Source organism: Microbacterium sp., from assembly GCF_031179285.1.
Lineage (GTDB): Bacteria > Actinomycetota > Actinomycetes > Actinomycetales > Microbacteriaceae > Microbacterium.
Genome location: NZ_JAPSHY010000001.1, coordinates 55292 through 112962 on the forward strand (window position 1 = coordinate 55292; position 57671 = coordinate 112962).

General features: G+C 68.2%; 54 protein-coding genes (2 of these 54 running past the window's edge). 35 read left to right on the forward strand and 19 right to left on the reverse strand.

Annotated features, from left to right (window positions below; genetic code table 11):
* The 3 genes from RIN18_RS00295 to RIN18_RS00305 all read right to left on the reverse strand — a co-directional run.
* Positions 1-1595, reverse strand: the 5' portion of a protein-coding gene (locus RIN18_RS00295; protein ID WP_309101934.1) for a UDP-N-acetylmuramoyl-L-alanyl-D-glutamate--2,6-diaminopimelate ligase. It extends 31 nt beyond the left edge of the window; only the first 1595 of its 1626 coding nucleotides appear in the window; its start codon is at positions 1593-1595; its stop codon lies off the left edge, out of view.
* 108 nt (positions 1596-1703) lie between these two features.
* Positions 1704-2348, reverse strand: coding sequence for a YcnI family protein (locus tag RIN18_RS00300; RefSeq protein WP_309101935.1), 645 nt, complete (start codon positions 2346-2348; stop codon positions 1704-1706).
* A gap of 101 nt (positions 2349-2449) precedes the next feature.
* Entirely contained in the window at positions 2450-3028 is a 579-nt protein-coding gene (locus RIN18_RS00305) for a hypothetical protein (RefSeq protein ID WP_309101936.1), read from the reverse strand.
* Between the two features lie 81 nt (positions 3029-3109).
* Between RIN18_RS00305 and RIN18_RS00310 the strand changes: the two genes are divergently transcribed.
* From RIN18_RS00310 to RIN18_RS00320, 3 genes are all read left to right on the forward strand, one after another.
* Positions 3110-4423: a site-2 protease family protein gene (locus RIN18_RS00310; protein ID WP_309101937.1), complete on the forward strand. Its 1314-nt coding sequence runs from the start codon at positions 3110-3112 to the stop codon at positions 4421-4423.
* Between the two features lie 80 nt (positions 4424-4503).
* Positions 4504-4872, forward strand: coding sequence for a YciI family protein (locus RIN18_RS00315; RefSeq protein ID WP_309101938.1), 369 nt, complete (start codon positions 4504-4506; stop codon positions 4870-4872).
* 2 nt (positions 4873-4874) lie between these two features.
* A complete protein-coding gene (locus tag RIN18_RS00320) occupies positions 4875-6110 on the forward strand; it encodes a DUF6596 domain-containing protein (RefSeq protein ID WP_309102116.1) in 1236 nt (411 codons plus the stop codon).
* Here RIN18_RS00320 and RIN18_RS00325 read toward each other — a convergent pair.
* Positions 6107-7990 (reverse strand): chorismate-binding protein, encoded by a 1884-nt coding sequence (locus RIN18_RS00325; RefSeq protein ID WP_309101939.1) that lies wholly within the window; start codon positions 7988-7990, stop codon positions 6107-6109. The genes RIN18_RS00320 and RIN18_RS00325 overlap by 4 nt on opposite strands.
* A 227-nt stretch (positions 7991-8217) precedes the next feature.
* On the opposite strand from RIN18_RS00325, the gene ispG reads away from it, so the two are divergent.
* Together ispG and RIN18_RS00335 are read left to right on the forward strand one after the other, a co-directional pair.
* Entirely contained in the window at positions 8218-9369 is a 1152-nt protein-coding gene (ispG, locus tag RIN18_RS00330; protein WP_309101940.1) for a flavodoxin-dependent (E)-4-hydroxy-3-methylbut-2-enyl-diphosphate synthase, read from the forward strand.
* Positions 9370-9456: 87 nt separating this feature from the next.
* Positions 9457-10320, forward strand: coding sequence for a hypothetical protein (locus RIN18_RS00335; RefSeq protein ID WP_309101941.1), 864 nt, complete (start codon positions 9457-9459; stop codon positions 10318-10320).
* On the opposite strand, the gene RIN18_RS00340 is transcribed toward RIN18_RS00335, so the two are convergent.
* Positions 10317-11744, reverse strand: coding sequence for an RNB domain-containing ribonuclease (locus tag RIN18_RS00340; RefSeq protein WP_309101942.1), 1428 nt, complete (start codon positions 11742-11744; stop codon positions 10317-10319). The two genes, RIN18_RS00335 and RIN18_RS00340, sit on opposite strands and share 4 nt — an antisense overlap.
* Positions 11745-11804: 60 nt before the next feature.
* Between RIN18_RS00340 and RIN18_RS00345 the strand changes: the two genes are divergently transcribed.
* From RIN18_RS00345 to RIN18_RS00355, 3 genes are all read left to right on the forward strand, one after another.
* Positions 11805-12575, forward strand: coding sequence for an isocitrate lyase/phosphoenolpyruvate mutase family protein (locus tag RIN18_RS00345; protein ID WP_309101943.1), 771 nt, complete (start codon positions 11805-11807; stop codon positions 12573-12575).
* A 56-nt stretch (positions 12576-12631) separates the two neighbouring features.
* On the forward strand, positions 12632-14389 hold the full coding sequence (locus tag RIN18_RS00350; protein WP_309101944.1) for a proline--tRNA ligase: 1758 nt from the start codon (positions 12632-12634) through the stop codon (positions 14387-14389).
* Between the two features lie 62 nt (positions 14390-14451).
* Positions 14452-15489: a TIGR00730 family Rossman fold protein gene (locus RIN18_RS00355; protein ID WP_309101945.1), complete on the forward strand. Its 1038-nt coding sequence runs from the start codon at positions 14452-14454 to the stop codon at positions 15487-15489.
* A gap of 4 nt (positions 15490-15493) precedes the next feature.
* Here the strand turns inward: RIN18_RS00355 and RIN18_RS00360 are convergent, their stop codons facing one another.
* On the reverse strand, positions 15494-16849 hold the full coding sequence (locus RIN18_RS00360) for an FAD-dependent oxidoreductase (protein WP_309101946.1): 1356 nt from the start codon (positions 16847-16849) through the stop codon (positions 15494-15496).
* 130 nt (positions 16850-16979) lie between these two features.
* On the opposite strand from RIN18_RS00360, the gene nusA reads away from it, so the two are divergent.
* From nusA to rbfA, 4 genes are all read left to right on the forward strand, one after another.
* Positions 16980-17966, forward strand: coding sequence for a transcription termination factor NusA (nusA, locus tag RIN18_RS00365; RefSeq protein ID WP_309101947.1), 987 nt, complete (start codon positions 16980-16982; stop codon positions 17964-17966).
* Positions 17967-18025: 59 nt separating this feature from the next.
* Positions 18026-18301, forward strand: a complete 276-nt coding sequence (locus tag RIN18_RS00370) for a YlxR family protein (RefSeq protein ID WP_309101948.1) — start codon at positions 18026-18028, stop codon at positions 18299-18301.
* A gap of 59 nt (positions 18302-18360) precedes the next feature.
* Positions 18361-21102, forward strand: a complete 2742-nt coding sequence (gene infB, locus RIN18_RS00375) for a translation initiation factor IF-2 (RefSeq protein ID WP_309101949.1) — start codon at positions 18361-18363, stop codon at positions 21100-21102.
* A gap of 72 nt (positions 21103-21174) precedes the next feature.
* Positions 21175-21609, forward strand: a complete 435-nt coding sequence (gene rbfA, locus RIN18_RS00380) for a 30S ribosome-binding factor RbfA (protein WP_309101950.1) — start codon at positions 21175-21177, stop codon at positions 21607-21609.
* Between the two features lie 38 nt (positions 21610-21647).
* On the opposite strand, the gene RIN18_RS00385 is transcribed toward rbfA, so the two are convergent.
* Positions 21648-22544, reverse strand: a complete 897-nt coding sequence (locus tag RIN18_RS00385) for an A/G-specific adenine glycosylase (protein ID WP_309101951.1) — start codon at positions 22542-22544, stop codon at positions 21648-21650.
* Between the two features lie 78 nt (positions 22545-22622).
* Between RIN18_RS00385 and truB the strand changes: the two genes are divergently transcribed.
* From truB to RIN18_RS00420, 7 genes are all read left to right on the forward strand, one after another.
* On the forward strand, positions 22623-23516 hold the full coding sequence (truB, locus tag RIN18_RS00390; RefSeq protein WP_309101952.1) for a tRNA pseudouridine(55) synthase TruB: 894 nt from the start codon (positions 22623-22625) through the stop codon (positions 23514-23516).
* On the forward strand, positions 23513-23881 hold the full coding sequence (locus RIN18_RS00395) for a hypothetical protein (RefSeq protein ID WP_309101953.1): 369 nt from the start codon (positions 23513-23515) through the stop codon (positions 23879-23881). Before truB ends, RIN18_RS00395 begins: the two co-directional genes overlap by 4 nt.
* Before the next feature lie 119 nt (positions 23882-24000).
* Complete coding sequence (locus RIN18_RS00400; RefSeq protein ID WP_309102117.1) at positions 24001-24411, forward strand: hypothetical protein; 411 nt, start codon at positions 24001-24003, stop codon at positions 24409-24411.
* Positions 24408-25355: a bifunctional riboflavin kinase/FAD synthetase gene (locus RIN18_RS00405; RefSeq protein WP_309102118.1), complete on the forward strand. Its 948-nt coding sequence runs from the start codon at positions 24408-24410 to the stop codon at positions 25353-25355. The genes RIN18_RS00400 and RIN18_RS00405 overlap by 4 nt, the downstream gene beginning before the upstream one ends.
* A gap of 52 nt (positions 25356-25407) precedes the next feature.
* The gene (locus tag RIN18_RS00410; RefSeq protein ID WP_309101954.1) at positions 25408-25782 is read left to right on the forward strand and encodes a hypothetical protein; all 375 of its coding nucleotides are present in this window, start codon (positions 25408-25410) and stop codon (positions 25780-25782) included.
* A gap of 212 nt (positions 25783-25994) precedes the next feature.
* Positions 25995-28139 (forward strand): DEAD/DEAH box helicase, encoded by a 2145-nt coding sequence (locus tag RIN18_RS00415; protein ID WP_309101955.1) that lies wholly within the window; start codon positions 25995-25997, stop codon positions 28137-28139.
* A gap of 204 nt (positions 28140-28343) precedes the next feature.
* Positions 28344-29372 carry a 6-phosphofructokinase gene (locus tag RIN18_RS00420; RefSeq protein WP_309101956.1) on the forward strand — a complete coding sequence of 343 codons (1029 nt, stop codon included), beginning with the start codon at positions 28344-28346 and terminating at the stop codon, positions 29370-29372.
* Between the two features lie 167 nt (positions 29373-29539).
* Here the strand turns inward: RIN18_RS00420 and RIN18_RS00425 are convergent, their stop codons facing one another.
* Entirely contained in the window at positions 29540-30070 is a 531-nt protein-coding gene (locus RIN18_RS00425; protein ID WP_309101957.1) for a DUF559 domain-containing protein, read from the reverse strand.
* 518 nt (positions 30071-30588) lie between these two features.
* Positions 30589-32688: a S9 family peptidase gene (locus RIN18_RS00430; protein WP_309101958.1), complete on the reverse strand. Its 2100-nt coding sequence runs from the start codon at positions 32686-32688 to the stop codon at positions 30589-30591.
* Between the two features lie 154 nt (positions 32689-32842).
* On the opposite strand from RIN18_RS00430, the gene RIN18_RS00435 reads away from it, so the two are divergent.
* From RIN18_RS00435 to RIN18_RS00450, 4 genes are all read left to right on the forward strand, one after another.
* A complete protein-coding gene (locus RIN18_RS00435; protein WP_309101959.1) occupies positions 32843-34234 on the forward strand; it encodes an anion permease in 1392 nt (463 codons plus the stop codon).
* Positions 34234-34563, forward strand: a complete 330-nt coding sequence (locus tag RIN18_RS00440) for a peptidase (protein WP_309101960.1) — start codon at positions 34234-34236, stop codon at positions 34561-34563. Before RIN18_RS00435 ends, RIN18_RS00440 begins: the two co-directional genes overlap by 1 nt.
* Before the next feature lie 77 nt (positions 34564-34640).
* Complete coding sequence (locus RIN18_RS00445; RefSeq protein WP_309101961.1) at positions 34641-35561, forward strand: phosphodiesterase; 921 nt, start codon at positions 34641-34643, stop codon at positions 35559-35561.
* A 60-nt stretch (positions 35562-35621) separates the two neighbouring features.
* Positions 35622-37082, forward strand: coding sequence for an aspartate ammonia-lyase (locus RIN18_RS00450; RefSeq protein WP_309101962.1), 1461 nt, complete (start codon positions 35622-35624; stop codon positions 37080-37082).
* Between the two features lie 75 nt (positions 37083-37157).
* Here RIN18_RS00450 and RIN18_RS00455 read toward each other — a convergent pair whose 3' ends face one another.
* Positions 37158-38027 carry a fumarylacetoacetate hydrolase family protein gene (locus RIN18_RS00455; RefSeq protein ID WP_309101963.1) on the reverse strand — a complete coding sequence of 290 codons (870 nt, stop codon included), beginning with the start codon at positions 38025-38027 and terminating at the stop codon, positions 37158-37160.
* 88 nt (positions 38028-38115) lie between these two features.
* On the opposite strand from RIN18_RS00455, the gene RIN18_RS00460 reads away from it, so the two are divergent.
* Positions 38116-39414: a PrsW family intramembrane metalloprotease gene (locus RIN18_RS00460; protein ID WP_309101964.1), complete on the forward strand. Its 1299-nt coding sequence runs from the start codon at positions 38116-38118 to the stop codon at positions 39412-39414.
* Between the two features lie 113 nt (positions 39415-39527).
* On the opposite strand, the gene RIN18_RS00465 is transcribed toward RIN18_RS00460, so the two are convergent.
* Together RIN18_RS00465 and RIN18_RS00470 are read right to left on the reverse strand one after the other, a co-directional pair.
* A complete protein-coding gene (locus RIN18_RS00465) occupies positions 39528-40259 on the reverse strand; it encodes a cache domain-containing protein (RefSeq protein WP_309101965.1) in 732 nt (243 codons plus the stop codon).
* A gap of 38 nt (positions 40260-40297) precedes the next feature.
* Complete coding sequence (locus RIN18_RS00470) at positions 40298-41095, reverse strand: GntR family transcriptional regulator (protein ID WP_309101966.1); 798 nt, start codon at positions 41093-41095, stop codon at positions 40298-40300.
* 117 nt (positions 41096-41212) lie between these two features.
* On the opposite strand from RIN18_RS00470, the gene RIN18_RS00475 reads away from it, so the two are divergent.
* From RIN18_RS00475 to RIN18_RS00500, 6 genes are all read left to right on the forward strand, one after another.
* On the forward strand, positions 41213-42280 hold the full coding sequence (locus RIN18_RS00475; protein WP_309101967.1) for an ABC transporter ATP-binding protein: 1068 nt from the start codon (positions 41213-41215) through the stop codon (positions 42278-42280).
* A 42-nt stretch (positions 42281-42322) separates the two neighbouring features.
* Positions 42323-43513: an extracellular solute-binding protein gene (locus RIN18_RS00480; RefSeq protein ID WP_309101968.1), complete on the forward strand. Its 1191-nt coding sequence runs from the start codon at positions 42323-42325 to the stop codon at positions 43511-43513.
* A 73-nt stretch (positions 43514-43586) separates the two neighbouring features.
* The gene (locus RIN18_RS00485) at positions 43587-44414 is read left to right on the forward strand and encodes an ABC transporter permease (protein ID WP_309101969.1); all 828 of its coding nucleotides are present in this window, start codon (positions 43587-43589) and stop codon (positions 44412-44414) included.
* Positions 44415-44421: 7 nt separating this feature from the next.
* A complete protein-coding gene (locus RIN18_RS00490; RefSeq protein ID WP_309101970.1) occupies positions 44422-45234 on the forward strand; it encodes an ABC transporter permease in 813 nt (270 codons plus the stop codon).
* Positions 45235-45325: 91 nt separating this feature from the next.
* Positions 45326-45694: an FKBP-type peptidyl-prolyl cis-trans isomerase gene (locus RIN18_RS00495; protein WP_309101971.1), complete on the forward strand. Its 369-nt coding sequence runs from the start codon at positions 45326-45328 to the stop codon at positions 45692-45694.
* A gap of 148 nt (positions 45695-45842) precedes the next feature.
* Complete coding sequence (locus RIN18_RS00500; protein ID WP_309101972.1) at positions 45843-46397, forward strand: YceI family protein; 555 nt, start codon at positions 45843-45845, stop codon at positions 46395-46397.
* A gap of 32 nt (positions 46398-46429) precedes the next feature.
* Here the strand turns inward: RIN18_RS00500 and RIN18_RS00505 are convergent, their stop codons facing one another.
* Positions 46430-47722, reverse strand: coding sequence for an MFS transporter (locus tag RIN18_RS00505; protein ID WP_309101973.1), 1293 nt, complete (start codon positions 47720-47722; stop codon positions 46430-46432).
* Between the two features lie 187 nt (positions 47723-47909).
* On the opposite strand from RIN18_RS00505, the gene rpsO reads away from it, so the two are divergent.
* Positions 47910-48179: a 30S ribosomal protein S15 gene (rpsO, locus tag RIN18_RS00510; protein WP_055993247.1), complete on the forward strand. Its 270-nt coding sequence runs from the start codon at positions 47910-47912 to the stop codon at positions 48177-48179.
* A gap of 65 nt (positions 48180-48244) precedes the next feature.
* On the opposite strand, the gene RIN18_RS00515 is transcribed toward rpsO, so the two are convergent.
* Genes RIN18_RS00515 through RIN18_RS00525 form a run of 3 tightly spaced genes read right to left on the reverse strand, consistent with a single transcriptional unit; the run spans position 48245 to position 51034 of the window.
* Complete coding sequence (locus RIN18_RS00515) at positions 48245-48796, reverse strand: DUF488 domain-containing protein (protein WP_309101974.1); 552 nt, start codon at positions 48794-48796, stop codon at positions 48245-48247.
* Positions 48797-48841: 45 nt separating this feature from the next.
* On the reverse strand, positions 48842-49846 hold the full coding sequence (locus tag RIN18_RS00520; protein ID WP_309101975.1) for a 2-oxoglutarate and iron-dependent oxygenase domain-containing protein: 1005 nt from the start codon (positions 49844-49846) through the stop codon (positions 48842-48844).
* A gap of 57 nt (positions 49847-49903) precedes the next feature.
* Positions 49904-51034, reverse strand: coding sequence for an acyltransferase family protein (locus RIN18_RS00525; protein WP_309101976.1), 1131 nt, complete (start codon positions 51032-51034; stop codon positions 49904-49906).
* 112 nt (positions 51035-51146) lie between these two features.
* Here RIN18_RS00525 and RIN18_RS00530 point away from each other — a divergent pair, with 112 nt between their 5' ends.
* Positions 51147-52373 (forward strand): LLM class flavin-dependent oxidoreductase, encoded by a 1227-nt coding sequence (locus RIN18_RS00530; protein ID WP_309101977.1) that lies wholly within the window; start codon positions 51147-51149, stop codon positions 52371-52373.
* Between the two features lies 1 nt (position 52374).
* The gene (locus tag RIN18_RS00535) at positions 52375-53019 is read left to right on the forward strand and encodes an FMN reductase (protein ID WP_309101978.1); all 645 of its coding nucleotides are present in this window, start codon (positions 52375-52377) and stop codon (positions 53017-53019) included.
* Positions 53020-53095: 76 nt separating this feature from the next.
* On the opposite strand, the gene RIN18_RS00540 is transcribed toward RIN18_RS00535, so the two are convergent.
* On the reverse strand, positions 53096-53272 hold the full coding sequence (locus tag RIN18_RS00540; protein ID WP_309101979.1) for a DUF5302 domain-containing protein: 177 nt from the start codon (positions 53270-53272) through the stop codon (positions 53096-53098).
* A gap of 39 nt (positions 53273-53311) precedes the next feature.
* Positions 53312-53896: a DedA family protein gene (locus RIN18_RS00545; protein ID WP_309101980.1), complete on the reverse strand. Its 585-nt coding sequence runs from the start codon at positions 53894-53896 to the stop codon at positions 53312-53314.
* Positions 53897-54050: 154 nt separating this feature from the next.
* Here RIN18_RS00545 and RIN18_RS00550 point away from each other — a divergent pair, with 154 nt between their 5' ends.
* Together RIN18_RS00550 and RIN18_RS00555 are read left to right on the forward strand one after the other, a co-directional pair.
* Complete coding sequence (locus RIN18_RS00550) at positions 54051-55976, forward strand: GDSL-type esterase/lipase family protein (RefSeq protein WP_309101981.1); 1926 nt, start codon at positions 54051-54053, stop codon at positions 55974-55976.
* 51 nt (positions 55977-56027) lie between these two features.
* On the forward strand, positions 56028-56717 hold the full coding sequence (locus RIN18_RS00555) for a nucleotidyltransferase domain-containing protein (protein WP_309101982.1): 690 nt from the start codon (positions 56028-56030) through the stop codon (positions 56715-56717).
* Between the two features lie 78 nt (positions 56718-56795).
* Here RIN18_RS00555 and RIN18_RS00560 read toward each other — a convergent pair whose 3' ends face one another.
* Positions 56796-57671, reverse strand: partial view of a UDP-glucose/GDP-mannose dehydrogenase family protein gene (locus tag RIN18_RS00560; protein ID WP_309101983.1) — the 3' portion only. Its footprint extends 435 nt past the window's final position; the window shows 876 of its 1311 coding nt (coding positions 436-1311); the start codon falls outside the window, past its right edge — the gene reads right to left on this strand; the stop codon is at positions 56796-56798.

Consider the following 57671-nt stretch of genomic DNA (forward strand, 5'->3'; position numbering starts at 1 on the left):
CGCGGTTCGGGCACCGGCCAGCCGGCCGCACGCAGCGCGCGTCGGGCGAGCTCTCGCGCGGAGTAGGGCGTCCGGACCCCGCGGATGTCCCGATAGTCCTGGTGGCCCGGGCCCGCCCAGAGGATGGCGTCGCCTTCTCCCACGAGGCCGACGGCGGCGACGATCGCCGCCTCCGGCGGTGAGTACTCATGGATCTGGGCATCCGGTCGCGCGCTGCGCGCGCCGGCGACCAGCGTTGCTCTGATCGAGGCGGGGTCCTCGAAGCGCGGGTGATGGTCGGTGACGACGAGGATGTCGCTTCCCTCGACGGCGGTGCGTGCCATGTCGAACCGCTTGCTGGCGTCACGATCGCCGTCGGCACCGAAGAGCATGAGTACCCGTCCAGGGGTCACGCGGCGGACGGCGGCGAGGGTCTTCTCGAACGCGTCGGGGGAGTGGCCGAAATCGACGAAGACGGCGGGGCCCTTCTCACCCGACACGAGCTGGGTGCGGCCCGGGAGGTACGCGCGGATGCCGCGGTCGTGATCGAGCGCTGCGGTGATGCGATCCCACGCGTAACCACCCTCGAGCAGCATCACGATGGCGAGCGCGGCGTTCGCCGCCATGTGCGGACCGATCACGGGCACCGTGGTGGTGAGCGTTCGGCCCTGGGGACCCGACATCGTGAACGTCGTGCCGCTGGCGCGTTCGTCGTCGATGGCGACCACCCAGTCGGCGCGCGCTGCGGCTTCGGCGTCGGCTGCGATCGTTGGAGTGCCCACGGTGACGACAGGGATCTCGGCGCGCTCGACGACGACAGCGCCGGATGGCGAGTCGAGGCAGATGACGCCACGTCGCGCGCGATCAGCGCGGAAGAGCGGCAGCTTGGCCTGGAAGTACTCCTCCATATCGGCGTAGTCGTCGAGATGGTCGTGGCTGAGGTTCGTGAACCCGGCGACGTCGAAGAGGATCCCGTCGACGCGGTGACGCGAGAGCGCTTGCGCGCTGACCTCGACGGCCACCGCCTCGACCTGCCGCTCGCGCATCAGCGCCAGCAGCGCGTGCATCTCGGACGCTTCGGGCGTGGTGAGCCGCGAGACGATGACCTCGCCGGCGATGTGGCGTTCGGCCGTGGAGGACAGGCCCGTCACGACCCCGAGCTGATCGAGGATCCCCTCGAGCAGATGCGAGACGCTCGTCTTGCCGTTGGTCCCGGTCGTGGCGAAGAGCAGTGGTAGGGGGTCGTCAGCACCCGTGCCGTACACCCAGGCGCTCAGCGCGCCGAGAACTGAGCGCGGATCGTCGACGACCAGCACCGGTAGTCCGGACGGCGCAGCGATCGCCGCGCCCGCCTCGTCGGTGATGACGGCGACGGCACCCTTCTCGGCCGCGCTCACGGCGAACTCGGCACCGTGGCGATTGATCCCCTGGATGGCGACGAACGCCTCGCCGGCGCGAAGGTCGGCGGTGGCGAGGGTGATGCCGGTCACAGCCACCCCGGAGACATCGCCGCGAACCTCGCGCGCGAATCGAGCGGCGAGTTCGGAGAGCTCTCGCCGCGGAGGGTCGGCGGGGCGGAGCACAGGGGGCAGGCTCGGTTGTTGTTCAATCGACATGGCGCATCCATGATCTCATGGCGTGATGGGCCGAACCCGCTGCGGCGCGTCCCGCCGCCCCGTCGTCGCGGAATGACGAGGGGAGGCGACGAGACGCGCCGCGACCGATCAGGCCCGCCGGCGATAGGCCAGTGCGGCCACGATCAGCGCGGCCACGCCGGCGACGAGCCCCGCGCCGGAGAGGATCGTCGGCAGTACGACAGGTTCTTCCTCCGTCGCGATGGGCTCAGGGGAAGCGTGGTGCTCTTCCGAACCGGCCACCACGGCGACGAGGGGCGCGGGGGCCTCCAGATCATGGGGATCCTCGCCCTTCTCCGCGATCTCGGTCCACTCGGTCGTCCCCTCGATGCAGTGCTGCTCGACGGGGAAGGCGAGCGCCTCCGGTGCGTTCTCGTCGAGGCCGACGGACATGCTGACGGCTCCTCGCATGTCATTCGGGACCGGGCTCACCGCCGTGTAGGTCACAGCGCTGACCAACGCGTCGTCGCCGCGTTCGATGTCGATGACCCAGTCGCCATCCAGCGTCGGTGCGGCGGACGTGAGCCCCTCCGGCATGGTGATGCGCAGTGCCGTCGTGGGAGAACCCTCGCAACCGTGGGAGAACGAGAAGGTGAGCACGCCGTAGTCGCCGGCGGTGAGCTCTTCTGGGCTGACACCGACGTGTGCGCTGGCGGCCATGGGGGCTGCCAGGACGATCCCGGCGGTGAGGGCGGTGGCGGCGGCGATGCTGCCGCGGCGGGTTGTACGGGACATGGTTGTTGCTCCTGAATGCTCGATCGCGGGCGCGAAAGCGCGACCGCCTGAAGAATGGGTCGCCGCCTCTTCGAGGTCGGCGCGTGTACACGTGCGGCGGATCAGCCGCGTGCGAGCACAGGAGGGCCGCGGAGTGACGCGACGGCGGCGAGGCCCGCGTCGTGGACCGGGCGCAGGGTGGAGCGAAGGGCGTGCGGCGGTTCGTGCCGGGCCGGCGTCGGTGCGAGGGCGCGCCGCGTCAGGGCTCGCACCCAGCCGGCCACGCCATGGAGCAACCGCTCACCGTGCCAGATCAGCGTCGTCGTGAGCGCGGCCGCCACGAGGTGCGAACCGACCATCGCCGCGTCGGGGGCGGCGGCAGAGGCGAGCGGTTCGAGAACGCTCAGGTCGACGTGATGGTGGTGACGGCCGATGCCGGCCACGCCTGTCGGCGCCCCGAGCAGCAGGAAGACAGTGTGGAAGGCGCCCTGCGACGCGAACACGGTGGCGGCGATCCGGACACGGCGCGGACGGGCACCGATCAGCAGCGCGGCCGGCGCGGTGAGCAGCACCGACAGCGCGACGACGAGCAATGCGTGCGGCGCGGCACCGCCGCCGATGGTGTGGGACACGGCGGCGAGCAGGGTCGCGATGCCGGACACGGAAGCGGCGCGCAGGAGTCGCAGCTGCCGGGTGGTCACCGTCCCAGCCTATTGCGGATCGCGGAATCGTCCGTCTCGATGCCGGGCGGATTCCTAGGGTGCGACCACTACCGTGGGGACGTGGAGTTCCTGCTGTACCTCGGCGGCATCGTGTTCATGCTGATCGGCCTCGGCCTGTCGATCGGTCTGCACGAGGTGGGTCATCTCGTTCCGGCCAAGCTGTTCGGCGTGCGCGTCGGGCAGTACATGATCGGATTCGGGCCGAGGATCTGGTCGAGGAGATTCGGCGAGACGGAGTACGGCTTCAAGCTGCTGCCGCTCGGCGGATTCATCTCCATGTCGGGCATGTATCCCGCATCGAAGGACGCCGGGCCCGCACGGGGCGTGTTCCGTGCGCTGATCCAGGACGCCCGGTCCGCGAACGACGAGACGATCGCCGAGGGCGCCGAGGAGCGCGTCTTCTACCGGCTTCCAGTCTGGAAACGCGTGGTGGTGATGCTCGGCGGGCCGATGATGAACCTGCTCCTGGCGGTCGTCATCTTCACCGTGCTCGCGTCGGGCATCGGATTGCAGCAGGGAACGACGACGATCGCGTCTGTGAGTCAGTGCGTTCTTCCGGCCGGGTCCGCGCAGACGGAGTGCGACGCCGACGATCCAGCGTCGCCGGCGGCGGAAGCGGGCATCCGGCCGGGCGACGTCCTGATCTCGATCGAAGACCAGCCGGTTTCGACCTTCGCGGAGGCCACCGCGATCGTGCAGGCGTCCCCGGGGGAGAAGCTCGCCGTGGTCGTCCGCCGCGACGGAGTGGAAGAGGAGCTCACGCTCACCCCCATCGCGGCGGAACGCGAGATCACCGACGCCAGCGGCCAACCGGTGCTCGACGCCTCCGGCGAGCAGGTCGTCCGCGAAGTCGGGTACGTGGGGATGGGCTCCCAGATGGGTCTGGTGCCGCAACCGCTGGCAGTCGGTCCTCAACTGACCGCGGAGAACGTGGGACGGGTCGCCACCCTGGTCGCAACACTCCCGGTGCGGCTGTGGGACGTCGGTGTGTCGCTCGTGACCGGGACGGAGCGCGACCCCAACGGACCGCTCAGCGTCGTCGGCGTCGGTCGGCTCGCCGGTGAGGTGGCGGCCACCGAGGCACCGGTGCTGAACAGGTTCGCCGTGCTGTTGGGCCTGCTCGGGTCGCTCAACATCGCCCTGTTCGTGTTCAACCTCATCCCGCTGCTGCCACTCGACGGCGGGCACGTCGTGGTGGCGCTGTGGGAGGGCATCCGTCGCGCCTGGGCGAAACTGTTCCGTCGCCCGCCACCCGCGCCGGTCGATGCGACCCGACTCGTGCCGCTCACGGTGATCGTGGCGACTCTGCTGATCGCGATGGGGGCGCTGCTGCTCGTCGCCGACGTCTTCAATCCGGTGAGCATTCTCCAGTAGCTGTCGATTTCGGCCTTGCCTGTTCGCTGACACCGTGCAACGGTTCAGATGACCGTGACGAATCGCACGGAAGGAATGCCATGAAATACGTACTGATGTTCACCTCGGACCCGGCGCTGGACGCCACGGTGCCGGAAGAGCAATCCGAAGCGGACGTGCAGCAGATCTATGAGTGGTTCGAGGCCAATGCCGCTCATGTGCTCGAAGGAGGCGCCGCGCTGCACGACGTCTCGACCGCGACGACGGTGCGCTTCGGCGACCAGGGGCCGGTCGTCGTGGACGGACCGTTCACCGAGGCGAAGGAGGTCATCGGCGGCTTCTCCATCATCGATGTCCCTGATGCCGACGCCGCCATCGCCCTCGCGCGCACCTGGCCCTCGCTTGTGCACCCGGGCAACGCGGTCGAGATCCGACCCATGTTCGATGACGAGGAAGTCTTCGGGAAGTGACGATGTCGGGTGCCGCATCCGGTGCGACGGCAGCGGGCGCGGCATCCGACGCCGCTCTGGGCCGGGTCGTCCGGCATGAGGCGGCGTACATCGTCGCCGCCCTGAGCCGGATGTTCCGGAGCATCGACATCGCAGAGGAGGCGGTGGCCGCTGCCGTCGAGGAGGCGCTGCGCGAGTGGCGGGTGCGCGGGGTCCCGCCCAACCCCGGCGGCTGGCTCACCGCCGCGGCCCGACACAACGCGCTGGATCGGATCCGTCGCGAGCGCCGATACGCGCAGAAGCTGCAGTCGCTGGAACAGGGGCGACCTGCCGCGTCCGCTCCGGTGGAGGTCGACGAACGATTGCCGCTGCTGTTCGGCTGCTGCCACCCCGCACTCGCGCCGGAAGCGCAGCTCGCTCTCACGTTGCGCGCGGTGGTCGGGTTGACGACCGAGCAGATCGCTCGCGCGACGTTGGAGCCTGCGACGACCGTCGCACAGCGGATCGTGCGCGCCAAGCGCAAGATCACCGCCTCCGGTATCCCGCTGCGCGTGCCGGAGGGCGACGATCGTGCCGCGCGGCTCGATCTCGTCCTCACCGTGATCTCGGTGATGTACGACACTGCCCACCTCAGACGAGGGGGTGATGCCGCGGCCGATCGCGATGTGGCCGATGACGCCATCTGGCTCGCGCAGGTCGTCGCCGCCGCGCTGCCACAGGAAGCGGAGGCGCACGGGCTTCTGGCTCTGGTGCTGTTCCACCGCTCGCGGGAGCGGGCACGGGCCGTCGATGGGCGCCTCGTGCCGCTGCCGCGTCAGGATCGCAGCCGCTGGGACAGCGCGCTGATCGCCCAGGCGCAGTCGGCCCTGCGGCGTGCGGCGGATCTTCGCCGACCCGGACGCTGGCAGTACAACGCCGCGATCGCGGCATGCCATTCGGATGCACGGCAAGCAGGTGATACCGACTGGCCGCAGATCCTCGTCCTCTACGACCTGCTGCTGACCTGCGACCGGTCGCCGATCGTCCGCCTGAACCGCGTCGTCGCGCTGGCCGAGGTCGCGGGCCCCGACGTCGCACTGGCAGAACTCGACGCCCTCGCGGCGCGGCTGGTGCGGTCCCATCTCTGGCACGCCGTCCGCGGCGAGATGCTCCGCCGGACCGGGCGCGCCGCCGAGGCGAGAGCAGCCGAGCAGACGGCCAGGGGTCTCGCCGTCAACGAGGCGGAGCGGCGGCTGCTGGCCGAGCGGCTCGGAATCTAGGCCAGCGAGTGGGCGATCAGGCGCTCCAGTGTGCGGATGCCGTCGCGGGAGAGGATCGACTCGAGGTGCCCCTGTACCGAGGCGAAGCGCTCGCCGCGAAGCGCGTACACGTCGCCGGTGACGGCATCCGCTGAGACCTCCGCGCCTTCGACACCGTCCGCTCCCGGCGCCGTGCGCGCGGTGAAGGTGTTGTAGAAGCCGATCGAGGCCTCCTCGCCGAACAGCGGGACGGACTTCTGCAGCCCCTGATGCGGTCGCTCCAGCGGCATCAGGGGGATCCCGAGCCGATCGCTGAGGATCTGGTGACTGAGGCAGACCGCGAGGAGGGGAGTTCGCTGGTCCAGCCGGCGTGCGACGATCCCGCGCATCCGCGCGATCCGCGGGCTGTCGGTGTCGCGCGGATCGCCCGGGCCGGGGCCGGCGACGACGAGATCGGCGGCATCGAGGTCGGCATCGAGCGCATCCGCCCAGGCGGTGATGGCGACCTCGAGGCCGAGGTGGCGGAGCTGATGCGCGAGCATCGTGGTGAATCGATCCTCTGCGTCGACCACGACGGCCGTGCGCCCGCGGAACGGACCGTCGACGCCGTCGCCCTGGGGATTGATCCAGAACTCGGCGAGCCGTCCGTTGCGCGAACCCAGGAGGTCGGCGATCGCCGGATCGTCCGCGAGAGCGGACTCGCCCGTCGGCGCGTCGGTATCGGTTCGAGCCTCGGCCACGCGATCGCGGTCGACGGCGCCGATCGCGCCGAGCACGCCGGCCGCCTTGCCATGGGTCTCGCTGACCTCACCGTGCGGGTCGGAGTGGCGCACCAGCGTCGCACCGACGGGGACCCGCAGCACTCCGTCTTTCAGGTACACCGTGCGGATCAGGATCGGGGCGTCGAGGTCGTGTCCGCCGTCACTGTTCGGGGTGAAGAGTGCGGCGACCCCCGAGTAGTAGCCGCGGGGGCGGCGCTCGTGACGCCGGATCACCGTACAGGCGTTCTGCATGGGGGACCCGGTCACCGTCGGAGCGAACATCGTCTCCCGGAGGATGTCGCGGGGGTCGAGCCGGCTGCGCCCTCGCAGCATGTATTCGGTGTGGGTGAGGCGGGACATCTGCTTGAGATGAGGCCCGGTGATCCTGCCGCCGTCCGAGCACACGGCGCTCATCATCTTGAGCTCCTCATCGACGACCATGAAGAGCTCCTCGGTCTCCTTGGCCGAGGAGAGGAACTCGATGAGGGTCTCCTTCGTGGCACCGCCGGCGGGGTGGCGGAACGTGCCGGAGATGGGATTCATGGTCACGATCCCGTTGCGGGCGACGACGTGGGCCTCCGGGCTCGCGCCGACTGCGATCAGGCCGGGCGTGACGACGGCGAACGTCCAGTACGCGCCGCGCTCGTGGGTGAGGAGAGCTCGGAACCAGGTGAGCGCAGCGGTTCGCTCATCGGCCTCGACGTGAGCGGTGAAGTCGCGTCGGATGACGAAGTTGGCACCCTCGCCGCGACCGATCTCGTCGGCGATGACACGCTCGACGATCGTCGCGTAGTCGTCGTCGGCGATGTCGAACCCGGCGTCCTGCAGCGGGATCGGCGTCTGGGGAAGCGCGCCCAGCAGTTTGTCCGTGGGCAGGTGGACGTGCTCGTCGACGACCAGACAGCGCAGCGGGGCGCCGTCGTCCTGAGCGACGAAGCCGCGCTCTCGCACCTGGCGGTACGGGACCATCGCGAAGACCTCGCGCGCGACGCCGCCCGCGGTCAGCGGGATGTCGGCCAGCAGGTCGACGTCGACGACCTCGCCGGAGAGCAGCTCGACGGTGTCGGCGTCGTCTCGGGCGATGAGCACGAAGGACGCGGTGGTGTCGGCTGCGAGCTCGGCGAGGCGAGAGAGGGTCATTGATGTCTCCTGTGCGGGGCTCCGGCTCGGCTCAACGAAAAGACCGCCCCGGAGGCGGTCTGGATTCGTGGGAACGCGAACACACCGCCTAGGAGGCGGGCCACCAGGTGACGTTCGCGAGCATGGGCCGAAACTACCACAGGACGGCGGGCGGGACCGGCGGATGACGACCGCTGCCGGCGGTCGGCATCCAGCCCTCGCCCGTCGTGGCGGCGTAGGCTTGAGGCGTGCCAGCAGTGAACCTTGGGATGCCGCGCATCCCCGAAGTCCTCGCCCCGCGCCGCAAGTCCCGCCAGATCAGAGTGGGCAAGGTGCTCGTCGGCGGCGACGCCCCGGTCAGCGTTCAGTCGATGACGACGACGAAGACCACGGACATCAACGGGACGCTGCAGCAGATCGCCGAGCTCACGGCATCCGGCTGCGAGATCGTCCGTGTCGCCGTTCCGACCCAGGACGACGCCGATGTGCTGCACATCATCGCGAAGAAGAGCCAGATCCCGGTCATCGCCGACATCCATTTCCAGCCGAAGTACGTCTTCCAGGCGATCGACGCCGGATGCGCCGCCGTCCGCGTCAACCCGGGCAACATCCGCAAGTTCGACGACCAAGTCGGAGCGATCGCCAAGGCAGCCAAGGATGCCGGAGTCTCGCTTCGCATCGGCGTGAACGCCGGGTCGCTCGATCCGCGGCTGCTGCAGAAGTACGGCAAGGCGACCCCTGAGGCGCTCGCCGAGAGCGCCCGCTGGGAGGCTTCGCTGTTCGAGGAGCACGACTTCCACGATTTCAAGATCTCGGTCAAGCACAACGACCCCGTCATCATGGTGCAGGCCTACCGCCTGCTCGCGCGGATGGGGGACTGGCCGCTGCACCTCGGTGTCACCGAGGCGGGACCCGCCTTCCAGGGCACGATCAAGAGCGCGACCGCCTTCGGCATCCTGCTCGGCGAGGGGATCGGCGACACGATCCGCGTCTCGCTGTCCGCGCCGCCGGCCGAAGAGGTGAAGGTCGGGCACCAGATCCTGCAGTCGCTGAACCTGCGAGAGCGCAAGCTCGAGATCGTCTCGTGCCCGTCATGCGGTCGCGCCCAGGTCGACGTCTACACGCTCGCGGAGAACGTGACCGAGGGACTGAAGGACATGACCGTGCCGCTGCGCGTCGCCGTCATGGGTTGTGTCGTGAACGGTCCGGGTGAGGCGCGCGAAGCCGATCTCGGGGTCGCCTCGGGCAACGGCAAGGGACAGATCTTCGTCAAGGGTGAGGTCATCAAGACCGTCCCCGAGGCCGACATCGTCGCGACCCTCATCGAGGAGGCGAATCGCATCGCGGCCGAGATGGGTCCGGATGCACCGATCGGCACCGCGCAGGTCGTCGCGAGCTGACCCGTACACTCTCATCGTGCCGATCGACGGTGGAGCACCGCGCGGCTCAGCCGCACCCGGCCGCCGGGTCTGCATTCAAGGAGGAACATGTCCGCCACCGCTGTGACGTTCGCGGACGGGAGCGTGACCGGCCGCAGTGTCATCACGCGGGTGCAGGCGAGTCCTGTCGGCCCGATCGTCGTGCTCGAGAAGACACCGTTCCACCCCGTGGACCATACCTGGCCGGATCAGCCGGGGGACTCCGGATCGCTGATCGCCGGCGGCAGTCGCGTCGACGTCGCCGAGGCGCTGATGGCAGCGGTGAGCGACGAGGGGGACTTCGCCGTCGGGGCCGACATCCCCGTCAAGCGCGGAGCCGCCGGATGGACGTGGCTGGTCGGCCACCGTCTGACCTCGGACGCCCCGGACTGGCTCACCCCGGGAGCCGAGGTGAGTCTCGAGGTCGATTCGAACCGACGCGCCGGACTCAGCCGCGGGCACACCGCGTGCCATCTCGCGTCGCTCGCCCTGGATCTGGCAGTGGCTGACCTGTGGCGGAAGGATCCGGGCGTCGACGCCCTCGGCACCCCGGACTTCGAGGGCAGGGCGAATCAGTCGAGTCGTATCCATGAGGACGGCAGCGTCGACGAGTACCGGCTCGGGAAGAGCCTCCGCAAGGCCGGATTCGACACCGAGACCTTCGCCGCGACACTCGATGAGCGAGAAGCACGGATCAACACGCGTCTGGCGGCGTGGGTCGAATCAGCCGCTCGCAGCAGGATCGAGGCCGACGGACCCACGATCGTCGATCGTCGATCGTGGCACTGCGAGCTTCCAGAGGGTGAGGCGGTCATCCTCTGCGGCGGAACTCATGCGACGACGCTGGCGGAGTTCTCGCGCATCTCGGTGATGCTCGACCTCAGCGATCCGCAGCTGCTGGTGATGACCACCACGGCGGCTCCTGCGCGCTAACCAGTCTCCACCGGCGAGAACTCCACCTCACCGCGAGCGATGTCGGCGCGGACGAGTCGCAGCGAGATCCTCCTTCCCGGAGCCGCACCCGCGGGGACGGGGGCCGTCGCCGTCACGGCCGGCTCCGCGATCTGGATCGTCGCACGTTCCTCCCGCAGCTCGATCACGGTCGCCTCGATGACGGATCCGACGAGCGGTGTCAGCAGCGCGGCCTCGACGCAGTTGATCGTCGCGGAGTCGAGCTTCGACGCGCGCTGCGCCGACGCCTGCATCAGGTCGGGCAGCTCGGCGAGCGACTCCCGCGCCCAGGCGGGGATCTCCTCACCCGTCGACACCGCGAGGCAGATGGCGAGCGACCATCGGTCGACGAGGCGCCGCAGCGGTGCCGTCGCGTGCGCGTAGGGCGCAGCGATCGCGGCCTGGCCGGTGTCGGCAGGCGCTGCACCGTCGAAGGCCCGGTATCCGGCCCCGCGGAAGAGCGACGCCGCCGCCTCCAGCACCGGAAGCGTCATCGGATCCTCCCGGTCGAGACCTCGCAGATAGTCGCCGTACCGACCAGCGGTCCAGGGTCGGCCCAGCGCCTCCGTCTGCCTCCGGAACGCGGCGAACGACTTCTCATCAGGCTGCGGCATGGTGCGCAGGATCCCGACTCCGGCCTGAAGCATCAGGGTGGCCGCCGCCATCCCCGTCATCAGCGAGAGCTGCGCGTTCCATTCCTCGACGGGGAGGGGATGCCGCCGCTCGATGGCGTAGCTTCCGTCCGCGGCCCGCACCACCTCCTCGTCGGGCAGGTTCAGGCTCGCGCCGCCTCGCAGCCGCTCCTGCTCGACCCGGAGGGCACCGATCACCGGCAGCAGGGAGACAGCGCTGTCCTCACCACGGTCCAGCGTTTGCTGAGCCGACACGTAGTCCAGCTGCGCGCGCGAGCGGATGATCGCGCGTTCGAGCCAAAACTCCGACACGGCGCCGGCATCATCCAGATCGAACGTCCAGACCAGCGCGGGGCGATCCACGTTCGGCAACAGCGACGCGCGGTCCTCGCTCAGAACCGGTGGATGCAGCGGTATCGAGCCGTCCGCGGCGTACAGCGTCTGACCACGACGGCGGGCCTCGGCGTCGACGGCTCCGCCCGGCGTCACGAACCCCGGCACGTCTGCGATCGCGTAGCGCACGGTGTAGCCGGTGCCTCGGCGTTCGAGGTGGAAGGCCTGATCCAGGTCGCGCGAGCCGACCGGATCCAGGGTCGCGAACGCGACATCGCGCAGATCCAGCTCCGCAGGTGCGGGAGCGGCAGCCTCGGCTTCGGCGAGTGCGGACGGCGGGAATGAGACCGGAGCGTCGACCGACTCCCGCAGCGCCGCGAGCGCCGCGGCGAGCTCGGTCTGGGCGGCGGACGCAGCGACGTGCGATCGACGGTGAGGCATGGATCCACCATATGGGGGTGTGCGACCCGAGGTCCCGCCCCGCCGGGTTAGCGTGGAGGCATGACCACAGCTTCGAAAGCTCAGACCCTCGTCGGACTCTACGAGGCGCCGGAGATCCTCCGCGTCATCAACGTCTGGGACGTCGTGTCCGCACGCGCGGTCGCCATGCTCCCCGAGTCGAAGGCGATCGCCACGGCGGGCCACGGCATCGCCTCCAGCTTCGGATATGGCGACGGCGCCATCCCGCGCGACGTGATGCTCGACATGGTCGGCCGGATCGCTGCGGCGGTGGAACTGCCGGTGACGGCCGACCTCGACGACGGATACGGCGACGCGGGCGAGACCACGCGCCGTGCCATCGCCGCGGGTGTGGTCGGCGCGAACGTGGAGGACAGGCTGAAGCCGCTCGGCGAATCGGTCGCGGCCGTCGAGGCGATCGTGAAGGCGGCGTCGGCCGAAGGTGTGCCGTTCGCGCTGAATGCGCGAACCGATGCCTTCGTGCGCGCGGGGGGCCGCTCCGCGAAGGAGAGCGTCGCCGACGCGATCCAGCGCGGCCGCGCCTACCTCGATGCCGGGGCGACGTGCATCTTCGTGCCCGGGCTGCTCGATGCGTCCTTGACCCGCCAGCTGGTCGATGGGATCGGCGAGCGGAAGGTCAGCGTCATCGGCATCCCCGGAGCGCTGGCCGCCTCGGAGTACGAGACCCTCGGCGTCGCGCGGATCTCGTACGGCCCGCTGCCGCAGCGCGTCGCGCTGACGGCGCTTCAGGAGCTCGCATCGAGCCTGTACGGGGGAGGCGTCGTGCCGACCGGGCTCCCGGCTCTCAACTGACGAAGGCCCTTCCGGGCTCGACAAGGCGGGTGCCACGGGGTCACTAGACTTGGCCCGTGGTCACTCGTCTCTCCCATCTGTTCCTTCGCACGCTCCGCGAGCACCCCGCCGATGCGGAGGTCGCCAGCCACCGCCTGCTGGTGCGCGCCGGCTATATCCGCCGTGCCGCACCGGGGATCTTCACGTGGCTGCCGCTGGGACTGAAGGTGAAGGCCAGGATCGAGAGCATCGTCCGCGAGGAGATGGCGAACGCCGGAGCGCAGGAGGTGCACTTCCCGGCTCTCCTGCCGCGCGAGCCGTACGAGCTCTCCGGCAGGTGGCAGTCCTACGGCGACGGGATCTTCCGTCTTCACGACCGTAAGGGCGCCGACTATCTGCTCGCGCCGACCCACGAAGAGATGTTCACCCTCCTCGTGAAGGACCTCTATTCCTCGTACAAGGACCTGCCGCTGACGATCTTCCAGATCCAGGACAAGTACCGCGACGAAGCTCGTCCGCGCGCGGGGCTCCTGCGTGGGCGCGAATTCACCATGAAGGACGCGTACTCCTTCGATGCCTCGGATGCCGGGTTGGAAGCGAGCTACGAGTCCCAGCGCGACGCCTACGAACGGATCTTCCAGCGCCTCGGCTTGGAGTACGTGATCGTGGCCGCCGACAACGGACTCATGGGCGGCGCACGCAGCGAGGAGTTCCTGCACCCCACGCCTGTCGGCGAAGACACCTTCGTGCGCAGCGACGGCGGGTACGCCGCGAATGTGGAGGCGTTCACGACGGCCGTGCCCGAGGCGATCGCCTTCGATGCCGACGCGTCGCCGGTCGTCTTCGACTCGCCCGACACGCCGACAATCGAGACCCTGGTCGCGCACTGCAACGCTCACTTCGACGGGGAGTACACCGCGGCCGACACTCTGAAGAACGTCGTGCTGGCGCTCACACACGTCGACGGCACGCGTGAGCTCGTGGTCGTCGGCCTCCCGGGTGATCGCGAGGTCGACGAGAAGCGCGCCGAGGTCGCCTTCGCGCCTGCCGAGGTGGAGACCGCCACCGCAGAGGACTTCGAGAACAACCCGCTGCTCGTGAAGGGGTACATCGGCCCCTGGTCACCGACCGGTGCCGTGCTCGGCGAGGACTCCGCCACCGGCATCCGCTACCTCGTCGACCCCCGAGTGAGCGAAGGCAGCAGCTGGATCACGGGAGCGAACATCGACCAGAAGCACGCTCACTCGGTCGTCGCCGGCCGGGATTTCTTCGCGGACGGCATCGTCGAGATCGCGAACGTGCGCGCCGGTGACCCTGCCCCGGACGGATCGGGTCCTGTCGAACTGGCCCGCGGCATGGAGATCGGTCACGTCTTCCAGCTCGGCCGCTTCTTCGCCGAGACCCTCGGGCTGAAGGTGCTCGACGAGAACGGCAAGCTCGTCACCGTCACCATGGGCTCCTACGGCATCGGGATCACCCGCATCCTCGCGATCATCGCCGAACTCCACAACGACGACAAGGGGCTCATCTGGCCCGCGTCCGTCGCACCCTTCGACGTCCACGTCGTCGCCGCGGGTCGAGACCAGGTCGTGTTCGACACCGCAGCCGAGATCTCCGACCAGCTGGAATCCGCAGGTCTCGACGTCCTCTACGACGACCGCGCCAAGGTGTCGCCCGGCGTGAAGTTCGGCGACGCGGAGCTGGTCGGCGTGCCGAAGATCGTCATCGTCGGCCGCGGCGCCGCCGACGGCCTGGTGGAGCTGTGGGATCGGCGTACAGGTGAGCGGGAGTCCGTCGCCGCCGCCGGGATCGTGGCCCGGCTCTCGGGTCGCTGAGCCGCCGGAGGAGTTCGCCGGGTCGATCGCCCGCGCGGGTCGCGACGTGACAGGGTGGAACCATGAGCAATGCGCTGACCTCTGACGAATTCGATGCAGACCTCGCGAGGGTTATCGACGACGCGGGCGTCCGGACGAATCGCCCGCTGATCGCCCGCATCATGCGAACGGGGCTCCTCCTCGGCACCGACGGCACCTCGCGGCTCGACCTGAAGATCGCCTCGGCCGCGCTGTCGGAGATGCGCGACGCGTTCGGTCTGTTCCGTCCCTACGTCGAGACACCGAAGGTCACCGTGTTCGGGTCGGCGCGAACACTTCACGACGATCCGCTCTACGCCCAGGCACGTGACGTCGCGGCCGCTCTCGCCGCGCAGGGATGGATGGTCGTCACGGGGGCGGGGCCGGGGATCATGCAGGCGGCCGCCGAAGGCGCGGGCGATGCGATGGCGCTCGGCGTGTCGATCCGCCTGCCCTTCGAGGAGAAGCCGGACGAGACCCTCGTCGCCGACGATGCGCACGTCGTGCAGATGAAGTACTTCTTCACACGCAAGCTCATGCTGATGAAGGAATCACTGGGATTCATCTGCCTGCCCGGCGGCTTCGGCACGATGGACGAGATGTTCGAGCTGCTCACGCTGCAGCAGACCGGCAAAGCAGAACCCATGCCGATCGTGCTGCTCGATCAGCCTGACGGCCGGTTCTGGGCCGGGCTCACCCGCTTCGTGGACGAGCAGATGATTCCTGCCGGTGTCATCGCGCCGGACGACCTCGAGCGAGTGCTGGTGACCGATTCGGTCGACGCCGCGGTCGCGGAGATCACCCGGTTCTGGCGCAACTACCATTCCCTGCGCTGGGTGGGCGACCGGCTCGTCCTCCGATTGCGCGCCGAGCCGTCCGACGAGGATGTCGCGGGCCTGAACGAGCAGTTCGCCGATGAGCTCGCCGACGGGCCGATCGAGAAGAGCGTCCCGCTGCACGTCGAGCACCTCGACCAGGATCGGCTCGACCTGCACCGGCTCGTGCTCCGGCTGCGGCCGCGAGCGGTCGGTTCGCTGCACCGACTGATCCGGGCGATCAACGCGCTTCCGACCGCGCCCTGACCGGTCAGTCCGAGCCACGCCGTTCTCGTTCGAGGACGTTCTTCGCCAGATCATCGAGGTCGATGGTGCGCCCGGTGATCCGTTCCGCGGCGCGATGTCCCGAATACAGCGCCCCACCCACCGTCGCCGGCTCCTCGCCCCAGGTCGCCTCGCCGGCGAAATGCAGCACGCCGTCAACCGGGCCGGCGAGCGCATCGTGATCGCGATGGGACGCGCCGACGGCGATGTGCGAGTACGAGCCCCTGGAGAACGGGTCGTGACCCCAGCGCGTGACGCGGTGGGCGACCGGATCGCCCACCGCCTCGCCGTACAGCCGCCGGAGGGCGAGGACCACGTCGGCGACCACCTCGTCATCGGCCATCGTCTGGACGTGCCGTCCGAACGGACCGGCGGCGAAGGTGAGCAGGGTCGGACGTCCGCTGATCGCCGAGACGTCGTACCAGGAGTGCCAGTGCGCGCCCGGCTCGCCGAGCGCACGCAGCACATAGCTGTCCTCAGCCCAGAATCGGTCGGGGAACTGCAGGAAGACCTTGTTGAACACGCCCATTCCGAGCCGCCCGATCGGGCCGGCGACGTGATCCGGCAGTGCGGGCTCGAACTCGACCGCCCCGGCCTTGAGTACCCCGAGCGGCACCGCGACGACGACGTGGTCCGCTTGGAAGTCTCCCTGCGCGGTGGTGACGGTGGCGCCGGAGCCCGATCGACTCACGCGCGTCACCAGGTGTGAGAGGCGGATGTCGAGCCCGTGAGCGATCCTTCGAGGCAGTTCGTCGTAGCCGCGCGGGAAGATCACCTCGTCGCCGTCGATCGCGTCCTCGTCGAGGCCGTGCGCGTCGAGATCGCCGATCCAAGCCCCGCACTGCTCTTCGACACGATGCCGGAAGAACTCCCGCACCTCGTCGATCCTCTGCGGATCCCAGCCTGTGCGGTCGAGCACCCGTTCGGTCACGTCGAGATAGGTGTCCCCGGGGCCGGAGCGCGCGATCTCGTCGACCAGCGCCCGGTCGGCCGACTCGACGTCGGCGACCCACCGGGCGGAGGAGTCGGCATCCATCGGCGCACCCGTGTCGTCGAAGAGCTCCATCGGGCGGCCGCCGGGCTGAAAGCTGCCGACGGTGAACTCCAGCGTGGGGATGCCGAGCGCGTGTACGAGGTTCCACAGCGGGGAGTCGTCGATGCCGTGGATCCAGGAGGCCCCGAGGTCGACCGCAAACCCCGCGGAGCGATCGGTGTGCATGCGCCCGCCGATCCTGTCACGCGCCTCGAGCACCACGACACTCTGGCCGGCATCCGCGAGCAGCCGAGCGCAGGTGACCCCGGCGATGCCCGCCCCGATGACGATCGTGTCGACTCTGGTCACTGGATCCTCCTGCTGAGACGCCTGGCCTGGCGCGGTTCCGTCGTCGCCATGCGTGGTGGGCACAGGGTATCGTGGTACGGATGTCGTGCGCGTGAACAAGCCACGACGAGAGCTGAATAGGGAGGCCGTCATGGACATCGAACTGAGTCTGCTGAGAGGGATCGAGAAAGAGAAGGCGATCCCCTTCGACGAGCTCGTCGCGATCATCGAACAGGCCATCCTGACGGCGTACTCCAAGCACGTCTCCGCCGACGGCTCCACGCCCGAGGGCGTGCGGGTCGATCTCGACCGCAAGACGGGTCATGTCGCCGTGCTCCAGGTCGTGCGCGACGACGAGGGCGCGATCATCGGCGAGGAGGATGCCACCCCGGATGACTTCGGCCGCATCGCCGCCTTCGCCGCGAAGCAGGTCATCAGCCAGCGCTTGCGCGACATCGCCGATGACGCCGTGCTAGGGGAGTTCAAGGGCAAAGAGGGTGACATCGTCGCCGGCGTCATCCAGCAGGGGCCCAACCCCCGGATGATCCATGTGGACCTCGGGTCCGTCGAGGCGATCCTCCCGCCGGAGGAGCAGGTGCCCGGTGAGGAGTACACTCACGGCTCGCGTCTGCGGGTGTACGTCACGAGCGTCGCCAAGGGGATGAAGGGACCGCAGATCACGGTCTCACGCACCCACCCTGGGCTCGTCCGCAAGCTCTTCGCCCTGGAGGTGCCAGAAATCGCCGCCGGTCTCGTCGAGATCGTGTCGCTCGCGCGTGAGGCGGGTCACCGCACGAAGATCGCGGTCAAGGCCAACGATCCGTCCATCAACGCCAAGGGTGCGTGCATCGGCGAGCTCGGTCGCCGCGTCCGTGCCGTGACCGAGGAGCTGGCGGGGGAGAAGATCGACATCGTCGACCACGACCCCGAGCTCGCGGCCTTCGTCGCCAACGCGCTGTCGCCGGCGAAGGTGACGAGCTCGTTCATCCTCGATGCCGGCACCAAGGCTGTGCGGGCTCTGGTTCCGGACTACCAGCTCTCCCTCGCGATCGGCAAGGAAGGCCAGAACGCGCGTCTGGCGGCCAAGCTCACGGGCGCGAAGATCGACATCCAGCCGGACAGCGTGCTGGACGAGTGACGCCGACGCCGGCTCACCGGGTGGGCGGGCGACGATGCGAGACGGATCGCAGGTGTAAGATGGAACCCGTACGAACGTGCGTCGGCTGTCGCATGCGTGCTCCCCGCTCCGCTCTGCTCAGGGTGGTGTCCCAGAACGACGTGCTCATCCTCGATGAGCGTGCCGTCCTGCCGGGGCGAGGCGCGTGGCTGCATCCGACTCAGGAATGCATGGATGCCGCCCTGCGGCGCCGCGCTTTCGGACGAGCACTGCGTGTGTCCACACCTCTGGACACGCAGACCATCGAGAAACAAAGGCTGAACAGCTATGGAAACAAAGTGAACGGCTCGAAATGAGACCCGTCCGCGACTAGTGGTCTGCCCTGTCTGGGCAGACCGACCCAGACAGGAGAATTGTGGCTGGAAAACCACGCGTACATGAGATCGCCGCCGAACTCGGCGTCGACAGCAAGGTCGCTCTTGCAAAGCTCAAAGAACTCGGCGAGTTCGTGAAGAGCCCGTCATCGACCATCGAACCGCCCGTCGCACGCAAGCTCCGCGCGGCGATCGAGGCCGACGGTGCTGCGAAGCCCGCCGCGAAGCCTGCTGCCGCGAAGCCCGCGGCCAAGCAGAACGCCGCGGCATCGCCGGCACCGACCCCGGGCCCGAAGCCGGGCCCCAAGCCTGCTCCGGAGGCTCCTGCCCCCGAAGCACCCGCACCGGTCGCAGAGACCCCCGCACCGGCCCCCGCGCCGGCGCAGGAGGCGCCTGCGGCAGCCAAGCCCGACGGCGGCGCTCCCCGACCGGGCGCTCCGCGCCCCGGCAACAACCCGTTCTCCTCCGCGCAGGGGATGGGTCAGCGTCCGGCAGGCCCCCGTCCGGGTAACAACCCCTTCGCTTCCGCACAGGGCATGGGCCAGCGCCCGAGCCCGACGCCGGGCAACATCCCGCGTCCGCAGGCACCGCGACCGGGCGCTCCGCGTCCGGGCGCCCCGCGTCCCGGCGGCCCCGGTCGTCCCGGTGGCGCAGGCCGGCCCGGTGGTGGCGGTCGTCCCGGCGGCGCACCGTTCCAGCAGCGTCCCGGCGGCCCCGGTCGTCCCGGTGGCGCCGGTGGACCCGGTGGTGCCGGCGGCCCCGGTGCACGCCCCGGCGGCGGGTTCGCAGGTCGTCCCGGTGGGGGCGGCGGTCGTGGCCGCGGTCCCGGCGGTGGCACCGCCGGCGCGTTCGGTAAGGGCGGCGGAAAGAGCAAGCAGCGCAAGTCGCGGCGGGCGAAGCGGCAAGAGTTCGAAATGCGGTCGGCTCCGGTCGTCGGTGGCGTCAATGTCACTCGCGGCAACGGTGAGACGATCCGCATGCGCCGCGGCGCATCGATCGCGGACTTCGCCGACAAGATCGAGACGCTGACGGGCTACACGGTTCAGCCGGGCACGCTCGTCACCATCCTGTTCAACCTCGGCGAGATGGCCACAGCCACCGAGTCGCTGGATGAGGCCACGTTCGAGGTGCTGGGCGAGGAGCTCGGCTACAAGATCCAGATGGTCTCCCCGGAGGACGAGGACAAGGAGCTCCTCGAGGGCTTCGGTCTCAACCTCGACCAGGAGCTCGAGGAGGAGAGCGAGGACGACCTCGAGATCCGACCCCCCGTCGTCACGGTCATGGGTCACGTCGACCACGGTAAGACCCGTCTGCTCGACGCGATCCGCCAGACGAACGTCATCGAGGGTGAAGCCGGTGGCATCACCCAGCACATCGGTGCGTACCAGGTCTGGACGGAGCACGAGGGCATCGAGCGTGCGATCACGTTCATCGACACCCCCGGTCACGAGGCGTTCACCGCCATGCGTGCCCGTGGTGCACAGGTGACCGACCTCGCGATCCTGGTGGTCGCCGCCGACGACGGCATCATGCCCCAGACGGTCGAGGCCCTCAACCACGCACAGGCCGCCAACGTGCCGATCGTGGTCGCGGTGAACAAGGTCGACAAGCCGGATGCGAATCCGTCGAAGGTGCGCCAGCAGCTCACCGAGTACGGCCTGGTGGCCGAGGAGTTCGGCGGTGACGTCATGTTCGTCGACGTCTCCGCGCGTGCCGGAACCGGCATCCAGGAGCTCCTCGATGCGGTGCTGCTCACGGCTGACGCGGGTCTGGACCTCACTGCCAACCCGAACAAGGCTGCGCGCGGTGTCGCCATCGAGGCCAAGCTCGACAAGGGCCGCGGTTCGGTCGCCACGGTGCTCATCCAGTCCGGAACGCTCCGGATCGGTGACGCGATCGTGGCGGGCACGGCCTACGGCCGTGTGCGTGCGATGGCCGACGAGAACGGCGAGGCGGTCCTCGAGGCCTACCCGTCGCGTCCGGTGCAGGTGCAGGGTCTGAACTCCGTGCCGCGGGCCGGCGACGTCTTCATCGTCACCGAGGAAGACCGCATGGCGCGTCAGATCGCCGAGAAGCGCGAAGCCGTCGAGCGCAACGCCCAGCTGGCCAAGGCCCGCAAGCGCATCTCGCTCGAGGACTTCACCCGTGCTCTCGAAGAGGGCAAGGTCGAATCGCTCAACCTCATCATCAAGGGTGACGTGTCCGGTGCCGTCGAGGCGCTGGAGGAGTCGCTGCTCAAGATCGAGGTCGATGATTCGGTGCAGCTGCGGATCATCCACCGCGGAGTCGGTGCGATCACCGAGTCCGACGTGAACCTGGCGACGATCGACAACGCGATCATCGTGGGCTTCAACGTCCGCCCCGACACCAAGGCGCGCGAGCGCGCCTCTCGTGAGGGCGTGGACATCCGGTTCTACTCGGTCATCTACAACGCGATCGACGAGATCGAGAGCTCGCTCAAGGGCATGCTCAAGCCGGAGTACGAAGAGGTCCAGTCGGGTGTCGCCGAGATCCGCGAGGTGTTCCGCTCCTCGAAGTTCGGCAACATCGCCGGTGTCATCGTGCGGTCGGGAACGATCACGCGAAACGCGAAGGCACGTGTCATCCGTGACGGCGTCGTCATCGCCGATGGGCTGGCCATCGAGTCGCTGCGTCGGTTCAAGGATGACGTCACCGAAGTCCGCACGGACTACGAGGCCGGTATCGGTCTCGGCAAGTTCAACGACATCCAGGTCGGCGACGAGATCGAGACGACCGAGCTCGTCGAGAAGCCCCGGGGCTGATCAGTTCGACATCTTCGGGCGAGGGTGCGCTGAGCATCCTCGCCCGAAGGCTTCGTGAAGAAGGAGAGAACAATGGCTGGAGAACGACAGGCCCGCCTCGCGGACCGTATCCGTGTGATCCTCGCCGAGAGGCTGGAGAAGGGGTTGCGCGATCCGCGCCTCGGCTTCGTCACGATCACCGACGTCCGCGTCAGCGGCGATCTGCAGCACGCATCCGTGTTCTACACGGTGCTCGGCTCCGAAGAGGAGCGCGTCTCCAGCGGCGCGGCTCTCGCCTCGGCCACGGGGATGCTTCGAAGCGAAGTCGGTCGTCAGCTCAGCACTCGCCTGGTGCCGACGCTCGAGTTCATCCCGGATGCGCTTCCTGAGAACGCGGACCACATCTCGGCGTTGCTGCGTGAGGCGCAGGAGCGCGATGCGGCCGTCGCCGGCATGGCGGCATCGGCGGTGCACGCCGGCGAGGCCGACCCGTACGTCAAGCCCCGAGAGGCGGAGGACGCGGAATAGTCCGCGTCGTGCCCCTTTCGTGAGTCGCCGCTTCCGCCTCAGCGGGGCAGCGACAGGCCGTGTTCGGACGCCTCGGCGAGCCCGTCGGCGACGAGTGAGTCGATGGCGCGGTCTCGCTGCAGCTGATCGGGCCAGTCGGCGATGACGTCCGCCATCGCCACCGGCTCACCAGCGGCATCGCGGAGCGTCCGCAGCACGGCACCACGGGCCTGCCTGTCGGACCCCTCGTACGCTGCCTGACGCCGGCGGACATCGCCCGTGTCGGGCATACCGGCCGCCAGCCACGCGCAATCGGACCGGAGAGGGCACCGCGCGCATCGCGGCGCACGTGCGGTGCAGACCGTGGCGCCGAGCTCCATCATCGCGGCGTTGAACACCGCCGACTCGGCGGCCGACGACGGCAGCAGCGACTCCATCAGCTTGAGATCGCGCCGCGACGTGGCACGCGGCTGTGCTCTGCCCTCGATCGCTCTCGCGAGCACGCGCCGGGTGTTGGTGTCGACGACGGGGTGCCGGTCGCCGTGCGCGAACGCGGCGACGGCTCGCGCGGTGTAGTCGCCGATCCCCGGCAGTGACAGCAGTGAATCGACGTCGCGCGGCACGTGCCCGTCATGTACCCGGGTGATCTCCACAGCCGCGCGATGCAGCCACAGCGCTCTTCGCGGATAGCCCAGGTTCGCCCATTGGCGCACCACGTCGGCGGGGCTCGCGTCCGCCATGGTGGGCGGGTCGGGCCAGCGCGCGAGCCAGGCCTCCAGATACGGGATGACGCGGTTCACCGGAGTCTGCTGCAGCATGAACTCGCTCACCAGCACACCCCATGCCCCGTAGGTCTCGTGGAACGCCGGGCGACGCCATGGCAGATCGCGCGCGTTGTGCCGGTACCACCTCGCCAGCTGCACGCTCAAGCGAGCGGACGGGGTCGGTTGCGGCATCCCGTCAGCCTAGGCGAGGACCCGCGGGTGCGCGCGGGACGAACCGGGCCCGGCCGCCGGCCTCGGTAGGCTGGGGGGATGGTATCGCCCGGCATCCTTCTCGTCGACAAGCCCGCCGGGCTCACCAGCCACGACGTCGTGGCCCGCACCCGGAAGGCGTTCGGCACGCGCAAGGTCGGCCATGCCGGGACGCTCGATCCGATGGCGACCGGGTTGCTGGTGATCGGGATCGAAGGCGCGACGCGTCTGCTCACCTATATCGTCGGCGCGGACAAGACCTACGAAGCCACCATCCGGCTCGGCCAGGCGACGGGCACGGACGATGCCGACGGCGAGATCATCTCGCAGGCGGCCGAAGCGGCGTGGGAGCCGGTGACGCCGGACCGGATCGCCGCGGCCATCGAGACCCTCAGGGGTGAGATCTCGCAGGTGCCGAGTTCTGTCTCCGCCATCAAGGTCGACGGTCGACGCGCATACGACCGGGTGCGCGCGGGGGAGGACGTCGTCCTCACCGCCCGCGACGTCGTGGTCTCCCGCTTCGACGTGCTCGACGAGCGACCCGGTGACGGCGTGCTGGATCTCGACGTGATCGTCGACTGCTCGTCGGGAACCTACATCCGCTCGCTGGCTCGAGACCTCGGCGACCAGCTCGGGGTCGGAGGGCATCTCACCGCGCTCCGCCGCACCAGGGTCGGTCCGTTCCGCCTCGATGAGGCTGTCGGCATCGACGCCCTCGCCGATGCACGGACGATGACAGCCGCAGCCGCAGCGACGCGCATCCTCCAGCCGCTCGATGTGACCTCCGATGATGCCAGAGACCTCCGGCATGGCAAGCGGCTCGCCGGCCAGGCACAGCGTCTGCTCGGCCCGCTCGCGGCAGCGGTGGATCCCGACGGCGTGCTCGTCGGTGTCGTCGAGAAGCGCGGAGCCGACCTCAAGAGTGTCATGAACATGCCGGAGGTGACCTCGTGATCCTCTGGTTCACCGTGGTCCAGATCGTCGTGGCCGTCACGGCGGGCCTGCTGTGCGTCGCGCTGGGCCTGATGGGGCGCAGGCCGAGCGACTTCTCGGTGGGAGCCCTCGCGGTGGTCGAGGCGCTGCTGGTCACGCAGGTCGTCGTCGCGATCATCGGCCCGCTGGCGGGGAACCCGCCGACCGGGGATCTGCTCGAGTTCTGGGTCTACCTCGTCTCTGCCGTTCTCCTTCCCGCGGGGGCGGTGCTCTGGGCGCTGATGGAACGCAGCCGGTGGAGCACGGTGATCCTGGGGGTCGCCGCCCTTGCGATCGCGATCATGCTCTGGCGCATGCATGCGATCTGGACCATCCAGATCGCCTGACCCGGCCGGGCACCGCGCAGCCCCTCGCGCCCGCGCGCATCCCGGGCACCGCGCAGCCTTCGCGCCCGCGCGCATCTAGGATGGGAGGCGCTATGAGCACCACCGCCCCCGCGCCTCGGATGACCGGCATCGGCCGTGTCCTCGTGATCGTCTACGCCGTGATGGCACTCGCTGCGACCGGCCGGAGCGTCGTGCAGATCATCCGCCGGTTCGAAGAGGCGCCGCTCGCCTACTCGCTGTCCGCACTGGCCGCGGTGGTGTACGTGCTGGCAACCCTCGCCCTCGTCCTGGCCGGACGGAGCGGCTGGTACACCGTCGCCTGGGTGGCGATCGTGTTCGAACTGACCGGTGTGCTCGTGGTCGGAGCGCTCAGCCTGCTGCTGCCTGCGCTGTTCCAGCACGAGACCGTCTGGTCGCTCTTCGGCATCGGCTATCTCTTCGTGCCGCTCGTGCTTCCGCTGTTCGGAATCTGGTGGCTGCGCACACACCGGCCGGCCGCCGCCCCGCAGCAGGCTGGAGTGACGGCGTGATCGTCTTCCGCGATCCGGCGGAGATTCCCGTCGACTTCGGTCGCTCGGTCGTCGCGATCGGAAAGTTCGACGGCGTGCACGCGGGTCACCGGGCGGTCATCGGCCGGTTGAAGGATGCCGCCGCCGCCAGGGGTGCGAGAGCCGTCGCCGTGACATTCGACAGGAATCCGCTCGCCGTGCTGCGCCCGGATCGTTGCCCCGAGAACGTCGTCTCGGTGGAGCGCAAGCTCGAACTGCTCGCCGAACTCGATCTCGACGCGACGCTGCTGCTCACCTTCGACGAGGCGATGGCCTCGCGCAGCGCCGAGGACTTCGTCGCGGAGATCCTCGTCACAGCCCTGAAGGTGTCCACCGTGCTGGTGGGAGCGGACTTCCGGTTCGGGCGCGGAGGAGCGGGCGATCCCGATCTGCTGCGCACGCTCGGTCCGGGGTACGGCTTCACCGTCGACGTCGTCGACGACGTCTATCTCCCGGGCGCCGACCGACGAGTCTCATCGACGTGGATCCGCGAACTGCTCATCGAGGGCGACGTTGCCACTGCCGCGGTCGCGCTCGGTCGCGAGGTCGACGTGCGTGGCGAGGTCGTCCGTGGCTTGCAGCGCGGCCGCGAGCTGGGTTATCCGACGGCGAACCTCTCCACCGTCGTCGATGCGTTCGTCCCGGCTGACGGCGTGTACGCGGGATGGCTCGTCGACCACGACACCGGATTGCGTCATCCCGCTGCGATCTCGGTGGGCACCAACCCGACCTTCGACGACGTGCCGGAGCGTCAGGTGGAAGCACATGTGATCGGCGAGACTGGGCTCGACCTCTACGGGCACGACGTGAGCGTCGTGTTCGTCCAGCGGCTGCGAGGAATGGTCGCGTTCGACGGCATCGACGAGCTCAAGGTGCAGATGGCCGCGGACGTGGCAGACGCTGAAGCCCTTCTCTCTGCGCGCTGAACCAGAGACCTTCCTCTACCGCTGGGAGCGGTCAGGCCCTACGCTGACGTCCGTGGACATCTGGTATTCGGCGTTGGCCGCAGCAGCAGAGACGCCGAAGGCGCCGAACCTGTGGGGCGCTCTCGGGTGCGCGATGGCGTACGCCGCGGCCCTCCTCACCGCCCTCGACGCACTGGCCGACATGCTGCTGGCGCGCACCGGGAAGGGGGGCCTCGGACCTGCGATGGGCTTGAAGCTCGGAGGCAAACTCACGGCTTCCGGAATCGCCGTCGTGTCGGCCGCCATCGTGCTCGCACTCGACGCGAACTGGTTCGCCTTCACCGGTCTGTCCATCGTCTTCGTCGGCGTCGTCGGCGTGTCGGTGATCCTCATGAGACGAAGCGCGCTCCGCCAGGCCGAATCAGCCGAGGGACTGAGCGTGGGCTGACACACCCCGGAATGGCGTTTCATGACGGCATTCCGCTCCGCGCCGCCCCGATGGCGTAAGCTGACTGTGTTCCCACCGGGTGATCGCGCGTCACACGCGCATCGGCGGGAACGAGATCTACTGTTCGTACGGTCCTGGCACATGCCACACGCGGACATCGAGAACGGCTCGAGCGCCCCACCGGCGCCTCGGCACTCACGCTCAGGAGAAGCATGCCGACTACGGCAACCGCCGCCACGCGGCGCAAGAAGACGTCCCGCCGAGACGACGAGGCACCCCTCATCCCCATCCTCGCGCGCAAAGTACGCGAGATCGAGGCGAAGTCCCAGCGCGGAAAGCTCGGCCCGACGAACCGGGTGAAGTTCCAGGTGATCGCGTTCCTCGTGCGCGAAGAGCGCGCGCGCGTGAAGGCGGATGCCGAGATCGGCGACCCCACTCGCGCAGAGCTGCTCAAGCGGCTCGATGGCGTCGCGACGATCCTCGCCAAGACAGCGGCCAGGGACACCTCGCTGATCCAGCTGCTCGAAGCCGACCAGGCGACCTCGCCGGTGGCGAAGCGGATGCGCCGCGACTGGCTCCTCGAATCGGGAGCCGAGCTCGCGCCCGAGGAACTCATCATCGCCGATATCGCACCCATCCCCGCGCCCGTGGTGCCCGCAGCGATCGCCGAACGTCAGGTGACGCCGCCGTCCGTCGAGGCCAGGCAGCTCGCCAACCCCTTCCTCGCTCCCGATCTCACCCCACGACCGGCCGCGACGCCGCGGCGCCGCCTCGACGGGTGGGAGTTGATGGGTCCGCTGTACAAGGCCTTCGAGACCGGTGCCGGCGGAGGCGCGGCGACCATGGACCTGCCGCCCGCTCCGGAGTACGACCACGTGTCACCCAAGGGCCTTGAGGTCATGGTGCACCAGTCGCGTTTCCTCGAAGCGGTCCGCGAGGGGCACCGCAGCTTTCTGCTGGCCGATGAGCCGGGTCTTGGCAAGACGGCGCAGTCGGCACTGGCCGCATCCGTCGCCGGCGCCTACCCGCTGCTCGCCGTCGTGCCCAACGTGGTGAAGATGAACTGGGCGCGAGAGGTGGAGCGGTGGACTCCACAGCGCCGCGCGACCGTCATCCAGGGTGACGGCGACGACATCGACGCCTTCGCAGACGTCTTCATCGTCAACTACGAGATCCTCGACCGCCACCTGTCCTGGCTCGCCTCGATCGGCCTGCGGGGGATGGTCGTCGACGAGGCGCACTTCATCAAGAACCTGTCCTCGCAGCGGTCGCAGAACGTCCTCTCTCTCGCAGCCCGAGTGCGCGAGCGCACGCCCGGCGGCAACCCGCTCATGCTGGCGCTCACCGGCACACCGCTGATCAACGACGTCGAGGACTTCGACGCCATCTGGCGGTTCCTGGGCTGGACGACCGGTGAGAAGCCGGGACCCGAGCTGATGGAGAAGCTGGACGCCACCGGTCTCACACCGGCCGACAAGGCGTTCTATCCTGAGGCTCGCGATGCGGTGATCTCGATGGGCATCGTGCGGCGCAAGAAGAAGGATGTCGCCGCCGACCTTCCGGACAAGCTCATCGCAGATCTGCCGGTGCAGCTGGACGACGAGTTCGGGCGCAGCATCCGCCAGGCCGAGCGAGAGCTCGGAGAGCGTCTCGCCGGTCGGTACCGCCGGATCATCGATGCCCGCGGCGAACGCGGACTCGCGCCGGGGGAGATCGATGAGGACATCGTCCGCCTTGTCTCGCAGAACGAGCTCGAGGAGTCGAAGGCTGCAGGCACCGGCGGAGACAACGTCTTCACCATGGTGCGACGCATCGGTCAGGCGAAGGCACAGCTCGCCGCCGACTATGCGGCTCAGTTGCAGCGTTCGGTGGGCAAGGTCGTCTTCTTCGCGAAGCACATCGACGTGATGGACCAGGCCGAAGCGCACTTCGCTTCGGCCGGCATCCGCGCGGTGTCCATTCGCGGCGATCAGACGTCGACCGCGCGCCAGCAGGCGATCGACGACTTCAACGATGACCCGACCGTCGGCATCGCGGTGTGTTCGCTCACTGCCGCCGGTGTCGGTCTCAACCTGCAGGCGGCGTCGAACGTCGTGCTGGCCGAGCTCAGCTGGACCGCCGCCGAGCAGACGCAGGCGATCGACCGTGTGCACCGGATCGGGCAGGGCGAGCCGGTCACGGCGTGGCGGATCATCGCCGCGCACACGATCGACACCAAGATCGCCGAGCTCATCGACCAGAAGCAGGGACTCGCGGCACGCGCGCTCGACGGCGAGGCTGTGGACGACGTGGCCGGCGAGACGGTGCAGATGTCGGCCCTCATGCACCTGCTGCGTCAAGCGCTCGGCGCTGCCTGACGGGCGTAAAGAAACGCGATTCTTGCGGTCGAACATGACGCATTTCCGCGAGATTCTCGGAACTTCGGCGAATCCGTCTCCGTCGTTCGTCAAGATTTCGGGTTTTCATCGCTTCGAATGGCGCCTGAACGTGTCGGGACGCTAGTGTCGAGGCAGGCAGCGTCGCCGGCGTCCCCTTTTCCCGAACCTTTGAGGGCATCCAGCATGAAGATCGGCATCCTGACCAGCGGCGGAGACTGCCCGGGCCTGAACGCGGTGATCCGCGCGGTCGTGCTCAAGGGGACCGAGGTTTACGACCTTGAGTTCGTGGGCATCCGGGACGGCTGGCGCGGCGTCGTCGACGGCGACTTCTTCCCGCTCACCCGGCACGAGGTGAAGGGTCTGTCCAAGGTGGGCGGCACGATCCTCGGCACCAGCCGCACGAACCCCTACGAGGGCGAGCGCGGCGGAGCCGAGAACATCGCCAAGACGCTGTACGGGCACAAGATCGACGGCATCATCGCGATCGGTGGCGAGGGGACACTCGCTGCGGCCGACCGGCTCGCCAAGGACGGCATCAACGTCATCGGCGTCCCGAAGACCATCGACAACGACCTGCGGGCGACGGACTACTCATTCGGATTCGACACCGCGGTGAACATCGCCACCGAGGCGATGGATCGCCTGCGAACCACGGGCGATTCCCACCGCCGCTGCATGGTCGCCGAGGTCATGGGTCGACACGTCGGCTGGATTGCGCTGCACGCCGGCATGGCCGCGGGAGCGCACGTCATCTGCATCCCCGAGGTCCCGATGTCGCTCGAGGAGATCGCCGCCCTGGTGACCAGCGCCAACAGTCGTGGGAGGGCACCGCTCGTCGTCGTCTCCGAGGGGTTCAAGCTCAGCGGTATGGACGAGGCCTACAGCGACAAGGGCCTCGACGCCTTCAATCGTCCGCGCCTCGGGGGCATCGGCGACCAGCTTGCTCCGGAGATCGAGCGCATCACCGGCATCGAGACCCGCGCGACGATCCTCGGACACATCCAGCGCGGGGGAGCGCCGTCGGCGTTCGACCGCGTGCTCGCGACGCGGCTGGGCATGCATGCAGCGGATGCCGTCGTCGACGGCGCCTGGGGTCAGATGGTGGCGCTGCAGGGCACCGAGATCGTCCGCGTGCCTTTCGCCGAGGCGCTCGGCGAGCTGAACACCGTTCCCCGCAACCGCTACGATGCGGCGGCCACGCTTTTCGGCTGAGCCTCCCGGATCTGCGGGGGAGTACCCTCGCCGCGCCGTCGTAGCGCTCTCAGCGCCCTCGCGGCGCTGCTGTCGCGAGACCTTCGCGGCATCCAGCAGTCAGGAGAAATCCGCGCCTCAGGATGATCCGCAGGGATCGCTCCTGACTCCGAGATATCTCCCGGTCGTCACCGGCCGAGGTGCAACCCCTGAGCGATCGCGATCCGCACGGTCTGTGTGACATGGTCGTGATCGAACAGCACCTGCTGGTAGTCGAAGCGAAGAACGGTGTAGCCCCGCAGTACCAGTCGCGCATCGGCATGGATGTCCCTTCGTCGATCGCGGGCAAGGGAGTGGTGCTCGAAGCCGTCGATCTGCACGATGAGGCGTTCGCCGATGAGTGCGTCCACTCGATGGCCTTCGATCCAGACCTGCTGCCTCACCACGACACCGATCGTGCGCATGAGCCACACGAAGTGCGTCTCCACGCCGGAATCCGAGAGCGCTCCGGCGATCGACGCGAACCGTTCGGTCTCGGCAGATCCCCAGCGGATGCGGAGAAGCTCTTCCGGCGTCACCTTCCGCTGTCGCAGTGCGGACTCCCAGACGGCGAGTGCGTGCACCGGTTCGAGGCAGCGGGCCACATGGAACAGGACATTGAAGAGTGGTTCCTCTGTTTCGCGAGCGGTGACGGGGATGGGCCCGGACGACCAGTGCACGATCGCTTCTCCGCGGTCGAATCGTGACGCGTGACTGCTGACTGCGACATGGAGGTGGTCGGATGACGCGTTCCACAGTCCCGATGTCCGCGCTGCGGTGATGCACGTCACCCTGCCGCCGATGGCCGCCGCCGCGCGTCGTTCGGGGGTACAGCGCGCGTCAGCGAGCCAGAGTCGACGGATCCTGATCAGGTGCCCGCCGGCGACCGCCTTGCGGATCGTGTGACGGTGTATCCGGCGTCTCGCAACGATGCGGTGTGCGCGATGCCGTCGTGCTGCCGCATCCATTCTTCGAGCGGAATCATGACGTCGAGGATGCCGCACCTCCGAGGCATCTCGGAACGCTGACGGCCCGGATGTGCACAACGACCGCGGGAGGCGCCCTGTGAAGGGGAAGTCGCCGTGATCCTGGACAGGAGAAATCCCCGCCTCAGGAGGATTTCTGCAGAATCGTCCTGAGACAGGGATTTCTCCTGACCCGGGCGCGGCGCGACTCGAGCCGGTAGCCGCGCGACGCGTCAGGACTCGGCGAGCCCCAGCGTGTCGAGCAGCCAGGCGAGCTCGAACGCCCGCTCCTTCCAGGAGTTGTACCGGCCGCTGACCCCGCCGTGCCCGGCGACCATCTCGCACTTGAGCAGCACGTCGGACGCGCCCGCTTCTCGCAGCCGCGCCACCCACTTCGCCGGCTCGACATAGAGCACGCGCGTGTCGTTGAGCGAGGTCACGGCGAGGATCCGCGGGTAGTCGACCCCCTCGCGGACGTTCTCGTACGGGGTGTACGACTTCATGTACTCGTAAACACCGGCGTCGTGCAGCGGGTCTCCCCATTCATCCCACTCGATCACGGTGAGCGGGAGCGAGGGATCGAGGATCGAGGTCAGAGCATCGACGAAGGGGACGGATGCCAGGATGCCGGCGAAGCTCTCGGGAGCGACGTTGGCGACCGCGCCCATGAGCAGACCGCCGGCGCTGCCGCCCTCGGCGACCATACGGTCGGCAGACGTGATGCCGGTAGCGATCAGGTGTTCCGCGCACGCCACGAAGTCGGTGAACGTGTTGCGCTTGTTCAGCAGCTTGCCGTCCTCGTACCACTGTCGCCCCATCTCGCCGCCACCGCGGACATGGGCGACGGCGAAGATGACGCCGCGGTCCAGTTCGGACAGCCGGGCGACCGAGAATCCGGGATCGATGGAGTGCTCGTACGACCCGTAACCGTAGAGGTGCACGGGCCGGGGTGCCGCGCCGGGCTCACCGAACGAGCGCTTCCAGACGAGCGAGATCGGCACGCGCGTTCCGTCAGCGGCGACCGCCCATTCGCGCTTCTGTCCGTATTCGGTCGCGTCGTAGCCTCCGAGCACCGGCTGCTGCTTGCGCAGGACCAGCTCGCGCGTCGCGAGTTCCAGGTCGTACACGGTGCCCGGAGTGACGAACGAGGCATAACCCAGTCGCAGGAACGGCGAGTGCCATTCCGGGTTGCCGCTGACCCCTGCCGAATAGAGCGGCTCATCGAACGACAGCTGCTCGACGTCGCCCGTGCCATAGTCGAGCAGGCCAACGCGTTCGAGTCCCTCACTGCGGAACTCGACGGTCGCATAGTCGCGGAACGCGTCGACCCCGATGAGGCGACGGCCGGGTTCGTGGGCGAGGACGACGCGTCGCTCTCCCTCCGGGTCGGATGCCGCCACCGAGACGAGCTCGAAGTCGAGCGCGTCGTCGTTGTGGAGGATGAGAAGCCGATCCTCGCCGTCGACCACCGCGTGCTCGAGCGAGTACTCCACACCCTCCCGGCGAGGCCACACCAGGCGCGGCTCGGCGGTGACCGGACCCTCGAGGTCGACGATGTACTCCTCGCTCGTGATGCTGGAGCCGACACCGATCACGAGGTATCGCCGGCTGCGCGTGATGCCGGCACCGAGCCAGAATCGCTCGTCGGGTTCATGGAAGATCTTCACGTCGTCGGCGACCGGTGTGCCGAGCCGGTGAAGCCACAGGGTGTCTGGCCGCCAGGAGTCGTCGAGCGTGGTGTAGAGGATGCCGGTGCCGTCCGGCGTGAAGAAGGCACCGCCGGTGTTCTCGATCTCGTCGGCGAAGCGCTCACCGGAGACGAGGTCACGGACGTGGATGGTGTAGCGCTCGTCGCCCTCGAAGTCGGTCGACCACAGCAGCCTGCTCGCGTCGTCGGAGACGGCGAACGAGCCGAGCGAGAAGAAGTCGTGGCCCTCAGCCTCCTGATTCCCGTCGAGCAGCACGACCTCGCCGGGCACCGGTACACCGGGCTCGAGCAGCGGAGGAGTCCAGTCGTCGGGTGCGGCCGCGGCGCGGCAATGGATGCCGTACTGAGCGCCCTCCTCGGTTCTGCTGTAGTACCACCAGTCCCCGCGGCGGGTGGGCACGGACAGGTCCGTCTCGAGGACACGGCCCTTGATCTCCTGGAAGATCTCCTCACGGAGGCCTGCGAGGTGCGCGGTCGCCGCATCGGTATGCGCGTTCTCGGCCTCGAGGTGCGAGATCACGGCCGGTGAATCCTTCTCGCGCAGCCATTCGTACGGATCCTCGAAGGTGTCGCCATGGTGAGTCCGGATGTGCGAGCGGCGGTCAGCGAGCGGAGCATTGGTCACCGCTCAACGCTATCCCAGGTCAAGTTGACCGGCACCGGGGAGGGTGGGAGTATTTAGCGGGGCCGGTAAACGGAAGACAAACCCGCGGTGAACTCTTCGTTCATCACGCCGATCACGTCGGCATCTCCCTTCCTCAAACGACCGAAAGCGAACGGTGGAAACCGCAGCCCTCATCGTCGTGCTGGTGATCCTGCTGGCACTCTTCTTCGATTTCACCAACGGCTTTCACGACACCGCCAACGCGATGGCGACGCCCATCGCGACCGGTGCCCTCAAGCCGAAGACCGCCGTGCTCCTCGCCGCGGTACTGAACCTCGTCGGAGCCTTCCTGTCGACCGAGGTGGCGAAGACCGTATCGGGCGGCATCGTACGGGAGGACCAGATCAGCCACGGCATCCTGCCTTCGCTGATCTTCGCCGGCCTCATCGGCGCCATCACCTGGAACATGCTCACCTGGCTTCTCGGGCTTCCCTCCAGCTCTTCGCACGCGCTGTTCGGGGGTCTCATCGGCGCGACGATGGTCGGCGTCGGCGTGTCGGGCGTGAACTTCTCGGTGGTGCTGTCGAAGGTCATCCTCCCGGCCCTCATCGCTCCTCTGACCGCGGGGATCATCGCCTTCGCCGCCACGAAACTCGCCTATTCGATCACCCGCAGGTACGACGGCAAGCCGGACGGCCGCGACGGCTTCCGCTGGGGCCAGATCTTCACCTCGTCGCTGGTGGCTCTCGCCCACGGCACCAACGACGCCCAGAAGACGATGGGTGTCATCACCCTCGCTCTCATCACCGTCGGATGGCAGTCCGGGGCGCACCACGAACCGCAACTGTGGGTCATCGTGGCGTGTGCCGTGACCATCGCCCTCGGAACGTATCTCGGCGGCTGGCGGATCATCCGCACCCTCGGCAAGGGGCTCACCGAGGTCAAGCCGGCGCAGGGTTTCGCCGCGGAGAGCTCGACGGCGGCGACCATCCTCGCCTCCAGCGCCCTGGGGTTCGCTCTGTCGACGACCCAGGTCGCTTCGGGTTCGGTGATCGGTTCCGGCCTCGGTCGCCGCGGCTCCACGGTGCGCTGGCGCACAGCCGGCCGTATCGCCATCGGCTGGTTGCTCACCCTTCCCGCCGCCGGTGCCGTCGGAGCCCTCGCCGCGCTTCTCGTGGTCTGGCTCGGCAACTGGGGCGTCGCGATCGACGCCGTCCTCGCCCTGGTGGTGATCGTCGGGTTGTACCTGCGCTCGCGCCGTGACGCCGTCACTCACGCCAACGCGATGAGCGATGTCGCCGAGTCGGGGCTCGCGGTCGAGCTGCCGGACGCACCGCCGCCGACGCGCCGTCAGCAGCGCATCGAGCAGGCGAAGGCCGAGGCGAAGGCCAGGGCGCAGGCACGGAAGTCCGCCAAGGACGAGGCGAAGCGGACCAAGGCCGCGTCGCGATCCTCGTCGAAGTCCTCGTCGAAGGCCGCGTCGGCCGCGTCGAAGTCCACGTCTGCCCCGGGTGCGATCCCGGTCGATCCGCCCTCCGCGGCGGATGCCAGCGAGGAGTCGAAGTGATGGGAATCAACTGGTTCGCTTTCATCCAGGTCTTCGCCGCGGCGCTCCTCGGCGCCGCCACGATCGTCACGTTCTATGCGCTGGGCCTGCGCATGCTGGTGCGCAGTGGCCACGCGCCGGTCGTGAGTCCGGCGGAGTTCACCGATGCGATCACCGTCATCTCCGAGAAGGAGCTGAAGCGCGCCGCGAAGCAGGCCGCCAAGGCAGCGAAGAAGAGTCCTCTCACCGAGGGCCAGAAGCGGCTCGCGCTGGTCGGCGCCTACGCATGCTTCACGGTGTGTGCGCTGGCCGTGATCGCGGGGATCCTGATCATCGTCATCGGGCACTGAGCCCGCGTTCGAGGAGCCCGAGTGATCATCGTCCTGGCGGCGGGGCGTTCGGGTGCCCCGCCGCCTAGGCTGATCGCATGTCCACACCGACGCAGAGACGTTACGTCTTCGGCCGACATGAGCCGGCATCGCACGTGATCATCCATGCGAGCGATCCGCATTTCCTCGCGGGAGGCGCTCACCTGGCCGGCCGCTACGACGTCGAATCGAACTTCGCGCGAACCCTCGACGCCATCCGCGCCGTCCACGACGCCCCTGCAGCCATCGTGATCACCGGTGACCTCACCGACCTCGGCGAGCCGGAGGCGTATCGACGTCTGCGCGAGGCTGTCGAGCCCGTCGCCGCCGAGCTGGGGGCGGTCGTGGTGTGGGTGGCCGGCAACCACGACGAGCGGCCGGCCCTGCGAGAGGGTCTGCTGGACCTCCCGCCGACGCTCGAGCCGGTCACGGGCGTCTGGGACCTCGACGGGCTGCGGCTGATCGCGCTGGACACGAGCGTGCCGGGCTGGCACCACGGCGATCTGGATGAGGCGCAGCTGAGTTGGCTGAGTGAGCAGCTCGAGCATCCTGCGCCGCTGGGCACCCTCCTGGCGATGCATCACCCGCCGCTGCCCAGTCACCTGCCGCTGTTCGACATCCTCGAACTCCAGCACCAGGACGAGCTCGCCGCGGTCATCCGCGGGAGCGACGTCAGAGGGATCCTGGCCGGCCACCTGCACTACTCCTCGAGCGGCACCTTCGCGGGCGTGCCGGTCAGCGTCGCCTCCGCGACCTGCTACACGATGAACGTGGCGCGGCCGGCCGCTGACGTGAACGGCATGGATGCCGCGCAGTCGTTCCAGCTCGTCCACGTGCGCCCCGACACGATCACTCACACGGTCGTGCCGGTGACCGACGCCCCGACCGGGGACTACTTCTCGGAGCAGTGGCTCGAGCAGATGGCGTCTCTCACACCGGCGGAGCGCCTGGACGCCTTCTCCCGAAAACCGCCTCGCTGAGCCGCGTAGACTGGGAGCATCCCCCACGTTCCCACCCGCCACGACCCACAAGGATGTGACATGGCTTCTGCCGCGCCTGCCCCCACCCGAACCGAGACCGATTCGCTCGGAAGCATGGAGGTGCCAGCCGACGCGTACTGGGGCATCCACACCGCCCGCGCCGATGCGAACTTCCCGATCACGAAGCGCCCGATCTCGGTGTATCCAGATCTGGTGCGGGGACTCGCTATGGTCAAGCAGGCCAGCGCCCGCGCGAACCGGGAGATCGGCGTGCTGGACGCCGAGCGCGCCGACCTCATCGACCGGGCCGCGCAGCGCGTCATCGACGGCGAATTCCACGATCAGTTCACCGTCGGCGTCATCCAGGGCGGTGCGGGCACCTCGACGAACATGAACGCGAACGAGGTGATCACCAACATCGCGCTCGAGCTCGCCGGGCGGCCCAAGGGCGACTACTCCTACCTCTCTCCGATCGATCACACCAACCGCAGCCAGTCCACCAACGACGTCTACCCGACGGCCGTGAAGATCGGTCTCTCGCTGAACCTGCAGTCGCTGCTCGACGAGCTCGATCTGCTCCGCCGCTCTTTCCTCGGCAAGGCCGTCGAGTTCCATGACGTGCTGAAGGTGGGACGCACGCAGTTGCAGGATGCCGTGCCGATGACCCTCGGGCAGGAGTTCAACGGGTTCGCGTCCACGCTCGGCTACGATCACCAGCGCCTGACCGAGAACGCGTCACTGCTCTTCGAGATCAACATGGGCGCCACCGCGATCGGCACCGGGATCACCACGCACCCCGACTACGCCAAGGCGGTGCTGCGCCACCTGCGTGAGATCACGGGCCTTGACCTCGTGACCGCGAGCGACCTCGTGGAGGCGACCAGCGACACCGGCTCGTTCATGTCCTTCTCGTCGTCGCTCAAGCGCAACGCGATCAAGCTCTCCAAGATCTGCAATGACCTGCGCCTGCTCTCCTCGGGCCCGCAGGCCGGATTCGGCGAGATCAACCTGCCCGCGAAGCAGGCCGGCTCCAGCATCATGCCCGGGAAGGTGAATCCGGTCATCCCGGAGGTCGTCAACCAGGTGGCCTTCGCCGTCGCGGGTGCCGACATGACGGTCACGATGGCGGTCGAGGCCGGGCAGCTGCAGCTCAACGCCTTCGAACCGGTGATCGCGCACTCGATCTTCCAGTCGATCACCTGGATGCGCCAGGCGATGTGGACGCTGCGCGTCAACTGCGTCGACGGGATCACCGCGAACCTCGATCGCCTGGGTGCCATGGTCGGCGCATCGGTCGGCGTCGTGACGGCCCTGACCCCGTTCATCGGCTATGCCGCATCGGCCGCTCTCGCCAAGACGGCGCTGCTGACGAACCGCAACGTGGCGGACCTCGTCGTCGAAGCAGGGCTGATGTCGCGCGAGGAGGTCGTCAAGCAGCTCTCGCCAGCGCGCCTGTCGGGGCTCGAGACGGCGACAGCGGCCATTCCGATCATCGCATCCGAAGATCTCATCGAGACGTGAGACCACCGACGAGGGCGGGTGCTTCGGCATCCGCCCTTGTCGTATGACGACGGCAGCCGGCGAGGTGCGATCGCGTCAGCCGGTGATGCGGCAGTGCGTGGTCAACTCGCCGAGCCCGTCGATCCCGACCGTGACGGTGGATCGATCGCGCAGGAAGATCTGCGGGTCGCGGGAGTATCCGGCGCCGCCCGGGCTTCCCGTGGAGATGAGGGTTCCCGGCAGCAGCGTCAGCGACTGCGAGAGGTGCGCGATCAGGGTCGCAACGGAGCGGACCATCTGGCCGGTGGATGCGTCCTGCACGGTGCGACCATCCACGACGGTCCAGATGTGCAGATCCTGCGGGTCGGGCACCTCATCGGCGGTGACGGCGAACGGACCGGTCGGCGTGAAGCCATCGAACGACTTGCAGCGAGACCACTGCGCCTCGGCGAACTGGATGTCGCGCGCGGTGATGTCGTTGACGACGGTGTATCCCCAGACATGCGCGAGAGCATCGTCGGCCGACACATCCTTCGCCGGAGCTCCGATGAGCACCCCCAACTCGGCTTCGTAGTCGACGGACTCGCTGAGCGAACGCGGCCATGAGGTCGTCTGCTCGTGCCCGGTGAGCGAGTTCGGCCACAGGGTGAACACCGTGGGCGCGCTGTCGGTCTTCAGACCGAGCTCGCTGGAGTGCGCCGCGTAGTTCAGCCCGACGGCGAGGACCGCGGGGGGACCGATCACCGCAGAGGCGTAGCCGAAATCGCCGAGCGGATGCCGGGCCGCGCCGCTCGAGGGCAGAGCGCTGCGAATGGCGTCGAGCGTCGCCGTGCCCCCTTCGATGAGCTCCTGCAGGGTGGCAGGAGCGTCGGACAGGAGATCGGAGACGAGGATGGCGTCGGCGTCTTCCACCACCGCGAGAGCGGGACGTGGCGAATCGGCACGGCGCAGATGAGCGAACCGCATGCCTCTACGCTACCCGCTGGCGCATTCGACGTGCCTGGAGGATGTCGCCAGAGCACGGCGACCGGGCTTGTGCCCATATGCTTTGGCTATGAGTTCCGGAGGACCGTTCCCGCCGCAGCAGCCTTCGCCCTACACGCCGCCGCCTGCGCAGCAACCCGCTTCCGAGTACTCGGCGCAGCAGTACGCGCAGTCGCGCTACACGCCGCCGCAGTTCTCGCAGCAGCCGGCGTACGCCTCGGCGCTCGCGCAGCCGGCGCACTACGCGCCGCCGGCGCCCGTGGCCCCGTCGCCGGCTCCGTCGCTTCCGAGCCTGCCGGTTCCCGCGAAGAAGGGCAGGACCGTCTCGATCTGGCTGTTCGGGATTCTCGGGTTCCTCCTGCTGGGGCTGATCGGATACTTCGTGTGGGCGCTCGGCGCCGTGGCGTCCGGCGTCGGGATGGCGCTCGCTCTCATCCCGCTGGCCATCGTCTTCCTCGGCGTGCGGCTGATCGATCGATGGGAGCCGGAGCCGAAGCGCATCGTCTTCTTCGCGATCGCCTGGGGTGCGATCGCCGCGATCGGCCTGACGTTGCTCGTCGATCTGGGGCTCACGCTGCTCGTCGGCTTCCGGGACGACGCGATGACCGCCGTGATTCAGGCGCCGATCGTCGAGGAGTTCTGGAAGGGCCTGGGCGTCTTCGTGATCTATCTCACGGCGCGGCGGGCGTTCGACGGTCCGGTCGACGGCGTCGTCTACGGCGCACTCGTGGGTGCCGGGTTCGCGTTCACCGAGAACATCCAGTACTTCGCCATCAGCCTGATCGAAGGCGGCGGCGAACAGCTGACCGTCACCTTCATCCTGCGTGGCCTGCTCTCGCCGTTCGCCCACACCATGTTCACCGCATTGACGGGTTTCGCGATCGGCCTGGCCGCGCGACGTCATGCCGGCGCGGGTGGCGCACTCGGAGCGGGCCTGGTCGGCATGCTCGGCGCCATCCTGCTGCACGGTTTCTGGAACGGCTCTGCGACGTTCGCCGACTTCTTCGGTCTCTACTTCACCCTTCAGGTGCCCCTGTTCATCGGGTTCATCATCGCGGTCATCGCCCTTCGGCGTGAGGAGGCCCGCGTGACGCGACTGCGCCTGGGCGACTATGCCGCCGCCGGCTGGTTCACCCCTGAGGAGGTGACGATGCTCGCCACACCTGCCGGTCGGAAGACGGGGCTGCGGTGGGCTGCGTCTCTGCGCGGGGATCGCCGGCCGTTGATGCGCGAGTTCATCCGCGACTCGACGGCTCTCGCAGCGGTGCGCCAGCGGGCCATGACCGGTCGTGATCCCCTCGCTGCAGAAGACGAGCGCGCGTTGCTCATACGTACGCGGGCGACCAGGGCGGCGCTGCTGGCGTATTGATGGGGCGGAAGCTCCCCGTGCCAAGACTCAGCGCCCGGTGCTGCGGCGATGCCTGCATGTCTACCGGGCGCTGAGTTGATCTGTAATCAGGGTGCACCCGGCAGAACCGCGTGTCAAGAGTGTCTTGAGCGGTCTGCGACGACGTCCTCGACGATGACGTCGAGGGCTACCCCCTCGCACGCGACTCGGGGGAGCGAGGCCAGCCGGCTGCCGCGGACGGAGTCGCCCGTCGCACACCGCGGGTCCGTCGACACCACGACGCGCCCGACGCCGTTGGTCAATGTCACCTCGTGTCCGAGGGCGGTGAAGCGCGGAGTCAGTTCGCGCTCGACGGCCGCGACCAGCAGGTCGAGGCCGGCGACCCCGATGCGCGTGCCGTCGACTTCGGCCGGGGCGGCGATGGTGATGGTGTACTCGTCGCTGCAGAGGTAGTCGACGTAGGGCCCGGCGACATGAGGGTCGCCCGTCGACATCGGCACCCGGTACCACTCCAAGGCGCTGTAGTCGATGTTCTCCTTGTTCACCGACTGCGAGGCGAGGACGAGCTGCCTGCGGTCTTCTCCCTGCCACCAGGCGAGGTGGCTGTGCGCGTCAGCGAGGAGATCGATGGCCGCGATGAAGCCGGCGCCGTAGACGGGAACGCCGGGAAGATCGAGCGTCTCGAGAGCATACGGGCGCACGAGGGCGTCGATCTTCGCCCTGGTGAGCGGGCCGCTGCGCTCGGCGGCGGCGACCTGCTCTCCAAGAGGGGTGACCCAGCCGAGCAGCGCCCGGATGGGTGACGAGAAGTAGTCCCTGACGATCGTGGCTGCGGCCTCGATCGCGGTCGTGGTGTCAGTGCTCATCGCGTCCTCCTGTGCACGTCGATGGTGGGCATGTGTTCTCAGCCGATCCGCGATTGGAGCTGGATGAGAGCGTCGATGGTCTCAGCGACCATCCGTTCGGTGCGCTCGCCGGCGGCATCGGCGTCGGCCGCCTCGACCGCGTCGATGACGGCGATCAGATGCGCACCCTGGCGGCGGCGGTCGTCACGATCGTGTGCGACGAGCCGCAGGTACGGTGATAACTCGGCCTGCAGCTTCATCTGCTCGCGGGTCAGCCGCGCGGACTGGCTCAGCGCGACGAGCTCGATCTGCACGTCATCGAGCAATCGCCGCTGCAGCTCCGCGTCGAGATCCTCCAGCCGTTCCATGCGGCGGCGAACCTGCTGGGCTTCCGATGGGTCGGCGCGCCGCGCGGCCAGGCGCACGCACGCGCCGGTGATGGCCGCATAGTGCGCGCCGAGATCGCGCAGCGCCAGCCGGGACGAGGTGCGCACCGCCTCCCGGGCGAACGACAGCGGGTCGGCATGTTCGGCGACGAAGCTGCCACCGTTGCGCCCCCGCCTGGTGACCACGAGGCCTCGGCCGCGCAGGGCGAGCAGTGCCTCGCGAACGGTGACGGGAGCGACGCCGAGGCTCCTCGAGAGATCGGACTCGGAGGGGAGGCGTTCGCCGGCGCGAAGGTGGCCCCGGGTGATCGCGTCCACCAGTCGGCGTTCGACCAGTTCTGCTCGACCTTCGTCACCGATGGGCTGGAACAGCGCACCCTGCAGCCGGTGCGGATGCTGGGTCGCCATGGGGGAGGAGAGGGCGCGCTCTTCGGAATCCTGTGCCGGGGTCGGCGTCGACAGCGATTCCATTCTGTGATTCTCCACCCTCGGCGAGGAACGCGGCAAAACTCGCACTTGAAATATTACATCTGAGTTTATATGTTTAGTCCATTCTTTCCAGATCGACGATGACCAGAGGAGAGCGCGATGGCCGCTATCGCCCCCACGACGACGAAGGTCGATGAGGAATCGCTCCGCGGTGCGGTGTCCCTGACGGGAGTGACGAAATCCTTCGGCGAGTTCACCGCCGTCCGCGACCTGAACCTCGAGGTCGCGCCGGGGGAGTTCCTCTCGATGCTCGGACCCTCGGGGTCCGGGAAGACCACGGTGCTGCGGATGATCGCCGGCTTCGAGGACGCGACCAGCGGTACCATCCGCCTCTCCGGAGTGGATGTCACCAGGACGCCTCCGCATGCGCGGCAGGTCAACACGGTGTTCCAGGACTACGCGCTCTTCCCGCATCTGTCGATCGCCGAGAACGTGGGCTACGGGCTGCGCGTGCGTGGCGAGGGCCGGCAGGAGCGGACGGAGCGGGTACAGCAGTCGCTCGCGCAGGTCCGCCTCGATCATGTCGCCGATCGGCTGCCGCACCAGCTCTCCGGAGGGCAGCGCCAGCGGATCGCACTGGCTCGTGCGCTGATCCTCCGCCCTCAGGTGCTCCTTCTCGACGAACCGCTCGGCGCTCTCGACAAGCAGCTGCGCGAGCAGATGCAGATCGAGCTGAAGCAGATTCAGCGGGAGGTCGGTATCACCTTCGTGTTCGTCACCCACGACCAGGAGGAGGCGCTCACGCTGAGCGACCGCGTCGCAGTCTTCAACAACGGCCACATCGAGCAGGTCGGTACGGCGCGTGAGGTCTACGAGTATCCGAAGACCGAGTTCGTCGCCCGTTTCCTCGGGCTCTCCAACCTCATCAGCGGCGCGCTCGCCGAAGAGCTCACCGGAGACCGCCGCACCATGAGCGTGCGCCCCGAGCGGGTACGACTCAGCGCGCCCGGTGAGGCACCGGCGGCCGGTGATGTCTCGCTCACCGGCACGATACGAGAGGTCGTGTACACCGGGCGCGCCACCCGGTATCTCGTGACGGCCGACGCCGGCGTCGACATCATCGCTGAGCGCCCCAACGCGCACCACCCGACGTCCGCCGCCGCGTTCGGCCGCGGAGACCCTGTCCGGGTCGCATGGACCCCAGACCATGCGGCCCGGCTGCCCTGAATCACCACCCCACACTGCATCACCGATCACAAAGGAGCGATCATGCGCAAGAAGATCCTGGCGACCACTGCGATGGCGGCGGTCGCCGTCCTCGGCCTGTCCGGCTGTTCCGGAGGTGACGACGCGCCCGCCGAGGGCTCGGGCGAACTCCAGATCGAGGTCCCCGACATCGCCATGCAGGAGAAGCTGGGCGACTACGAGGGCGAGGTCAACATCGTCGCCTGGAGCGGATTCGTCGAGGCCGACTGGAGCGACGCCTTCACCGACGAGACCGGGTGCGTGGTGAACCGTCGTGTCGCCGGCACGAGTGACGAGATGGTCCAGCTGATGCGCACCGGAGACTACGACCTCGTCTCCGCCTCCGGCGACGCGAGCCTCCGCCTGATCGCCGGCGGCGATGTGCAGCCGCTCAACCTCGATCTCATCCCGAACTTCGGCGACGACATCGTCGAGGGAATGAAGGGGCAGATCTACGACACCATCAACGGCAAGTCGTACGGCATCCCGATCGGACGCGGCGCGAACATCCTGCAGTACAACAGCGAGGTGGTCACCGAGGAGCCCACGAGCTGGGACGTCGCGTGGGAGAAGGACAGCCCGTATGCGGGTCAGGTCATCGCCTACGACGCACCGATCTACATCGCCGACGCCGCCGTCTACTTGATGGCGCATGAGCCGGAGCTCGGCATCGAGAACCCCTACGCGCTCGACGAGAAGCAGCTGGCCGCGGCCATCGATCTGCTCAAGCAGCAGAACGAGATCGTCTCGGAGTACTGGTCCGACCCCGCCGCCCAGATCACATCGTTCGCCGGTGGCACGACCGTGCTCGGCACCTCCTGGGAGGTGCTGCGCAAGCTCACCGAGGACGACAAGTTCAAGAGCGTGCTGCCCGAGGAGGGCTCGACCGGGTGGTCGGACGCCTGGATGCTGGCGACGGAGTCGAAGAATCCGAACTGCGCATACGCGTGGATGGACTACGCATCCTCGCCCGAGGTGAACGGCGCGATCGCCATGAACTTCGGCATGGCTCCGGCGAATGCCGCGTTCTGCGAGACGAGCGATGAGGCGAAGGCGCACTGCGACTACTACCACGCGACCGATGAGGAGTACTTCGAGAAGGTGTGGTTCTGGACCACTCCGATCGAGCAGTGCATCGACGGACGCAGCGTCGAAGAGGCGACCTGCACCAACTTCCAGCAGTGGACGGACGCCTGGCTCTCCGTGAAAGGCTGACCCGCGGGCCGGGGCGGGCTTCGGCTCCGCCCCGGCATCCGCACTCCACCGTTCCCTCGACGACAGGATCGACATGAAGCGCCGCATCAGGATCGCGGGCCTGCTGGCTCTGCCGATGGCATGGCTCATCGGGATCTACATCTTCTCGCTGTTCATGCTGCTCGTGACGGCGTTCTGGGTCACCGATCCCTTCACCTCCAAGGTGAAGCCCGGCTTCACGCTGCGAAACTTCGAGCAGCTCCTCATCAACCCCGCGTACCTGTCGACATCGGTGCGCACCCTCGGCATCGCCCTCGCCGTCACGGCGCTCTCCCTGCTGATCTCCGTGCCTCTGGGGATCTTCATGGCGAAGGTGGCCTCGCCCTGGCTGCGGGCGGTACTGGCGGTGTCGATCACACTGCCGCTGTGGGCCGGTTATCTGGTGAAGGTGCTCGCGATGCGCATCACGTTCACCAAGGAAGGCTTCTTCAACTGGATGCTGGCGCCCTTCGGAATCGAGGGTCCCGGATTCACCATCGTGACCGTGGTGCTCACGCTGACCTACCTGTGGCTTCCGTACATGGCGGTTCCCGTGTACACGGCGATCCGCCAGCTGCCGTCGAACCTGTTCGACGCGTCCGCCGACCTCGGTGCCGGGTCGTGGCGCACCATCCGCACGATCGTGCTTCCCCTGATCAAGCCGGCGATCATCGCAGGCTCCGTGTTCACCTTCTCGCTCAGCCTCGGCGACTACCTCGTCGCACGATTCGTCGGCGGCGACACCCAGATGATCGGCAGCGTCATCGCCTCGAACATCAACCTGAATCCGCCGCTGGCCGCGGCATTCGCCCTCGTCCCGATCGTGTTCGTCGTGCTCTATCTCGTCGGCGTGCAGCGTACCGGCGCACTCGAAAGGATGTGAGCTGCTCATGCTGCGACTCTCACGCACCTCCAAGGTGGTCCTCGGAATCCTCGTCGCCATCATCCTGGCGTTCATGTACGTGCCGTTGGGACTGGTGATCCTCAACTCGTTCAACGCGGCCAGGATCGTCAGCTGGCCCGTCACGGGTTTCTCACTCGAGTGGTGGGGGAAGGCCTTCGCGAGCGAGCCCGTCCGTGCGGCTCTGCTGAACTCGGTGCTCGTCGCGAGCGGCGCCACCGTCATCGCGGTGATCCTCGGCACGCTCGTCGCCTTCGCGCTGCAGCGTCATTCCTTCTTCGGTCAGCGGGCCGTGAACCTGCTCGTCGTGCTTCCGATCGCGCTCCCGGGCATCGTCACCGGTGTCGCGCTGAACAACACCTACAACCGGATGCTCGAGCCGATCGGCATCCAGGTCGGCTTCTACGGCATGATCATCGCCCACGGGACCTTCTGCATCGTGATGGTCTTCAACAACGTGCTCGCTCGGCTGCGACGGCTCAATCCGAGCATCGAGGAGGCATCGCAGGATCTCGGGGCCACGCCGTGGCAGACGTTTCGACTCGTGACGTTCCCGCAGTTCCGCAGTGCCCTCGTCGCCGGTGCCATCCTCGCGTTCGCGTTGAGCTTCGACGAGGTGTACGTCACGATCTTCACGGCACCACCGGGCGTCGACACCCTGCCGCTGTGGATCATGAATCAGATGGCGCGACCCAATGAGTCCAACGTGGTCAACGTCGTGGCGACGGTGGTGATCCTGGCCTCGTTCATCCCGGTGTGGGTCTCGCAGCGGCTCGGCCGCGATATCACCGAGCGGGGGTGATCGAGCGGGTCGGCCGTGCGCGCGGGACGCCGTTCGCGCTCAGCGCATCGTCTGCGTTGACCGGCGACGGGGGCTCGGGTTGTATGGAGTCATGACTGATCGCACAAAGCCCGAGTTCGACGCCCCGACCGGCCCCGCTCCCGAAGAGCTGGTCGTCCGAGACCTCATCGAGGGTGATGGTGCCGAGGCGAAGCCCGGCGACACCGTCACCGTCCACTACGCCGGTGTCGAATTCGATTCGGGCGAGGAGTTCGACTCGTCCTGGGGGCGCGGCGAGACGATTCAGTTTCCGCTGCGCGGCCTGATCCAGGGCTGGCAGGACGGCATCCCCGGCATGAAGGTCGGGGGCCGTCGTGAACTCGTCATCCCCCCGCACCTCGCATACGGTCCTGCCGGTGGCGGACACTTCCTCTCCGGCAAGACGCTGATCTTCATCATCGACCTCGTCGCCGTCGGCTGACCCGACCTCCGGAAGGCGCCCCGATCCGCCGGATCGGGGCGCCTTCTGCATGCTGCCGGAATTTCTCATTCACTGGAATACATTCACACGCATGTGAGTTGACCCCTCTGATGCCGCGACCGCGGCGACCCGTCTGTGAGGAGATTTCATGACCAGCATCGACATCCCCGGCTACCGCCCCGGCACCTGGGTGCTCGACCCCGCCCACAGTGAAGTGACCTTCAGCGTTCGTCACATGATGATCTCGAAGGTGCGGGGCACCTTCGGCGTGAAGAGTGCGACGCTGGTGGCGCCGGAGAACCCGCTGGAGGCTCAGGTCGAAGCGAGCGTCGATGTGACGTCGATCGACACGAAGGACGAGGGACGCGACACCCATCTCCGCTCCGCGGACTTCTTCGACACCGAGAACTTCCCGTCGATGGAGTTCGTGTCCACCGGCGCGCGCGTGCAGGACGGCGAGTTCTTCGTCGACGGCGACCTGAGCATCCGCGGGGTCACCAAGCCGGTGAGCTTCGCCTTCGAGTTCGGTGGCTTCGGCACCGACCCCTGGGGCAACTACAAGGCCGGTGCGTCGGCCGTGACCACGATCAACCGCGAGGACTTCGGCCTGACCTGGAATGCCGCTCTCGAGACCGGCGGCGTCCTGGTCGGCAAGGACGTCACCATCAACCTCGAGCTGCAGGGTCACCTTCAGGACGCCTGATCGTCGTGATCGTCCGCAGAACCCCGGGTCCGTCAGGGCTCGGGGTTCTCTGCGTCGTACCCGCGGAACCGCGGGTGCCGGCGGGCGATGACGGCCACGAGGGCGATCACGAGGATGCCGCCGAGAAGCGGTGGCAGCCACAGCGCCGTCACCGTGGCGAGGGCGCCGGCGTACAGAGCACCGATCCGCGGGCCCCCGGCGACCACGACGATGAACAGACCCTGCAGTCTTCCGCGCATCACATCGGGCACGGACGCCTGCATCATCGTGTTCCGGTAGATCGAACTCACATTGTCGGCGGCGCCCGAAAGGGCGAGGGCCGCGCATGCCGCGATGATGAGCCCGACGTTCGGCACCTCCTCGCTCGCCGGACGCGACCAGCCGGCGAACAGCAGCACGGCACCGAACAACAGGATCGCCATGCCATAGGCCTCGACGGCGCGTTCGATCCCGCGGCCGTGCCATCGGTACTGGACGACCCGGCCGGAGAGAAGACTGGAGGCGAAGGTGCCGACGGCGACCGCGGCGGTCAGCAGCCCGGTCGTGAAGGCGCCACCGCCGAGCAGCACGGTGCCGAGGGCGGGAAACAGCGCGAGCGGTTGCCCGAACGTCATCGCGATGATGTCGAACAGGTACTGCATCCGGATGTTGCTCGCGCTCTTCAGGAAGCGCCAGCCGTCGACGAGCGACGCGAGGCCCGGGCGGACGACGTCACCTTCGGGGCGCAGAGAGGGCAGCGTCCACAGGCCGAGGAACATCGACAGCATGAGCAGCACATCGATCGTGTACGTCCATCCGTAGCCGGTGAGAGCGACCAGCAGTCCCGCGAGGGCGGGACCCGCCATGACGGTGAGGCCGAAAGCCACCCCGTTGAGGGCGGAGGCCGCCGCCAGCAGATCTCGGGGGATGAGCCGCGGCACGATCGCGGTGCGGGTCGCCATGCCGACGGAGTTCGCGGCGGAGTTGATCATGCTCAGCGCGTACAGCCACCAGATGGTCTCGTTGCCGGTCCAGGTGAGTGCCGCGAGCAGGACCGTCGATGCGAAGGCGACCGTGGCTGCGATCAATGCGACGAGGCGGCGGTCGAAGGCGTCGGCGAGCATGCCGCCGTAGAGCCCGGCGAGCACCATCGGCACGAGACCCGCGACGGCGATCATCGAGACGGCGAACGTGCTCCCCGTGAGAGCGAACACGTGCAGCATCACCGTGACGATCGTCAGCTGTCCGCCGATGCCCGCGAGGGTCGAGCCGATCCACATCCGGGCGAAGGCAGGACTCGCCTTCAGCGGGCGCAGGTCGATGAGGTGCCCTCGAGCGACGCTCACGTCGGGAATCCGTCAGACTGCACGGATCGAGCGTATCCGAGCGAGCGCCGGTCGGCGCCGACGCGGTCGACCCGACCCGGCGACGGCTGGTAGACTCTTCAGGTTGCCGTTTGATCGGCCGCGGATAAAGAGAGCCCTCGCATCAGGCGTCGGGCGCCGCGCAACAAGCAGAGAGGGGATCGAATCTATGGCACTGGAAGCAGACGTCAAGAAGGCGATCATCGAAGAGTACGCGACGCACCCCGGTGACACCGGATCCCCCGAGGTGCAGGTCGCAATGCTGACGCAGCGCATCAAGGACCTCACCGAGCACCTCAAGGAGCACAAGCACGACCACCACTCGCGTCGTGGGCTGTTCCTGCTCGTCGGTCAGCGCCGTCGTCTGCTCGGCTACCTCCAGGACATCGACATCGAGCGTTACCGTTCGCTGATCGAGCGTCTGGGACTTCGCCGATAAGCGAACCCGCGTTCAATCGCGCAGAACATTCTTGGAAGGCCGCCCCAGGTGTGGGGCGGCCTTCGTCATTCCTGCAGCAGTGCACCGGATGCCGGATAGACGACCGCGCCGTCCTCTCGAACCTCCGCTCCCGATGTCAGCACCGCGGCCTGCTGTCTGCTCTCGCCCATCAGATGGATGACCTCCTCGTTGCGAGCAAGGAGATGATCGGCGATGATCCTGCGGTGACATCGCCACCACACGGCCTCGGAGCACATCACCGCAGTGCGACGACGTCGTCCTCGCTCTCGCAGGAGGTTCAGTCCCTCGCCGAACTCTTCTGAGAGTGCATGATCGGCGTAGTTGTGGAAGCTCCGGTTCTGCCAGAACGCGTTCACCTCGAAGGGGACGTCCCGCGACACCGGGCGGCGGCCGCTGAGCTCAGCGATGCGCGAGAAGTGGATGCCGGCGCCACGGAGCGACTCTCCCAGCGCCTCCTCGTCGAACTGCGGATTGCGTCGTGAGCCGGGAAGCCGGCGAACGTCGATGACCAGATCGATCTCCGCCGTGTGCAGCACGGCGATGAACTCCGTGATCGTGCGATCGGAATGACCGACGGTGAAGAAAGGTAGGCCCATCATCCGACGCTAGATCACGAGCCGGCGGATTGCGTCACCTCGCGGTCAGACCGGCACTCCGACCAGGTCGGCGTGGTAGATCGACGCCACATCAGGGTGGGCGCGCAGTCGGGACTTGAGTGCGTTCTCGCCGTACAGCGAGTGGATCGGGTTGTCCGGATCCTTCGTCACGCCGGTCGCGTCGGCCGCAAGGTCCTCCGGCAGCTCGATGAGGGGCAGGCGCTGGTCGAGGGCAGGGTTGAAGAAGAAGGGAATCGAGATCCGCTCCTCGGGAGCCCGGGGCGAGATGACCCGATGATTCGTCGCCTTGAGATAGCCACCGGTGGCGTATTCGAGGAGTTCGCCGATGTTGACGACGAAGGCGCCCGGCACCGGCGGCGCATCCACCCATTCGCCGTCGCGTTCGACCTGCAGGCCTCCCTTCCCCGGCTCGACCCAGAGCAGCGTGAGCACCCCGGAATCCTTGTGCGCTCCGACCCCCTGCTGGGGCTCCGGCTCGTCGGTGCCCGGATAGCGCACGATCTTGATGAGGGTCGAGGGCTCGCCGAAGTGCTCGTCGAAGTACGACGCCTCCGCGCCGAGTGTCTCCGCCCACGCGCGCAGCAGTCGGCGCGCGACGTCCGACAGTGTCGCGTGCCACTCCGCCACGATCTCGCGAAGCTCCGGCTGGGCGGCGGGCCAGAGGTTCGGACCGATGAGACGGTTGAACGCCGGGCCGCCGTCGACGGGCTCACGCTCGGGACCGATGTCGATCTGCTCGCGCCAGTCGACCTTGCCCTGCGTGCGTTCGCCTCCGACACGGGTGTAACCACGGAAGTGCGGACTGTTCACATTCTCGATCGCGAGCTTGTCCGGCTCCGGGAGTGCGAAGAAGTCCAGGGCGGCGCGATGCAGTCGCGCTTCCAGTTCGGGAGAGATCCCGGTTCCCGTCAGGTAGAAGAACCCGACGTCGTGCGTGGCCGCACGAAGTTCGTCACGAAACCGTGAAGCGGCGTCGGGGCCTTCGTCGAGCTGGGAGAGGTCGAGGATGGGAAGCGAGAGTTCAGCCATGACCCGAGGCTACGTCCGCACCCGCCACGCCGAGACATGTGTTGCGCCACGTTACCGTCAGCGGGGTCGGCGCGAGCCGATCGGATCGTTGCGGCGTCCCTCCCGGCTGGCGAGACGGGCGTCCGCGAAGAGCCATCGCGGACGCGGTTCGATGAGCGGCCGGAACAGCGCCCGCACGGGCTTGGTCGCGAGGGCGAGCGCGAGCACCACCGAGAGAACGGTCACGAGGGGGAGCCAGAGCCAGGTCGGCTCGAGATCGCGCAGCGCGCCGGACTCGCGGAACGGGTAGAGAACGAACGAATGCAGGAGGAAGACGTACATCGTGTACTGGCCGAAGTGGGTCCACCAGTGGGTGCCGCGAGGGATCAGCGCGAAGAACGCGGCGCTGAGAATCACGGCGAGCAGCATGAGGCCGATGCGGACGCCTCCCGCCCACCACTGCTCTCCGCCGAGGTCTGCGTAGGCATCCTCGTAGAAGAGCCAGTGCCGCAGATCGACCGCCTGCCAGACGTCGATCCAGCGCCACGCTGCCCACCCGGTCGCCGCCAGCAGCACGACGGCGCAGACGCGCAGCCACCACGGTCGGAAGTCGAGAAGGCGCAGCCGGTCGACGATGTCATGTTCGCGCAGCCACCAGCCCAAGGCGAAGAACGGCAGCAGGCCCAGTGTGCGCGACAGGGAGAACGTGCTGTCGACGTTGGGGAGATACCCGACGCCGATCGAAATGGCGACGGTCCACAGCAGCGGCCAGCGCAGCAGGGCGAGGTAGGGGAGCACGAGCCGGAAGATCCCGAGGGCGAGCAGGAACCACAGCGTCCACGACGGCTGCGTCGGGTTCGGGTTGGCCTGGCCTTCCACCAGCCACTTGGTGAGCGTCCAGAGCAGCTCGAAGATCACATAGGGAACGATGATGTCGGTGATCACCCTGGCCATCTGCAGCTTCGTCGGCGCTCCCGCCTTGGAGAAATAGCCCGAGATGATCGCGAAGGCGGGCATGTGGAACGCATACACGGTCAGGTAGAACGCCAGCGCGATGTCCGAGTCGTAGATCAGGCGCTGGATCGCGTGCCCCAGGACGACGAGGACGATGCACGCATAACGCGCGTTGTCCCAGAAGGGCACGCGTCGACGGGGTTTGGTCACCGACCCTGTCACCGGCTTCGTGGCGTCCGCCTCGGCGCTGCTCATTCTCTGAGGCTACCGCCCGGGAATAAAGTTGCTTCGACGGCGTTGACTCAGATACATTCACATGAATAGAACCGGATGCCGAGTCATCCGATTCGGAGAAGACGGAGCAATCATGAGCGAGCAGTCAGGCGCACAGGCGATGCAGTTCGGCATCATGTCGGTCAGCGACATCACCCGTGATCCTGTGAGCGGAGTCACATCGAGCGAGCAGGAGCGGATCAAGGCGACACTCGCCATCGCCAAGCACAGCGAAGAGGTCGGTCTCGATGTCTTCGCGATCGGCGAGCATCACAATCCGCCGTTCTGGTCGTCCAGCCCGACCACATTCCTCGCAGCCCTCGCCGCGCACACCGAGCGGCTGATCGTCTCGACCTCGACGACCTTGATCACCACGAATGACCCGGTGCGCATCGCGGAGGAGTACTCGATGCTGCAGCACGTCTCGGATGGGCGGATGGACCTCATGCTCGGACGAGGGAACACCGGTCCGGTGTACCCCTGGTTCGGGCAGGACATCCGCCAGGGACTGCCGCTCGCGATCGAGAACTACGCGCTGCTTCACAAGCTGTGGCGAGAGGACGTCGTCGATTTCGAGGGCAAGTTCCGCACTCCGCTGCAGGGATTCACGTCGACTCCGCGGCCGCTCGACGGCGTCGCACCGTTCGTCTGGCACGGATCGATCCGCACGCCCGAGATCGCTGAGCAGGCCGCCTATTACGGCGACGGGTTCTTCGCGAACAACATCTTCTGGCCCAAGGAGCACTACCAGCGCCTGATCGAACTGTATCGGCAGCGCTTCGCGCACTACGGTCACGGAACGCCGGAGCAGGCGATCGTCGGTCTCGGCGGGCAGGTCTTCATGCGCCAGAACTCGCAGGACGCGGTCAACGAATTCCGGCCCTTCTTCGACAACGCTCCGGTGTACGGGCACGGTCCCAGCATGGAGGACTTCACCGAGATGACACCGCTGACGGTGGGTTCCCCGCAGCAGGTCATCGATCGGTACGCCGCGATGCGCGACCACTACGGCGACTACCAGCGCCAGCTGTTCCTCATCGATCACGCCGGTCTGCCGCTGAAGACCGTGCTGGAACAGCTCGACATCCTCGGTTCCGACGTCGTGCCGGTGCTTCGCAAGGAACTCGCGAAGGATCGCCCTTCCACCGTTCCGGATGCACCGACCCACGCCGCCCGCGTGAAGGCGGAGTACGGTGACGGACCGACGCGGCAGGCGCGCCCCGGAGCCAACCGCGGTGACAACCTCACCGGCGATTCGCCCTATCAGGACACGCCGGCACCGGCAGGCGCCGCCTTCGGGCTCGGCCGGAAGGAGGTCTGACATGATCACTCGTCGCATCGCCGTCGTCTCGGCAGGGCTGTCCAACCCCTCATCGACCCGCATGCTGGCGGACCGGCTGGCCGCTGAGACCGTGAAGGCACTCGCAGGTCACGATGTGGATGCCCGCGTCGACGTGATCGAGCTGCGCGACCACGCGCACGACATCACGAACAATCTGCTGACGGGATTCGCGCCGCCGGCGCTGGAGTCTGCGATCAACTCGGTGGTGTCGGCCGATGCACTCATTGTGGTGACGCCGATCTTCTCCACGAGCTACTCCGGCCTTTTCAAGTCCTTCATCGATGTGCTCGATCCTGACTCGCTCACCGGCAAGCCCGTCCTGATCGGCGCGAACGCCGGAACGGCGCGGCACTCACTCGCCATCGACTATGCGATCCGTCCTCTCTTCGCATATCTGCATGCCGAGCCGGTCTCGACCGGCGTGTTCGCGGCATCAAGCGACTGGGGCGCCGCGGGAGACGACGTCGCTCCGCTGGCGAAGCGCGTGGAGAAGGGCGCACGAGAACTTGCGGATGCCATCGTGCGTCGCGACGTGTCCGCGTCCGCCGATCCATACGACCCGGCGACGTATCTCGGCGAGGGGCGCTCGTTCGGGCACATGCTGGGCGGGCTCGCAGGGGAGTGAGCGCAGCGTTCGCGCGCGCCTGAGGTGTGGAAGGATGCGGGTCCGATGAGCATCGGATCCCGCATCCTTCGTGCGGTCAACCGCTCTTGCGTCGGAACTCGCGCCGCGTCTGCGGTGCGTGCGCGCCGTGCACGGCGGAATCGCCGTCGAGGTGAGCCTCGCCCTGCCGGTGCTGCGCGTTCTTCTTCTCGAGCGCTTCCTTGAACTTGCGCTTCATCTCCTCCGCGGAGGTGGCGCCTTCTTCCGTGCTCATGTTCGCCAGCCTAGGGCACTGCCGCCGCGCGCGGGGAGGTCAGCGGCTCGCCCGGCGCACGATGACGTCGATGAGAAGACCCATGCAGACCGCGACGGCGACCGACACCGGAACGGCCACCAGCGCGCCGCCAGGAAGGATGGCGGCCACTGCGGCGCCGATGGACGCCTGGTACACGGCCCATCCGATGGCGGCAGCCGCGACGAGGGCGAGATAGCGGGGCGGGTGGATGCGGGAGGCCCCGGCGACGAGATTGATCGCCAGCCGGGCGAAAGGCACGAAGCGGGCTGTGAACAGCACGGTGGCGGTGCCGGCGTCCAGACGCAACCGCGCCCAGTCGAGCGCCTGCTGCACACGTGGTGCGCGCATCCAGCGCCAGCGATCGGTGCCGACGAAGCGACCGATGAGATAGCACGACGCGTCCCCCAGGCAAGCAGCCGCCGAAGCACAGCCGATGACCGCCCAGAGCGGGGGCGTTCCCGATGTCCCCGAGAACGCGCCGAGAGCGGTCACCGCGATCTCGCCCGGGATGACCACGAGGAAGGCGTCGCCGTAGACGAGCAGGCTCATCACCACGAGCGCCCACGGCCCGGACATCGCTTCGGTGAGAACGTCGGTTGGCACGGGGCCACTCTGCCGCGCGCCGGTGAACGGCAACCAAAGACCGGATAGCCGGTGACCGGCGCTCCAGCATCCGGTGAACATCTGGTGCACCCACCCGTTTCCGCGACTTCCGCGTCACAAGCGCCGTCATCCTGATGACGTGAGAGTCGCGATCGTGACCGAGTCCTTCCTTCCGCACATGAACGGCGTCACCGGGTCGGTGATGCAGATCCTGCGCCATCTCGAGCGGAGCGGCCACGACGCACACGTCATCGCTCCCGCCGCGGCCGGCATGCCCGCAGAGGTGAGCGGCGCCGTCGTCGAAGCGATTCCCAGCGTCGCCCTTCCGGGCTATCGCAACGTGCGCGTCGGAACGTCGCCCGCCGGTCGGGTTGCGACGTCGCTGCGGCGCTTCCAGCCGGACGTCGTGCATCTGGCATCGCCCTTCGCCCTCGGGTGGCGCGGCGTGCTCGCTGCAGACAGGCTCGACCTGGCATCGGTCGCCGCCTATCAGACCGACGTCGCCGCCTACACCGAGCGCTATCGGATCGCGGCCACCACGGGGATCGCGCAGACCCACATCGCCCGGCTGCACCGTCGGGCGACGCTCACGCTCGCTCCCTCGGTCGAGTCGGCGCAGCAACTCGAGCGGCTCGGCGTGGACCGGATCCGGCGCTGGGGTCGGGGCGTGGATTCCGATCGATTCCGGCCGGAAAGGCGCGACCATGCCCTGCGGGCCCAGTGGGGGGCGGAGGTCATCGTCGGGTACGTGGGCAGACTCGCACCCGAGAAGCAGGTGGAGGACCTCGCGGCCCTGCACGGCCTCCCCGGCATCCGGCTGGTGATCGTGGGAGACGGGCCCACCAGGAGCCGGCTCGAGCGGCTGCTGCCCGAGGCGCTGTTCCTGGGACATCTCGATGGCGACGCGCTCGCCACGACGATGGCATCCTTCGACATCTTCGTTCACCCGGGGGAGAGCGAGACCTTCGGGCAGACGCTCCAGGAGGCGCATGCGAGCGGCGTTCCCGTCATCGCGACGGGTCGCGGGGGGCCGCTGGATCTGGTGCGGATGGGGGTGGACGGCTGGCTGTATCGCCCCGGTGACATGGAGGACCTTCGAATGCGGGTGGCGGATCTCGCCGGCGACGCCAGGAAGCGGCGGGCCTTCGGCGAAGCCGGGCATGACGCCGTTCAGGGTCGCTCGTGGGCCAGCGTGTGCGACCAGCTTCTCGGTCACTTCGAGGAGGCTCGTTCGCTGCGCCCGGTCGACGCGAGGCTGCGCGCTCGCCGAGTGGTCAGGCCCGAGCCGTCGTCGATTGCGGCGCCGCGGCGGTGGCGGCGCTACGTCGCCCTCGGCGACTCGCTGACCGAGGGGCTGTGCGACCCGGCGCCCGACGGAGCCCTGCGCGGATGGGCCGATCGTCTGGCGCTGCTCTTGGCCGCGCGCGGCGGTCTGCACTACGCCAACCTCGCGATCCGGTCGAAGCGGGTCGCCGATGTGTGCGGCGCGCAGTTGCAGCGAGCACTGGAGCTGCGGCCCGACCTCGTGTCCGTCTTGATCGGTGCGAACGACCTGGTCAAGCACCGCACGGACGTCGCCGCTCTTGCGGCCGACTTGGAGGAGGCGGTGTCGCAGTTGCGGGGGACCGGTGCGGATGTGCTGCTGGTGACGCCGTTCCTCCCCGGTCGTCGCGCAGCCTCGATCTACACCGCTCGGTTCGCCGCATTCGCCACAGCGCTCGCCGGCATCGCTGCGAGGACCGGTGCGATCCTCATCGACACCGACCTGCACCCGTCACTTCAGGAACGACCCAACTGGGGAGAGGATCTCGTGCATCTCAGCAGCCGCGGCCATCGCTTCCTCGCGTACCGAGCAGGAGAGGTGCTGGGCGTGCCGCACGCCGATGCGCTCGGCGTGCTCGATGCAGCACTTCACGAGCACGAGACCATCGGCACCGGGCTGTGGTGGCGACGTCACGCATTGCCCTGGGTGTGGCGTCGGCTGCACGGCAGAGCTGCCGGTGACGGCCGAGTCGCGAAGCACAGGGACTACGTCTATCTCGGCCGGTCGACGGCGATGCAGGGCATCAGCGTGCCGTGACCACTCCGCAGCCGGCGCACCGGTGTCGCCCCCGCGTCTAGGCTCATCGCCATGGAACATCTCGACCTCGCGCGGAGGTTCGTCGCTCGGCACTTTCCTGCGGCCTCGATCGCCGTGGTCGCCGGGAGCACGGCCAGGGGAACGCGAACGGCGACGAGCGACATCGACCTGCTGATCGTGGGGGACGACACCTTCGGCGGCGATCAGGAGAGCCTCGCTGCGGGGTTCGAATTCGAGGGCGAGTTCATCGAGGTGTTCGCTTACACCTTCGCGGGATTCCGTCGGTGGGCGGAGCGGGCGATGGCCCAGCACCGTCCGGTCGTCGTGCACATGCTCGTCGAGGGAATCGAGGTGCGCGGAGGCGACGAGCTGGAGCGGCTGCGGGTGCAGTGGCGCCAGGCTCTGTCGACGGGACCGACGGTCGACGCCCACGAGATTGCGTTCCGTCGCTACGTGATCACCGATCTTCTCGACGACCTCAGGGATGGAACCGACCCTCTCGAGCGACACGTCGTCGCCTCGCTCTTGTTCGAGCGGACGGCAGAGCTGATGCTGCTCTCCGGCGGGCGCTGGATCGGGGCGGGGAAGTACCTGCCGCGGCGACTGCGCGAGTTCAGCGCTGAGCGCGCCGAGGCGTTGGCACGGCCGCTGCTCGACGGCGACCTCGAGCTGTTCGTGGCGCAGGTCGATCGCGAGCTCGAGGCTGCCGGCGGCCGAGTCCAGGCCGGGTTCGTGCGCTGACCAGGGCGCCGTGACCCGATGGGCACGCTGTGACCGACGTCACCTGGCGCAATGCGGGGGTGTCGAACGTGCCGCCGCTCAGCGCCGCCCCATGCCGTGATAGGTCCAGCCGGCCGCTCGCCATGCAGCAGCATCCAGGCAGTTGCGCCCATCGATCACGACGCGTCCGCGGACGAGTCCGGCCGCGTGCCGAGGTGTGAGCTCGCGACGATACAGCTCCCACTCCGTCACCACGACGACCGCGTCGGCCTCGCGAAGTGCGTCATCACGCTCATCTGCGTAGCCGAGCTGGGGGTGAGCCGCCCGTGCGTTGTCGAGGGCGGCGGGATCCGTCACGACCACATCGGCCCCGAGTCCTCGCAGCCGCACAGCCACGTCGAGGGCGGGGGAGTCGCGGATGTCGTCGCTGAAGGGCTTGAATGCGGCGCCCAGCACGGCGATGCGCTTGCCGAACACGAGTCCGCCGAGGGCGTCGACGACGAGTTGCACTGCGCGATCCCGTCGTCGGAGGTTGATCGCGTCGACCTCGCGCAGGAAGCCGACGGCGTCGCCACGCCCGAGCTCCTCCGCTCGTGCGGCGAAAGCGCGGATGTCCTTGGGCAGGCACCCGCCGCCGAACCCGATGCCCGCGCCCAGATACCGTCGCCCGATGCGGGTGTCGTGACCGAGCGCCTCGGCGAGCAGGGTCACATCCGCCTGCGCGACCTCGGCGATCTCGGCCATCGCATTGATGAACGAGATCTTCGTGGCGAGGAAGGCGTTCGCGGCACCCTTGACCAGCTCAGCGGTGGCGAGATCCGTGACGAGGAACGGCGACCCCGAAGCGAGGGGTGCGGCGTACACCTCACGCAGAACGTCGGCTGCGCAGCTGCCGTTCGCGTCGGGAGCCACACCCACCACGATCCGGTCGGGAGTGATCGTGTCGTGCACGGCCCAGCCCTCGCGCAGGAACTC

Bases quoted from the DNA above. Each gene is read 5' to 3' on its own strand.
- RIN18_RS00300 (WP_309101935.1), bottom strand. From the start codon at position 2,348: ATGTCCCGTACAACCCGCCGCGGCAGCATCGCCGCCGCCACCGCCCTC.
- RIN18_RS00315 (WP_309101938.1), top strand. From the start codon at position 4,504: ATGAAATACGTACTGATGTTCACCTCGGACCCGGCGCTGGACGCCACG.
- RIN18_RS00320 (WP_309102116.1), top strand. From the start codon at position 4,875: ATGTCGGGTGCCGCATCCGGTGCGACGGCAGCGGGCGCGGCATCCGAC.
- RIN18_RS00325 (WP_309101939.1), bottom strand. From the start codon at position 7,990: ATGACCCTCTCTCGCCTCGCCGAGCTCGCAGCCGACACCACCGCGTCC.
- RIN18_RS00335 (WP_309101941.1), top strand. From the start codon at position 9,457: ATGTCCGCCACCGCTGTGACGTTCGCGGACGGGAGCGTGACCGGCCGC.
- RIN18_RS00340 (WP_309101942.1), bottom strand. From the start codon at position 11,744: ATGCCTCACCGTCGATCGCACGTCGCTGCGTCCGCCGCCCAGACCGAG.
- RIN18_RS00345 (WP_309101943.1), top strand. From the start codon at position 11,805: ATGACCACAGCTTCGAAAGCTCAGACCCTCGTCGGACTCTACGAGGCG.
- RIN18_RS00355 (WP_309101945.1), top strand. From the start codon at position 14,452: ATGAGCAATGCGCTGACCTCTGACGAATTCGATGCAGACCTCGCGAGG.
- nusA (WP_309101947.1), top strand. From the start codon at position 16,980: ATGGACATCGAACTGAGTCTGCTGAGAGGGATCGAGAAAGAGAAGGCG.
- RIN18_RS00370 (WP_309101948.1), top strand. From the start codon at position 18,026: ATGGAACCCGTACGAACGTGCGTCGGCTGTCGCATGCGTGCTCCCCGC.
- rbfA (WP_309101950.1), top strand. From the start codon at position 21,175: ATGGCTGGAGAACGACAGGCCCGCCTCGCGGACCGTATCCGTGTGATC.
- RIN18_RS00385 (WP_309101951.1), bottom strand. From the start codon at position 22,544: ATGCCGCAACCGACCCCGTCCGCTCGCTTGAGCGTGCAGCTGGCGAGG.
- truB (WP_309101952.1), top strand. From the start codon at position 22,623: ATGGTATCGCCCGGCATCCTTCTCGTCGACAAGCCCGCCGGGCTCACC.
- RIN18_RS00400 (WP_309102117.1), top strand. From the start codon at position 24,001: ATGACCGGCATCGGCCGTGTCCTCGTGATCGTCTACGCCGTGATGGCA.
- RIN18_RS00415 (WP_309101955.1), top strand. From the start codon at position 25,995: ATGCCGACTACGGCAACCGCCGCCACGCGGCGCAAGAAGACGTCCCGC.
- RIN18_RS00420 (WP_309101956.1), top strand. From the start codon at position 28,344: ATGAAGATCGGCATCCTGACCAGCGGCGGAGACTGCCCGGGCCTGAAC.
- RIN18_RS00440 (WP_309101960.1), top strand. From the start codon at position 34,234: ATGGGAATCAACTGGTTCGCTTTCATCCAGGTCTTCGCCGCGGCGCTC.
- RIN18_RS00445 (WP_309101961.1), top strand. From the start codon at position 34,641: ATGTCCACACCGACGCAGAGACGTTACGTCTTCGGCCGACATGAGCCG.
- RIN18_RS00450 (WP_309101962.1), top strand. From the start codon at position 35,622: ATGGCTTCTGCCGCGCCTGCCCCCACCCGAACCGAGACCGATTCGCTC.
- RIN18_RS00455 (WP_309101963.1), bottom strand. From the start codon at position 38,027: ATGCGGTTCGCTCATCTGCGCCGTGCCGATTCGCCACGTCCCGCTCTC.
- RIN18_RS00460 (WP_309101964.1), top strand. From the start codon at position 38,116: ATGAGTTCCGGAGGACCGTTCCCGCCGCAGCAGCCTTCGCCCTACACG.
- RIN18_RS00465 (WP_309101965.1), bottom strand. From the start codon at position 40,259: ATGAGCACTGACACCACGACCGCGATCGAGGCCGCAGCCACGATCGTC.
- RIN18_RS00470 (WP_309101966.1), bottom strand. From the start codon at position 41,095: ATGGAATCGCTGTCGACGCCGACCCCGGCACAGGATTCCGAAGAGCGC.
- RIN18_RS00475 (WP_309101967.1), top strand. From the start codon at position 41,213: ATGGCCGCTATCGCCCCCACGACGACGAAGGTCGATGAGGAATCGCTC.
- RIN18_RS00480 (WP_309101968.1), top strand. From the start codon at position 42,323: ATGCGCAAGAAGATCCTGGCGACCACTGCGATGGCGGCGGTCGCCGTC.
- RIN18_RS00485 (WP_309101969.1), top strand. From the start codon at position 43,587: ATGAAGCGCCGCATCAGGATCGCGGGCCTGCTGGCTCTGCCGATGGCA.
- RIN18_RS00490 (WP_309101970.1), top strand. From the start codon at position 44,422: ATGCTGCGACTCTCACGCACCTCCAAGGTGGTCCTCGGAATCCTCGTC.
- RIN18_RS00495 (WP_309101971.1), top strand. From the start codon at position 45,326: ATGACTGATCGCACAAAGCCCGAGTTCGACGCCCCGACCGGCCCCGCT.
- RIN18_RS00500 (WP_309101972.1), top strand. From the start codon at position 45,843: ATGACCAGCATCGACATCCCCGGCTACCGCCCCGGCACCTGGGTGCTC.
- rpsO (WP_055993247.1), top strand. From the start codon at position 47,910: ATGGCACTGGAAGCAGACGTCAAGAAGGCGATCATCGAAGAGTACGCG.
- RIN18_RS00515 (WP_309101974.1), bottom strand. From the start codon at position 48,796: ATGGGCCTACCTTTCTTCACCGTCGGTCATTCCGATCGCACGATCACG.
- RIN18_RS00520 (WP_309101975.1), bottom strand. From the start codon at position 49,846: ATGGCTGAACTCTCGCTTCCCATCCTCGACCTCTCCCAGCTCGACGAA.
- RIN18_RS00525 (WP_309101976.1), bottom strand. From the start codon at position 51,034: ATGAGCAGCGCCGAGGCGGACGCCACGAAGCCGGTGACAGGGTCGGTG.
- RIN18_RS00530 (WP_309101977.1), top strand. From the start codon at position 51,147: ATGAGCGAGCAGTCAGGCGCACAGGCGATGCAGTTCGGCATCATGTCG.
- RIN18_RS00535 (WP_309101978.1), top strand. From the start codon at position 52,375: ATGATCACTCGTCGCATCGCCGTCGTCTCGGCAGGGCTGTCCAACCCC.
- RIN18_RS00540 (WP_309101979.1), bottom strand. From the start codon at position 53,272: ATGAGCACGGAAGAAGGCGCCACCTCCGCGGAGGAGATGAAGCGCAAG.
- RIN18_RS00555 (WP_309101982.1), top strand. From the start codon at position 56,028: ATGGAACATCTCGACCTCGCGCGGAGGTTCGTCGCTCGGCACTTTCCT.